Origin of the sequence: Cryobacterium sp. (assembly GCF_025463825.1) — a bacterium.
GTDB lineage: Bacteria > Actinomycetota > Actinomycetes > Actinomycetales > Microbacteriaceae > Cryobacterium.
On sequence record NZ_JAODBG010000009.1, the window covers coordinates 1 to 40,521 of the forward strand.

Sequence of the window (40,521 nt, forward strand, 5' to 3'; positions counted from 1 at the left end):
GCACGCGCTCGATCTTCTCCGCCGCGAGCGTGGTGCCGTCGGCGACGACGACCTGGCCGGAATGGATGCTGCGCCCGATGCCCACACCCCCGCCGTGGTGGATCGACACCCACGTCGCGCCCGACGCCGTGTTGAGCAGCGCGTTGAGCAGCGGCCAGTCGGCGATCGCGTCCGAGCCGTCGGCCATCCCCTCCGTCTCGCGGTAGGGCGAGGCGACCGACCCCGAGTCGAGGTGATCGCGCCCGATCACGAGGGGAGCACTCAGCTCGCCCGACGCGACCATCTCGTTGAAGCGCAGCCCGGCGAGGTGGCGTTCCTTGTAGCCGAGCCAGCAGATGCGCGCGGGCAGGCCCTCGAACGCGATCTTGTCTCCCGCGGCGGTGATCCAACGGCGCAGCTTCTCGTCGTGCGGGAACAGCTCGAGAATGGCACGGTCGGTCGCCGCGATGTCGGCCGGGTCGCCGGAGAGCGCCGCCCAGCGGAACGGCCCCTTTCCCTCGGCGAAAAGCGGGCGGATGTACGCGGGCACGAAGCCGGGGAAGTCGAACGCCCGCTCGCAGCCGCCGAGGAGCGCCTCGGCGCGGATCGAGTTGCCGTAGTCGAAGACCTCGGCGCCCGCATCCTGGAAGTCGACCATGGCCTGCACCTGCTTGGCCATCGCGGCCCGGGCCCGGTCGGTGAACTCTTCGGGCTTCTCGGCCGCGTAGGCGTGCCAGTCGTCGACCGTGACGCCCTCGGGCAGGTACGCGAGCGGGTCGTGCGCGGAGGTCTGGTCGGTGACGATGTCGATCGGAACCTTGCGGGCGTACAGTTCGGCGAAGACCGTGGCGGCGTTACCGACCAGGCCCACCGAGAGAGCACGGCGGTCGGCCTTGGCAGCGAGCACCCGGGCGACGGCGTCGTCGATGTCGTCGGTCATCTCATCGAGGTAGCCGTGCTCCACCCGGCGGGCCAGCCGGGACGGGTCGACGTCGACGATCAGCACGACACCCTCGTTGAGGGTGACCGCCATCGGCTGGGCGCCGCCCATGCCGCCGGCGCCGCCGGTGAGGGTGAGCGTGCCGGCCAGGGTGCCGCCAAACCTTTTCGCGGCCACGGCGGCGAAGGTCTCGTAGGTGCCCTGCAGGATGCCCTGGGTTCCGATGTAGATCCACGAGCCGGCGGTCATCTGGCCGTACATGGTGAGGCCGAGCGATTCGAGCTTGCGGAACTCGGGCCAGGTGGCCCAGTCGCCGACCAGGTTGGAGTTGGCGATCAACACGCGCGGGGCCCACTCGTGGGTGCGGAACACACCCACGGGCTTGCCGGACTGCACGAGCAGGGTCTCGTCCTTTTCCAGCGTGGTGAGGGTGCGCACGATCGCATCGTAGGCCTCCCAGTTGCGGGCGGCCTTGCCGGTTCCGCCGTAGACGACGAGCTTCTCGGGGTGCTCGGCGACCTCGGGGTCGAGGTTGTTCATCAGCATCCGCAGCGGGCCTTCGGTCTGCCAGCTCTTGGCCGTGAGGGTGGTGCCGCGGGCGGCGCGCACCACGCGGGGCGGGTGCGCGTCGGCAACGGTGGCGGGTGCGGTGGTGTCGGTCACATCAGTCATCAAGAGTCTCGTCTTTCGTCGGAGGGGGCGGCGTCGTCACGTGCGCTGAAAATCAGTACAGGTCGCCGGTGCGGGACTGGGCGGCGGTGAGCACGGCGCCGCTTCGTACGCTGGCGGCGACCGACTCGATCTCGGGGGAGAGGAACCGGTCGGGGCCGGGGCCGGCGACCTCGCGGCGCACCTCGGCGAGCACGGCGCCGGTGGCCGGGCCCGGCAGGAGCGGGGCGCGCAGGTCGAGGGCCCGGCTCGCGGTCATGATTTCGATGCCGAGCACCCGGGCGAGCCCGTCTATGCCGGTGCGGAGCTTGCGGGCGGCGTGCCAGCCCATCGAGACGTGGTCCTCCTGCATGGCCGAGGACGGGATGGAGTCGACCGAGGCCGGCACGGCGAGTCGCTTGAGTTCGGAGACGATGCCCGCGGCGGTGTACTGGGCGATCATCAGGCCGGAGTCCACGCCGACGTCGTGGGCGAGGAAGGCGGGCAGGCCGTTGTTGCGGGCCGGGTCGAGCATCCGGTCGGTGCGGCGCTCGGACATGCTGGCCACGTCGGCCACGGCGATGGCGAGGAAGTCGAGCACGTAGGCGACCGGGGCGCCGTGGAAGTTGCCGTTGGACTCGACGCGGCCGTCGACGGTGACGACGGGGTTGTCGATGGCGGAGGCGAGTTCGCGGTCGGCGACGCGGCCGGCGTGGTCGACGGTGTCGCGGGCGGCGCCGTGCACCTGCGGGGCGCAGCGCAGCGAGTAGGCGTCCTGTACCCGGGTGCACTCCGGGCCCTTGTGGCTGGCCACGATGGGCGAGCCGGCCAGCAGGTGGCGCAGGTTCGTGGTGGAGGCCTCCTGGCCCAGCTGCGGGCGGAGGCTGGCGAGGTCGGCGGCGAAGACGGCATCCGTGCCGAGCAGGGCCTCGATGCTCATCGCGGCGGCCACGTCGGCGGTGGAGAGCAGGGTGTGCAGGTCGTGCAAGGCCAGGCTGAGCTGGCCGAGCATGCCGTCGGTGCCGTTGATGAGGGCCAGGCCCTCCTTCTCGGCCAGCAGCACCGGTTCAAGGCCCGCGTCGCGCAGGGCGTCGGCGGCGGGCAGTTCGGTGCCGGCGCGGTTGCGCACCGAACCCTCACCCATCAGGGCCAGGGCGCAGTGGGACAGCGGCGCCAGGTCGCCCGAGCAGCCGAGCGAGCCGTATTCGCGCACGATCGGGGTGATGCCCGCGTTGATCATGCCCACATACGCCTCGGCGGTGGCCAGGCGGATGCCGGTGCGCCCGGTCAGCAGCGTCGACACCCGCAGCAGCATGAGCGCGCGCACGGTCTCCCGTTCCACCTCGGGCCCGGAGCCGGCCGCGTGCGAGCGCACCAGGCTCTGCTGCAGCCGGGTGCGGTCCGCCGCGTTGATGAAGGTGGTGGCGAGGGCGCCGAAGCCGGTGGAGATGCCGTAGTGCGGCTGAACGTCAGTGGCGAGCACCTCGATGGTGGCGCGGCTGGCGGCCACCGCGGCGCGGGCGTCTTCACCGATGACCACCGGGGCGTCGTGGCGGGCGACCGCGACGACATCCGCCACGGAGACGGGTCCGGTGCCCACGATGACGGGGGTCGGCGCTTCGGGCGAAACGGGGAGGCTGGTCTCGATGGTGGAGGTGTTGAGGGGCTGCATGGTTCTATCTGACTCCAGCTCCATCGCCCGCGCAGCCTGATTTGTCGAGCTGGTGTCCCAGATACGAGACAGTGCGGCTGCCGCCCCGACGGCGCCCCGGGCGGTGAAACCGAATCTGAGATCCGGGACAGCGCTCCTCACCGTCGCCCACGGGATGGCGCAGGATTCGATTCAGTAAAGGGGTGAACCCCCCAACTGTGACGCACCCATCCCCGCAACCCCGTACCGGAATCGCCCGCATCCCGGTCTACTCCGCGGCCCTGCCCGGCACGACCCCGGTGCTCTTCCGTGCCTCCTCCAACGAGGCGGCCACGGCGCCGTCGGAGGCGGTGGTGGCCGCGGTGACCTCCGCCACCCGGGCCGGCAACCGGTACCCCGCGCTGCACGGCGCCGACTTGGTGGCGGCCCTGGCGGTCGCTGTGGGCCAGCCGGCGAGCCGGATCGCCGTCGGGGACGGTTCGCTCTCGCTGCTCAACTACCTGCTGCTGGCATTCCTCGAACCCGGCCACAAGGTGGTCTATGCCTGGCGCAGTTACGAGGCCTACCCGATCTGTGTGCTCACCTGCGGCGGCGAGCCGGCCGCCGTTCCGCTGGCCGCCGACCACAGCCACGACCTCGACGCGATGGCGGCGGCCATCGACGAGAACACCGATGTGATCATCCTCTGCAACCCCAACAACCCCACCGGCACGGCCTTCGGCGCGGATGCCCTGGCCGCCTTCCTGGCCCGGGTGCCGTCGCATGTGCTCGTCGTCCTCGACGAGGCCTACCGGGACTTCACCGGCGCCGCCGTCGCCTTCGAGGCGACGGAGCTGCTCGAGCAGCACCCCAACCTGGTCCTCCTGCGCACCTTCTCCAAGGCATATGCCCTGGCCGGCATGCGCGTGGGCTACCTGGTCGGGTCGGAGGAGATCGTGGCTGCGGTCGCCGCGGTCCTGCCACCGTTCCCGGTGGCGGCGGCTGGGGTGGCTGCAGCGGTCACCTCCCTGGGCGAGCCGGTGGTGCGCGAGGCGCTCGTGCGCACCGTCGTCGCCGACCGCGAACGGATGACTCGGGTGCTTACGGCCGCCGGGCTGCCGGTGGTGCCCGGGCATGGCAACTTCCTCTGGATCCCGCTGGGCGACGAGGCCGCTGAGCTCGCCGGCCGCCTGCGGCAGGCCGGCATCACCGTGCGGTTGTTCGCTGGTGAGGGCCTGCGCATCACGGTGGGTGAGCCCGGCCTGGACCAGGCGGTCGCCCTCGCGCTGGCGGCCGGCGAAACCGGCGCATAGACTTCCAATTCATGACCGTCTCGCCGCCCGCCCCACCCGAGAACGCCTCGCCGGCCGAGCCGGACGGGGCGGACGACTCCACCGAGAACTCGCTGGTGGTCACGCCGAGCCCGCCGCAGACCCGCTCGGTGGGCATGCCGCCGCTCGGGCCGCGCATGCCCGCGCTGCGGAACGGCGTCGCGACCCTCCGGCACCTGGCCGCCACCCCCGGTTCGGTGTCCGCCGGAGCGATCGCCCGCCAGCTGAACGTTCCCCGCAGCTCGATGTACCAGGTGCTGCAGGTGCTCATCGACGAAGGCCTGGTGGTGCACATCCCCGAGGAACAGGGCTACAAGCTCGCGATCGGGGTCTTCGAGCTCGGCTCGGCGTACCTGCGGCACCAGCCGCTCGAACACCTCGCCCGGCCGCTGCTGGTGAAACTCGCCGCGCAGATCGACCAGACCACCCACCTCGGCGTGCTGCACGGGCACGAGACCCTGTACCTGCTCAAGGAGCAGCCGCCGCAGCCGACACCCCTGGTGACCGCCGTCGGGGTGCGGCTGCCGGCGCCCCTCACGGCATCCGGTCGCGCCCTGCTGGCCTACCTGCCGCCGGCCCAGCTGGCTGCGATCTTCTCCACCAAGGACCGCTTCATCGACCGCACCGGCCGCGGCCCGCGGTCGCTGCGGGAACTGAAGGCGGTGCTGGCCGAGGACCAGGCCCGCGGCTGGTCGTATGAGCGCGGATCGGTGACGGAGAACGTGTCCTGCATTGCCGCAGCGGCCCGGGACCACAACGGCATGCCGGTCGTCAGCATCGGGGTCTCGTTCCTCACCGACCGGGTCGACGACGCCACCCGCGACTCGTACGCCCGCCTGATCGTGCAGACGGCCGACACCCTCGGCCGCCGTTTCACCGGCCGCCGCCGCCAGTAGGAGCCGGCGGCGGCTCGGCTAGTCGGTGCTGACGGCGTCGACGATCGTCTGGGCCAGCAGGATCGCACCGTCGAGCACCGCCCGGTCGGCCTCGGCGGTCACGCTCGCGGCGGCGAACTCGGCCTGGTGGTTCACCGCGGGCAGCGAGCCGATGCCCAGGTAGGGGTGGATGGCGCGAATCCGCTGGGACACGTTGCCGAGGTCCGTGGAGGCGGTGTTCATGCCGCCGGGCAGGAGTTCGTCCGGGTCCATGTCGCGGCCGAGCGCGGCCGCGTTCGCCGTGAACAGGTTCACCAGCGGCACGTCATTCCGGAACTCGGCATACCGCGGGCTGGTCTCCCGCAGCGTCCAGTCGCATCCGGTGGCCAGGGCGCCCGCGGCAAAGCAGCTGCTCACCCGGGAAAACACCTCCTCGAGTTCGGCGAGCGAGGCCGCCCGCACGTACCAGCTGCCCTTCGCGTGGTCCGGGATGGCGTTGGGTGCCGTGCCGGCCTCGGTCACGATACCGTGCACACGCACGCTGTCTGGCAGCTGTTGCCGCAGCAGGCCGATCGCCACCTGGGCGAGGGTGAACGCGTCGGCGGCGTTGACGCCCAGGTGTGGGTAGGCGCCGGCGTGGGCGGCCTTGCCGGTGTATTCCACGTCGAAGTGGGCGACCGCCCGGGGGCGGGCCATGACCGAGTCGACGGGGCCCGGGTGGATCATCATGGCCAGGTCGAGGTCGTCGAAGACCCCGGCATCGAGCATGAAGACCTTGCCGCCTCCGCCTTCCTCGGCCGGGGTGCCGATCACCTGGAGGGTGAGGCCCAGGGCGTCGACGTCGGGGGCCAGGGCGGCGGCGGCCCCGACCGTCGCGGCCGCGATCACGTTGTGGCCGCAGGCGTGCCCCAGGCCGGGAAGCGCGTCATACTCGGCGACCAGGCCGACGGTGTGCGGCCCGGAACCCTTCGTGGCCACGAAGGCCGTGGGTAACCCCGCCACCCCGTGTTCCACCGAGAAGCCGAGCGCCTCGAGGTGCCCGGTCAGCAGTTCCACCGAGCGCACCTCCTGCCAGCCGAGCTCCGGGTCGGCGTGCAGGCGGTGGCTCACGGCGAGGATCTCGGCGGCCAGTTGCTCGACCCGGGCCTGGACCAGGGCCTTGGAATCCGTCGGGGCGGGCACTATTCGTCCCCGGGGACGCCGTACGACGGCGCACCGTCCGGGTGCAGGGCCCGGGCCAGGTAATCGTGCTTCTGCGGCAGCCACAGCGCCAGCAGGCGGGTGAGTTCTGCCGCGGGGTCATCCGAGTCGTCCACCCGCAGGTCGGTGACGCGCCACTCGGCGCCTTCGACGACGCTGAGGCCGGCGGAACGCACGGGTCCCGCCTCGCCGCCGGCCTCGAGCGCGGCCAGGACACCGGCCAGCAGGCGTTCCTCGAAGGTCTCCGCGGTGCTGCCGGCGTAGCCGCCGACCATGGCGTCCAGGACGTCGAGGCCCCGCAGCATGTTGCCCGCGGCGACGGCCTGGTCGCCCACGCTCACCCCGAATTTGCCCAGGGCCTGGCTGCCGGTGTGGGTGGCGACCCGGCCCTCTGCATCGATGACGGTCAGCTGGCGAAAGTCGCTGTGGGCATCCGCCGCCACCGCCGCGGCGATGGCGGTGACTGCACTGCCGCCCGCCTCTAGCTCGTCGAGCAGCAGCGGGCCGAGCGCCGGATTGGTCACATTCTGGGAGGCCGCAACGCCGACCGACGCGCGCAGGTGCAGGCACCGGGACGCGACGGCGGGGCTGGACGAGCTGATGACCATGCCGAAAGCGCCGGTGGCGGGGTCACGGGCGGCCAGCGAAAAGGTCACGCGCCGGCCGTCTCGGTGAGCACGGCAGTGGCGTCGATCTCGACGAGCCACTCCGGCCGGGCCAGGGCCGACACGACGAGTCCGGTGGAGACCGGGTAGACGCCCTTCAACCACCGGCCCATCACCGTGTAAACCGGCTCCCGGTAGCGGATGTCGGTGAGGTAGACGACGACCTTGACGATGTGTTCGAGCGATCCGCCGGATTCCCGCAGGAGCATGTCGATGTTCGCCATGGCCTTTTCGGCCTGGGCCTCGATGTCGCCGATGCCGACGCTCTCCCGGGAGTCGAGGTCCTGGGCGATCTGCCCGCGCAGGTAGACGACCCCGCCGGCGACGACCGCCTGGCACAGGTCGTTGTGGAGGTTCTGCTCAGGATAGGTTTCCTTGGTGTTGAACGGTCGGATGCGGGTGTGGATCATCGTGGCCTTCTTTCCGACAGCCGGGTGCCGCCACCCTTAGTTTTCGCGCACGGCTCACGGAGATGCAAATAGCGGTGAGTGCCGTCGTGCATCTGAATCGTAGATGCAACCGGGCAGGCAACGCCGGGGAAATCTGCTGGCAACATCCCCCGGTCATCCGGTGGCGCCTGCACTCCCCAGGGCGCGGGCGGTGAGGCGGAGCCGGATTACGTCAGGCCCGGGAAATACCGCCGAAATAAATGGTTAACCATCTTCGATTCCGATGAGGTGCACAACTTCGGCTCATTATGAGCACGGCCACCTGGGTAGCCAGAATGGGCGGACCGTTCGCACAAGAAGGCAAATTGCCGGGTATGGAGAAGGTCGTAAATGTCAAGCACAAAGGTTGAAGTCCTCGTCGTAGGCGCCGGCCAGGCCGGGGTGGCGATGAGCGAGCACCTGAGCGAACGCGGCATCTCGCACCTCGTTCTCGAGCGCCACCGCGTCGCCGAGCGCTGGCGCTCCGAGCGCTGGGACTCCCTGGTGGCCAACGGGCCCGTCTGGCACGACCGCTTCCCGAGCCTGGAGTTCGCCGACCTCGAGCCCGGCGCGTTCGCCTCCAAGGAACAGGTCGCGGACTACTTCGTCGCCTACGCGGAGAAGATCCAGGCGCCGATCAGGTGCGGCGTCGAGGTGACCTCCGTGCGCCGGAACATCGGCGGTGCCGGCTTCCGGGTCGAGACCTCCGACGGCACCATCGACGCCCACTACATCGTGGCCGCAACCGGGCCGTTCCAGCGCCCGGTGATACCGGCCGTCGTTCCCGAGGACGCCGGATTCTTGCAGATCCACTCCAGCTCCTACCGCAACCCGCAGCAACTGCCCGGGGGTGCCGTCCTCGTGGTCGGGGCCGGCTCCTCCGGGGTGCAGATCGCAGCCGAGATCCAGAAGTCTGGCCGGCAGGTGTACCTCTCGGTCGGCCCCCACGACCGGCCCCCGCGCAGCTATCGCGGCCGGGACTTCGTCTGGTGGCTCGGTGTGCTCGGCAAGTGGGACGCATCCACCCCCGCCCTGGGCGCTGAGCACGTCACGATCGCGGTCAGCGGCGCCCACGGCGGCCACACCGTCGACTTCCGGGCACTCGCCGCCAGCGGCATCACGCTGGTCGGCCGCACCAACACGTTCGAGAACGGCACCGTTGGCTTCGGCGGGGACCTCCGCACCAACGTCGAGAACGGCGACGCCAACTACCTCTCGCTGCTCGACGAAGCCGACGCCTACGCACTCCGCAACGGCCTCGACCTGCCCGAGGAGCCGGAGGCTCGCGCCCTGGCGCCCGACCCCGAATCGGTGGCCAACCCGCTGACCGAACTCGACCTGGCCGGTGCCGGGGTTGAGTCGATCGTCTGGGCGACCGGTTTCGCCGTCGACTACAGCTGGCTGCAGGTGGACGCCTTCGACGAGAAGGGCAAGCCCAAGCACCAACGCGGCGTCTCCGCCGAGCCCGGCGTCTACTTCCTCGGGCTGCCCTGGCAGTCCCGGCGTGGCTCGAGCTTCATCTGGGGCGTGTGGCACGACGCCGGTTACGTCGCCGACCAGATCACCATCCAGCGGGGCTACCGCGCCCACAACGAGCAGGCCGCCGCCGCCCTCTAACCCAGCCCGCCCCCCACCCCCTGCGGGATGCATAACTCCTGCAATTTTCCCCAAACGGGGCCAAATCACTTGATTTGGCCCCGTATTTCAAAAAATTGCAGGAGTTATGCCACTCCGGCAGGGGTGATGGCGGCGATGAAGGCGGAGAAGCGGTCGGTGCCGGCGGTGGGCTCGGAGCCGGCGGAGATGGCCTGGGACAGGGCGATCACCGACGAGGTGGGGGTGTGGCCGCTGGCGGCACCGGCCCGCAGGTTCATCACCAAGGTGGGGCAGAGCATCAGCGCCAGCCTCACCACACGCTCCCAGTCAGCCGGCAAAGCGCCGCGGTTCGCGAGCTCCTGCAGCAGCGGGCGCCACAGGTTCGCCTCCTTGGAGGCCAGGAAGGCCTCGCGCAGGGGGCTCAGCCGCCAGTCGTGCTCGACGTGCAGGCGATCGCCGTCGCGGCGCACCGACACCGTGTAGCGTTCGGTCGCTGCGCCGGGTTCGTACAACCAGAGCGGATGCGCGAACACATTGTGGAAGGTTGCCTTCACGTCGGCGAGCAGCGTGGGAACGTGCCGGCCGGCGAACGCGGGGTCGAACGCCACCAGCTCGACGCCCTCGGCGTCGTCCCCCGTGCGGGTGAACCAGATGTTGGCGTTGTGGTCGTCGCCGTGCGCGATGACCGCCCCCGATTCGTCCAGCCGCGCCGGGGCGAGCCGGTCGCCGGCCTCGTCGAACAACGAGCCAAGGCTCTGCCCATAGTCGATGCCGTTGATGGTCCAGGTGAGGTCGGCCAGCTCGGCCCAGGGGATGCTCAGCTCGCCGAGCTGGAAGTCCTGCCCGACGTAGAAACTCGCCACCCGCCCGCCGCGGCCGGCCGGAACCGGGGCGCTGCCCGGCTGGGCCGGCGAGACCAGGCGGTGGTGGAAGAGCTGGTGGATGGGTTCGGCGGCGACGTCGGCGGCCGTGGTCTCGTGCAGCGTCGCCAGCAGACAGTCGGCGTTCCGCCGGTCGCGCTGTTCCTGGGCACGCACGATCTCGTCGGCGGTGGCGGGCCCCGGCAGGCCCGCGTCACCCGGGGTGCCGGCCGCGGCCAGCCCGAGTTCGCTGGCCCGGGCCACGTCGGCCAGCCGGGCGTCCTCGCGCAGCCGGTAGAGCAGGATCTGCCGGCCCGGTTCACCGTTGGCGAAGGTGGGCACGTCGACGAGGTAGCCGTTTTCCCGCAGCATCTCGGCGTTGTAGTACTCGGTGATGGTCGCATCCTCGCCCTCTTCGCTGTGGAACTTGAAGAAGTACCGGTCACCCGTTTCGAGCACGGCCTGCCCGTTGAGCGAGTTGAGGCTGTACTGGTCGGCGTTGATGGTGGCCGATCGCACGGCGGAGCCGGTCACGTCGGCGATCAGGCGGGAGACCTGCCGGTGGGCGGTCGCGGGGTCACCGTCGAGCACGCTCTGGCGGGCCATGGAGGCGAGGGGCGGCTGCTGGCTCACGGGTGTACTTCCTTCGGGCGGGGAAACGGGCAGGTGAATCGAGCCTGTCATCTTCATCCCACAGCCGACTGACGATTTCCCGGCTTCGCAGTGCATTATGAAATACCGGACGATGCCCCCGCCGCCGCCCAGGAACCCCCACCCGGTTCTGAGATCTGGGACAGTAGGCGGTGCGATCGTTCCGCGGCCGCCTCCCGGGCGGCCTCTAATGGAAAGAACGACCGCGTGGAAGGAGACCACATGACGACCGGATTGATGCTCGAGCGCGACCTGACCGTGCGCGTCGGACCCGTCGAGCTGCCCGCCCGCGCGGCCGGCGACGTGCGCATCCGCCCCGAGTGGGCCGGCCTCTGCGGCTCCGACCTGCACGTCTTTTCGACCGGCGCCTGGGTCGACTACTGGCCGGCGGTGCTCGGCCACGAGGTCGTCGGCACGGTCAGCGCGTCCGACGACCCCGCCGTTCCCGTCGGCACCCGGGTGGTCGCCGATTCCCGGTACGGCTGCGGCGATTGCGCCGACTGCGCCCGGTCCGCCCGGTTCTGCGCCAACCTCACCTGGCTCGGTGAAACCCGGCCCGGCGGCTACGCCACCGAACTCGATGTGCCCGCGGGCACGGTCTACCCGGTGCCTGCCGGCCTCGACCTCGACGTCGCCGTGCTCGCCGAGCCGCTGGCCGTCGTGCTGCGCGCCCTCGACGGGGTCACCACCCGGCCCGACCGGGTGCTGGTGCTCGGCTGCGGCCCGATCGGCGCCCTGATCGTCACCGAACTGCAGCACCGCTTCCCGGCCGCGGCCGTCGCGGTGAGCGAACCCCAGCCCGCCCGCGCCGAGGCGGCAACCCGGCTCGGCGCGACCGTCGTGGCTGCGCCGGCACCGGATGCCTACGACCTGGTGATCGACGCCGCCGGCTTCCCCGGCGCGGTCGCTGCGGCCTTCGCCGCGGTGCGCCGCGGCGGCACCGTGCTGGTCGTGGCCATCGGCGACCACCCGATCCCCTTCACGGCCCAGCAACTCGTCGAGAAGGGCGTCACCCTGATGGGCGGCATCGGCTTCGACGACGAGGACCTGCCGCGGGCGCTCGCCGCCCTGGCCGAACGACCCCAGCGGTACGCCGGCTTGGTCACCCACCGCGTCGACCTCACCGCCTTCCCCGAGTTTCTCGCCACGATGCCCGGCCTGAACACGGGCAAGGTCATCGTGCGGTGCCAGGCATGACCGGCGGAGCGCCGGCCGCGCGCCGCTACCTCATCACCGGCGGCACCAGCGGCATCGGTAGGGCCGTGGCCCGGCACCTCACCGCGGCAGGCCACCGGGTCTGGATCACCGGCACCCGGCCGGACACCGTCGCGGCGGCCCTCGCCGAAGGCGCGGGAGTGGGCGGCAGTGCCTGCGACATCGCCGACCCCGCCGCCGTGGCCGCGGCCTTCACCGACGCGACCCGCGTCCTCGGCGGCCTGGACGGCGTGTTCGTGAACGCCGGCATCGACGGCCAGGGCGTGCCGGCCGAGAAACTCGACCCCGCGCAGGTGCGCCGCCTGTTCGACGTGAACGTGGTGGGTGTGCTCAGCTGCGCCCAGCAGGCCCACGCCGTGCTGGAGCGGCCCGGGGTGATCGTGGTGAACGCATCCGTCAACGCGCTGAAACCCGAACTGCACTTCGCCGACTACAACGCGAGCAAGGCGGCCGCCCTGTCGGTGGCCAAATCGCTCGCGCTGGAGTGGAGCGCCGAGGGGCTGGCCGTGATCGCCGTCTGCCCGGGCTACTTCCCGTCCCGGATGACCCAACCGTTCCTGTCCGACCCCGAGGTGGCCCCCGGGCTGCTCGCCCAGATCCCGGCCGGCCGGTTCGGCCGCGACGACGACATCGGGGCGCTGCTCGAGTTCCTCCTCGGCCCCGATTCCCAATACCTCACCGGCGCCGCCATCCCCATCGACGGCGGCCGTAATGTCTGACCCCACTAACCCCACCCCGACGACCCCGCGAGACCCCAGGAGAACCATGACCCACGCAGTGAAGCCGATCCTCGAACGCGGCGCCTGGCACGAACTCGACCACGACCAGCGGGCCGACCTGACCACCCGCGGCATCGAGAAGATCTTCGACCCCGAGCTCCGCGCATCCGTGCTCGACATCATCGAGGACGTGCGCCAGAACGGTGATGCCGCCCTGGTGCGGGCCCTGGCCCAGTTCGACAAGGTCGAAATCGCCGCGGAGAACATCAAGGTGAGCGCCGAGGAGATCGCCCAGGCGCGCGCCTCGCTCGACCCCAAGCTGATCGACGCCATCCGCGACAGCATCGCGCACGTGCGCCGCTTCAACGAGCAGCTGATGCTGCACGGAAACTGGCGCTTCGAGACGGCGCCCGGGGTCATGGTGGGCGAGAAGGCCACGCCGATCGAGAGCGCCGGCCTGTTCGTGCCCAGCGGCAAGGGCTCCTACCCGTCGGTGCTGATCCAACTCGCCACGCCCGCCGTCGTCGCCGGCGTGAAGAACATCGTTGTCGTGGTGCCGCCGGTGCCCGGCACCAACGGGACCGTCGACCCGGCCGTGCTCGTCGTCGCCGACGAACTGGGCCTCACCGACGTCTTCCGGGTGAACGGCCCCGCCGGCATCGCCGCGATGGCGTTCGGCACCGAGTCGGTGCCCAAGGTGCGCAAGATCGCCGGCCCCGGCAGCCCGCCCGTCGCCTGCGCCCAGATCGAGGTGCAGCGCTACGGCACCGTCGGCGTCATGCTGCTCGGCCCCAGCGAGAGCCTGATCCTCGCCGACGACTCCGCCAGCGTCACCCTGCTCGCCGCCGACCTACTCAACGAGGCCGAGCACGGCCCAGACTCTTCCAGCGTGCTCGTCACCGACTCCCAGGAGCTCATCGACGCCCTGCAGGGTGAGGTGGCCCGCCAGGTGGAGTTGCTGCCGGAGCCGCGCCGCAGCTACGCCCTCTCGTCGCTCGGCGTGAACGGCGGCGCCGTGCTCACCCGTGACCTGGCCGAGGCCGCCGAGGTCGCCAACGCCTATGCCCCCGAGCACATGCAGCTCGTCGTGCGTGACGAGGAGGCCATCCTCGAGCTGATCATCGACGCCGGCGAGGTGCTGCTCGGTCAGGACACCACGGTGTCGATGGCGAACTTCGTGCTCGGCTGCCCGGCGTCGCTGCCCACCAGCGGCTACGCCAAGGTGAGCAGCGGCATCACCGCCGACGCCTTCCGCAAGCGCACCGCCATCGCCAAGTCGAACCGGGCCGGACTCATCGCCATGAGCGACACGGTGCTGGCGTTCACCGAGCACGAGGGGTTCCCGGCCCACGGCAACGCCGTGCGCATCCGCCTCGCCGAATCGGCCGCGCTCTAGAACCATGAAGATCACCGAGATGCTCGACCTCGTCGGCGTGCGCCGGCACCCCGCCGGGGCCGGGCCGCGCGCCCTGCGGCAGGTCTTCACGACCGCCGACCTGGGCCGGAAGGCCCGGCGCGCGCTGCCCCAACCGGTGGTCGACTACCTCGACGGCGGGGCGGATGCCGAGACCAGCCTCGCCGCCAACGAGGCCGCGTTCCGCAGCTTCCGGTTCCGGCCGGCGGCCCTCCGGGACGTCACCACGGTTGACACGGGCACGACGTTCCTCGGTTCCGACTACGCGCTGCCGCTCGGCCTCGCCCCCACCGGCTACACCCGGATGATCTCGCCGCTGGGCGAGACCGCGGTGCTGGCCGCCGCCACCCGGGCCCGGGTGCCCTACGTGCTCTCGACCATGGCGACCACCACGATCGAGGAGCTGGCCGGCACCGGCCCCCGGCCGGAAGACCTGTGGTTCCAGCTCTACGTGCTCAAGGACCGCGGCATGACGCACGACATGGTGCGCCGCGCGGCGGATGCCGGCTCCCCGGTGCTCGAGATCGCGGTGGACACCGCGGTGTCGGGCAACCGGCTGCGTGACCGCCGGAACGGGCTCACCATTCCGCCGCGGATGACCCTGTCGACCCTGTTCGACATCGGGTTGAAGCCCGGCTACTGGGCGCGGATGTCGACCCAGCCGGCCCTGGACTTCTCCAACATCCGCGCCAGTGACACGACCGGCCGGTTCAGCGGCGGGTCCATCGCCGACATTTCGGCCCAGTTCGACCCCGCGGTCACCTGGGACGACGTGGCGCGCATCCGGGAGCTGTGGCCGCACAAGCTCGTGCTCAAGGGCACCCTCGGCGCCGCCGACGCGGCGACCGCCGGGTCCCTCGGCGTGGACGGCATCCACCTCTCCAACCACGGCGGCCGCCAGCTCGACCAGACGGTGCCGCCGGTTCACCTCATCCAGGACGTGCGCCAGGCGGTGGGCCCGGATGTCGCGGTGCTCGTGGACTCCGGGGTGCGCACCGGCACCGACATTGCCATCTGCCTGGCGCTGGGCGCCGACGCGGCGTTCATCGGGCGGCCCTACCTCTGGGCGTTGTCCGCGGCGGGCGAGGCCGGGGTGGGCCACGTCATCGGCATCCTCGGCGACGAGCTGCGCCGCACGATGGCGCTGCTCGGCGTCACCTCGATCGCCGAGCTGCGCGAGCAGGGCCCGGCCCTCCTGGACCCCGCCCGGCGCTGACCGCCCAGCACTAACCACGCGGCACTTGACCGCGCACCTGTGGCCCGGCCCGCGTTCGTCGCGAGCCGGGCCACTCGTGTGCGCCCGAACCACACGCTCATCCTCAAGAGTTGCCCGGATTTGCTGGTGCGGAGGGGGCGTCGACTACCCGTTCGTCGTGTCGCTGTGCCTGGACACCGGGCACGTCGTGCTCGGCGGCGGCGACCCGATCGAGGTGGCCCGTCGCCACCGCGACCGGCTCGTCATTGCGCACTGGAAGGACGCCATCGGCCAGGTCGACCGGCACATCCCGCTGTCCCACGAGGTCTTCGCCCAGCACCGCCCGTTCTTCCGCACCGTCGGCGCCGGATCCATCGACTGGACCGCCTGGCTGGCGACCCTGGCCGAGATCGGCTTCGCCGAGTGCATCCTCCTCAAACTGGATGCTGCCGCCGATCCGGTCACCGAACTGATCAACGCGCGCACACACGTCACCGCCATCCTCACCTCGCCCGCACGCTAACCCCTCTCGTACCGTCACACCCAAGAAGCAGTTCATGAACACCAACTCACGTCTACCCCGCCAGACCAGGGTCCGCCGCCTCGCCGCCGTGGGCGGCATCCTGGGCATCTGGCAGCACCGGCCTGTTCTACACCACGACCGAGTTCCCCACCGCGCCCGACTCCGTCGCGGCCGCGTCCGGCCTGGCGTTGCGACCTGACCTCGGGGGAGACCTGGGAGCTGGGCGCCGGCCAGGTCATCATCGCCGCGGATACCCTGCGCTCGCCGCAGCTGCTGCACGCCTCCGGCATCCGCCCGGCGGCCCTCGGCCGGTACCTGAACGACCACGTGTTCCTGACCGGCACGTCCGTCGTCGTCGACGAGGAACCGGTCGCCAGCCGGCCCGACGACCTCATCATCGGCGCCTGGTGGTTGCCCAGCGCCGGGGCGCAGCAGCCGTTCCACGACCAGATGATGGACGCCATCGACCCGGTGTCGGGCAGCCACCGGTTTGGCCTGAGCTGGTACGTGCCCATCGAACTGCAGTCGGACAACCGGGTGGATATCTCCGACACCGAGGTCGACGCGCTGGGCATGCCGCGCCTGCGACTGCACTTCAGCCTCACCGACACCGACCAGGAGAACGTGCGCCTCGGCCACGCCAGCCAGCTGAAGGCTGCGGCAGCCGTGGGCACCTTCGACGAGGCGACCGCCGGTGAGCTGCCGATCGGCGGGTCACTGCACTCCACCGGCACTGGCGCATGGGCGCCGCCGACGACGGCGAGTCCGTGTGCGACCCGGACGGCCGCGTGTGGGGCACCGGCAACCTGTTCGTCGCCGGCAACGGCGTCGTGCCCACGGCGCTGGGCTGCAATTCGACGCTGACCGCCGCCACCCTGGCGGTGCGCACGGCCCGCGCCGTGGGCCACGGCCTTGCCGGGGCCGGCATGGTTGAATGATCTGAGGATCGGCCCCCAGGCGACCCGGGGGCTCCGCCCACGGGTGGGTGCCGGCACCAGACACCTGAGGAGGTGGACAATGCCCAGGCGTCCCCAGATCACCCTGATGCAGCTCACCTATTTCGTCGAGGCCGCCAACCACCTCAGCATGAGCGCCGCGGCCGACGAACTCCGGGTGGCGCAATCGGCCGTGTCGGCCTCGATCGCCCAGCTGGAAACCCACGTGGGCGCGCAGCTGTTCCTGCGGCTGCGGTCCAAGGGCCTGGTCCTCACCGCGGCCGGGGAGAGCCTGCTGCGCGACTCGACGGTCATCCTCGCCCAGCTCGACGAGGCACTGGAGTCGGCCCGCGGGGTGGAGACGCAGGTGCGCGGCGTGGTGCGGCTGGCCTGCTTCGTCACCCTCGCCCCGTTCGTGCTGCCCGGCCTGCTCTCGGTGCTCGGCGAGCGATTCCCCAAGCTCATCCTCGACGTCACCGAGGTGGATGCCGACGGCGTCCGCTCCGAGCTGCGCCGGGGCGCCGCCGAACTGGCGCTGAGCTACGGATTCTCGGTCGGCACCGACCTCACCAGCGAGACCGTGGCGGTCGCCCGGCCCTACGCGGTGCTGCCGGCCCAGCATCCGCTGGCGGCGCGCGGCACCGTGCACCTGCGCGAGCTCGGGCTGGAGAAGCTCATCCTGCTCGACCTGCCGCACAGCCGCGACTACTTCCTGAACCTGCTGGGCAGCGTGGGCATCGAGCCGAACATCCGTTACCGCTCGACCAGTTACGAGACCGTGCGGGCCCTCGTGGCGCGCGGCCACGGGTATTCAATCCTCAACCAGCGGCCGGTGCCGTCGGAGACCTACGACGGCGGGCAGGTGGCCGTGGTCGAAATCGCCGATGAGGTGGCGTCGCTGCCGATCGTGATCTCCACCGTCACCTCGATGCGCTCCACAGCCCGGGCCCGCGCGGTGGCCGACTGCATCCGGGAAATCCTGGCCTGACCTGTCCCCCCGCCTCGCTACGGGTCGTCGGTCGCAGCAGAAAACCGCGAAAACTGGATCAACAAAAGTGATAGCGCACGCGATCGTCATATTCCCGCAATCCGGTGCGCCTATCGTGATGGGCTATCGGACCCGGCCCGCCCGCGAAGGAGATCCCCATGACCAGCACCGCCCCCGTCCTGCCCGCGATCGACGGCCGCGCGGTCATCGACGGTCGGCGCAGCGACGCCGCCGACGGCCGCACCCTCGGCAACACCTCCCCGGGCACCGGCGCCGACCTCGGACCGCTGAGCCTCTGCGGCCCCGCCGACGTCGACCGCGCCGTGTCGGGCGCGGCGGCCGCCTTCGAGTCCGGGCGGTGGAGCGGGGCGGACGCCGCCGAGCGGAAGCGCGTGCTCCTCGACCTGGCTGACCGGATCGACGCCGCCACCGACGAACTGGCGATGCTCGAGTCGATGGACATGGGCAAACCCGTGCACGAGGCCCGTGCGGTGGACGTACCCGGCGCCGCCGCGACGTTCCGTTGGTACGCCGAACTCGTCGACAAGCTCACCGACGAGGTGCCCGCCACCCCGCCCGGCTCCACCGCCGTGGTGTCCCGCCGCCCGCTCGGCGTGGTGGGCGCCATCGTGCCGTGGAACTACCCGCTCGAGATCGCCGCCTGGAAGCTCGCGCCGGCGCTCGCCGTGGGCAACAGCGTCGTGCTCAAGCCCGCCGAACTCTCCAGCCTGACCGCGCTGCGGCTCGGCGACCTCGCGCTGGAGGCCGGGTTGCCCGCGGGGGTGCTCAACGTCGTCACCGGCACCGGCGCGATCACCGGGGATGCCCTCGCCCGGCACCGCCGGGTGGACGCGCTGACCTTCACCGGGTCGACCGCCACCGCCCAGCGGCTGATGGTGGCGACCGGGGAGACCGGCCTCAAGCGCCTGAGCCTGGAGGCCGGCGGCAAGAGCGCCAACATCGTCTTCGCCGACACCGACGACCTGGCCGCCGCCGCCGCGAAGGCGGCCTTCGGCGCCTTCTACAACCAGGGTGAGGTCTGCTCGGCCAATTCGACGATCCTCGTCGAACGCCCGGTCTACGACCAGTTCCTGGCCCTGTTCGTGGCGGAGGCCGCCGCCTACGAACCGGGCGACCCGTTCGATGCCGCCAGCGGCATGGGTGCGCTCGTCAGCGCCGCGCACGCCGACAGTGTTCAACGTGCCATCCAGTCCGGCGCCGACTCGGGCGAGATCGTGCACGGCGGCGAGCGGATGAGCATCACCGGGTCCACCGCGTACCTGCGCCCCACCGTGATCACCGGTCTCGACCAGGACCATCCGCTGCACCAGCACGAGATCTTCGGCCCGGTCGTCACCGTCACCCCCTTCGACACCGAGGACGAGGCCATCCGCCGCGCCAACTCGACCTCGTTCGGCCTGGCGGCCTCGGTCTGGACCAGCGGTTTCGCCCGCGCGCACCGGGTTTCGGCCCGCCTCGTCGCCGGCACGGTGTCGGTGAACACGGTCGACGCCCTCGGCCTGACCACCCCGTTCGGCGGCTTCAAACAGTCCGGTTTCGGCCGGGACCTCTCCGCCCACGCCATCGACAACTACGTGGGCCTGAAGACCACCTGGTTCCAGCACGGCTGAGCCGCGCCCCGCCTCCTCCCGTACTCCTGAAAGGCCTCACCTTGTCCAAGTACCCCGACGCCCTGGCCGATTACCTCGTGGTGGGCGGTGGCACCGCCGGGTGCATCGTCGCCGCCCGGCTGAGCGAAGACCCCTCGGTGACCGTCGCCCTGCTCGAAACCGGTCCGAGCGACACGGACGAGCCGCGCGCCCAGTCGATCCGCCGCTGGGCGGACATGCTCGAAGGGGAATACGACTTCGACTACCGCAGCGTGCCGCAGGAGCGCGGCAATTCCGACATCCGGATGGCCCGCATGGGCATCCTGGGCGGCTGCTCGACGGCGAACACCATGATCACCTGGCGGCCCATGCGCGGCGACCTCGACGAGTGGGTCACGCTGGGGGCCGAGGGCTGGACCCCGGAGGTGCTCTGGCCCTGCTTCGACCGCCTGCTGGCGCCGGTGTCCGTCATCCCGCCGGCGGACCGCAACCCCTACCTGCAGCAGGTGATCGAGTCCGCGGCCGCGGCCCTCGACGTGCCCGTGCGGGAGTCGTGGAACGACACCGAGTTCGTGGACGGCGCCGGCTACTTCGAGATCGGCTACGACCCGGCCACCAACCAGCGCTCGTCGGCGTCGTTCAGCTACATCCATCCGGTGGTCGACGACCGCCCCAACCTGACGGTCCAAACCGGGACCCGCGCCCTCCGGGTGCTCGTTGAGGACGGCGTGGCGGTCGGCGTGCGGGTGCGCCGTGCGAACGGCACCGAGGAGGAGTTGCGGGCCGGCATCGAGGTCATCCTCTGCGCCGGGGCGATCGACTCGCCGCGGCTGCTGCAGCTGTCGGGCATCGGTCCGCGGGCGGTGCTGGACGCCGCTGGCATCCCCTGCCTCGTCGACCTGCCCGGTGTGGGCGAGAACCTGCAGGACCACGCCGAAGGGCTGGTGGTCTGGCAGACCGAGTTCGAGCCCGGCCCGGTCTGCGCCACCGGCTGGGATGCCGGCTACGTGGTGAGCCTGGACGCCGCGAACAACCTGCCCGACGTGTCCACCCACATTCCGCTGGAGACCTGGGGGGTGCACGTGGAGAACTCCGGCGTGCCGCTGCCCGAGCACACCCTGTCGCTGGCGCCGAACGTGTGCAAACCGCGAAGCCGCGGCCGGGTCTGGATCACGGACGCCGACCCCGACACCGTGCCCGCGATCGACTACCGCTACTTCACCGACCCGGAGGGCCACGACGAGGCCATGCTGGTCGCCGGCATCCGCCTCGCCCGCCGGGTCGGGCACGCCGAGCCGTTCCGGTCGCTGCTGGGCCGCGAGGTCTTCCCTGGTCCCCAGGCGCAGACCGACGCCGAGATTTCGGCGCTGGCCCGGGCGACCCACCAGACCGTGTACCACGTCAGCGGCACCTGCAAGATGGGGGCGGATGATGATGCCTCCGCGGTCCTGGACCCGCAGCTGCGGGTGCGCGGGGTGCGTGCCCTGCGGGTCGTGGACGCCTCGGTGTTTCCCACCGTCACGGCGCTGAACCCGGTGGGCACCATCATGGCTGTCGCCGAACGAGCCGCGGACCTGATCCGGCAGCACGCCTGACCCGGGCCGGTTTTCCGCCGGTCGCTGCCCGCCGTCCCAGATCTCAGATCCTCCCCGCTGGATAACAATTTGTGAAATTTTCATTTTGTGAAACATGGGCGAAATAGACGCCCGGAAACGGCGGCCCCACCCGGAATTGTGCGGCCGCCGGAGTCGCCTTTGTTACGGGCAGGTTAACCAGCCCGCCAGACGGTACGGCTATCGGCAATTCCGATGCAGTCCGACCCCTGATTGTGTTGAAACGGGTTCGAATCGGTCAATTACGCTTTCACGAGCAGCGCTGCAGAAAGAGCCGCCACGGATCCCGGTATCGTCACCCGACGTCGATCACCGCTATTAATTGGAGTCAGCCCATGTCCCGCACGAGAAGCTTCGCCCTCACCGCAACCGCCGTCGCCGGCATCGTCGCCCTGTCCGCCTGCTCCTCGGGAGCCGCCTCCAGCGATTCCGGCGAGGAACTGACGCCGTTCACCCTCGGCACCAACTCCTGGGTCGGCTACGGCCCCTGGTACATCGCCCAGGACCAGGGCTACCTGGAGGACGAGGGCATCGACCTGGAGATCCTCAACTACGACGAAAGCGACTACGTGGCGCTGGCCACGACCGGCCAGGTCGACGGCATCAACCACTCGATCAACGACTGGCTGGTCAACTATGACCAGCACAAGTTCGAGATGGTGCTGCTGGAAGACGTGAGCCTCACCGCCGACGCCATGATCGGCGGTGCCGGCGTGGACTCGGTGGCCGACCTGGTGGGCAAGGAGATCGCGTTCGGCGAAGGCGGCGTCAGCGCCCTGGTCTACTTCGATGCCCTCGCCAAGAACGGCATCGACCCCGACGATGTGACCACCGTCAACCTCGAGCCCGCGGATGCCGGCAACGCGCTGATCGCCGGCCAGGTGGACAGCGCCGTGACCTACGAGCCCTACGTGACCGCGGCCCTGACCGCCAACCCCGACTCCAAGATCATCTACTCCGCCGGCGAGACCCCCGGCCTGATCAGCGATGGCCTGTTCGTCTCGCCCGAGTACGCGGCCGAAAACCCCGAGGTCGTTGAAGGCCTCGCCGCGGCCTGGGAGAAGGCCGTTGCCTTCCTCGAGGAGAACCCGGATGAGGCGCAAAAGATCATCGGCGAAGCCACCGGAGTGCCGGAAGACCAGCGCGCGACCATGTTCGAGGGCCTGGACTTCTACACCCTGACCGACAGCGCCGACATGATGGCCGAAGGCGGGATGCTGGGCACCGACACCCTGCCGTCCATCCAGTCCGCCATGCTGGCCGCCGGCATCCTGGAGACCGAAACTGAGCTCGGGGACGACGCCGTGAACACCACGTTCATCACCTCGGTCCTCGATCGCTAACCAAGGGACACACACCGTGAGCAACACTCTGACCCACACCCGACCGGTGGCCGTCGAAACCGAAGGCCCCGGCAAGCCCCGCCGGCGGAAGCCCGCCGTGCTGCGGCTGGACGGAACGATCAACCGCACCCAGGGCCTGGTTCTCTCCCTCGCCGGCTTCGCCCTCATCCTGCTGATCTGGGCCGCCGTCTCCGCCGCCGGCGTCATGAACGAGGCCCTGTTGCCCAGCCCGGCCGGCGTCGTCGGCCGCCTGGGCGAGCAGCTCGCCAACGGCGAGATCTGGGGTGACATCGGGGTGTCGTTCATGCGCATCATCGCGGCCTTCCTCCTGGCCGCTGTGATGGCGATCCCGCTCGGGATCCTTATGGCCCGCATCCGCTTCTTCGAGGCGCTGCTGGTGCCGTTGTCGGAATTCATCCGCTACATGCCCGTCGTGGCCTTCGTGCCACTGTCGATCGTGTGGTTCGGCGCCGAGGAATCGCAAAAACTCTTCATCATCTGGATGGGTACGTTCTTCGCCCTCGTCCTGATGGTCGTCGACGACGTGCGCAGGGTTCCGCGGGAGCTTGTGGAGATCGGCCGCACCTTCGGCATGAGCGACTCCCGGGTGCTGCGGCGCATCGTCTGGCGCGGCGCCCTGCCCGGCATCTGGGATTCGCTGCGACTGGCGATGGGCTGGTGCTGGACCTGGCTGCTCGTGAGCGAGGTCGTGGCGGCCAGCTCGGGGCTCGGCTACCGGATCAACCTGGCCAAGCGCTACCTCGACACCGAGCTGATCATCGGTTACATCATCGTGCTGGGCCTGCTCGGACTCATCATCGACCAGCTGCTGCGCCTCGCCGGCAAGCGACTGTTCAAGTACCTCGGAAAGGGCCGCTCATGAGCCTGGAATTCTCGAACCTCGGCGTGCGCTTCGGCACCGAGAAGAACCCGTTCTGGGCCGTGCGCAGCGCCGACCTCACTATCGCCGACAACGAGTTCGTGTCGGTCGTGGGAACCAGCGGCTGCGGCAAGAGCACGCTGCTCTCCGTCGCGGCGGGCCTGCAGGACAAGTCCGAGGGCGTGGCGCTGATCAACGGCCACCCCATCGATGGCCCGGGCCGCGACCGCGGGGTCGTCTTCCAGAGCTACACCCTGCTGCCCTGGCTGACCGCCGCCGAGAACATCGAGTTTGCCCTGCGCGAGGTCGGCGTCGCCAAGAAGGAGCGCAAGGACCGCACCGCGGAGATGCTCAACGCCGTGGGCCTGTCCGCGTTCGCGGACCGTTACCCGGCCGAGCTGTCCGGCGGCATGCGCCAGCGGGTGGCGATCGCACGGGTGCTGTCGTACCGGCCGACCACGCTGCTGATGGACGAACCGTTCGGCGCACTCGACGCGCTCACCCGCCAGCTCATGCAGGAACTGCTGGTCACCATCTGGGAGCAGACCCCGATGACGGTGCTGTTCATCACCCACGACATCCACGAGGCCGTCTTCCTGTCGGACCGCGTGGTCGTGATGACGAACAAGCCTGGCCGGGTCAAAGCCGAGATCCCGATCGAGCTGCCCCGCCCCCGCACCCACGAGATGGTGCGCAGCAGCGAGTTCGTGGCGCTGCAGGAAGAGGTGCTCGGCCACATCCGCGCCGAGACCCTGCAGGTGGAGCACCTCGTCTAAGCCCGCGCCTGTGTGTGTCCGGGCGGGTTACGGTGGGCGAGAGCGGCGGGACCTTTTCCCTGCCGCGCGAGCGCAGGAGGAACCCGGATGCTGTCTACCAACCCGATCAGCGACAGCTTCACCCGGGTGCATGATGCGGTGCACGCCTGCCTGGTCGGCGCCGGACCCGCGCTACTGGGCTTTCGGGCAGACGTCGAGGCGAACACCATCGCGTGGCTGGCCTGGCACCTCACCCGCGTGCAGGACGGCCACATCGCCGACCTGATGGGGGAGCCGCAGCTGTGGGCATCCGCCGGCTGGCAGAACCGTGTCAACCTGCCGTTCTCCGCATCGGCGACGGGCTACGGCCAGAGCCCGGCCGATGTGGCCAGTGTGCGCGCCGGCGCCGACCTGCTGCTCGGCTACCTCGACGTGGTCCACGAGCGCACCCTCGGGTACCTGGGCACACTGCTCGAGGACGACTTCAGCCGGATCGTCGACACCCGCTGGACCCGCCCGTGACCGTGGCGGTGCGTCTGGTTAGCGTGATCCCCGACGACCTGGAGCACGCCGGCCAGGCCGCCTTCGTGCGGGGACTGGCGCTGCGGGCCGGCCTGCACTGAGCGTCGGGTGGATGCGCCGGGGGACGACCCGGTTAGGCTCGGTTCAGCACCTTTACCCTGGAGAGCACGTGGCCCACTCGTACCCGCTGTATGTGAACGTGCTGGCACAGTGCTTCTGCTGCCGGTCGTTGCAACCGTTCCATTTCACCTCGGCGACCGACCAAGTGGTGTGCGGCCACTGCCTGCGGCACCTCGGTGCGGAAAAGGCCGAGCAGCGCGACGCCGACCACGTCCAACTGTGGCTGGGCCAGTTCGCCGAGCTGCAGGAGAGCCTGCGCGACGTCACCGCGACGACCACGGCGACGATCAGCGAGCGGGACGACGAGATCGCGGCGCTCGCCGCGCAGGTCGCCGAACTCACCGGCATCGTGGCCGGCCGGTTCGACCGCGGCCCCGATGCGGCCCTGCGCGGGCTGCTGGAGACCGAGGTGCTCAAGCGCGCCGAGCGCAAGGCCGAGCTGGGCCAGCGCCGCACGGATGCCGCGATGGCCGTGCTCTGGCAGATCGACCGGCTGCACCGGGTGAGCCCTGCGGACCCGCAGCACTGCGGTTGCGGCAAGTCGGCGGCGAAGTGTGCCGAGGCTCGCGCGCTGAACCCGCTGCGCCAGGCGCTGGGCGACTGGGAAACGAAGAACCGGAAGCTGCACGCCGCCGGCCAACGGCACGCGCTGCCCGCCGGCCACCCCGACCTGGCCTGACCCGCGCACTCGCTCCCCGCGCATCCAGTCTGGGCGGGTCAGGCCTGGGGGCGGGCCGCCGAGGACTGGCCGGGGTCGCGGGCGCCCAGGGCTGAGGAACCGGGGCTGGGCGTCAGGCCGAGGCGGCGCACGATCTCGGCGGCCTCCTCGGCGGGCTTCCGGCCGGCGTCGATGGTGATCGCGTTCTCGTCGGGCTCCGGCGGCTCGAGGGTCGACACCTGCGAGTCCAGCAGTGAGGTAGGCATGTAGTGGTCGTGCCGGGTGGCCAGGCGCCTCCCGATCAGGTCTTTCGAGCCCGTCAGGTGCACGAAGACCACATTATGCTCGCGCAGCACGTCCCGGTAGCGACGCTTGAGCGCGGAGCAGGTGATGATGCCGGGCACGCCCGCCAGGGTGTGCTCGATGATCCACGACGAGATGGTTTCGAGCCAGGGGGCGCGGTCGTCGTCGTCGAGCGGCTCGCCGGCGGACATCTTGTCGATGTTCTCCTGCGGGTGCAGGTCGTCGCCCTCCTCGAGGTCCCAGCCGAGCTGGCCGGCCAGGAGGCCCGCGACGGTTGACTTGCCCGAGCCGGAGATGCCCATGACCACGAGCACGGGCTGCTGGGTGTCGTGCATCAGATCACCACGTTCAGGAGCAGGACGCCGGCTAGGCCGGTCACCGAGATCAGGCATTCCATCACCGTCCAGGACTTCAGGGTCTGCGGGACGTCGGTACCGAGATACTCCTTGACCAGCCAGAAGCCCGCGTCGTTGACGTGCGAGAGGAACAGCGAGCCGGCACCGATGGCCAGGACCATGAGGGACACCTCCGTGGTTCCCAGGCTGGCGGCGACCGGGGCGAGGATGCCCGCGGCCGTCACGGTGGCGACGGTGGCGGAACCGGTGGCGATGCGCACGAGCGCGGCCACCACCCAGGCGAGCACGAGGACCGAGATGCTCGACCCGTTGACGGCGTCGGCGATGACGGTTCCGATGCCGGTGTCGATGAGTACCTGCTTGAACCCGCCACCGGCACCGACGATGAGCAGGATGCCGGCGATCGGGGGCAGCGAGTCCCCGAGCGACTTCGACACCGCGGCGCGGTCCATGCCGCCGCCGCGGCCGTAGACGACCATCGCGTAGATCACGGCGAGACCGAGCGCGATCATCGGGGTGCCGAGGAAGTCCAGGGTGGCGTTGAGCGGGTCGGTGGAGTTGGGGTTGATGGCGTCGGCGATCGAGCGTGCCAGCATCAGCACTACGGGCAACAGGATACCGGTGATCGTGGCGAGAAAGCTGGGGCGTTTGATGTTCTCGTCGAGGCCCTGGTCGGCGGCAGTGATGAACATTTCCGGCACGGGTACGCTCACCCAGCGGCTGGCGAGCTTGGCGAACAGCGGGCCGGCGATGATCACCGTGGGGATGGCGATGAGCACGCCGATCGCGAGAGTGAGGCCGAGGTTGGCGTTCAGGGTGGTGACGGCCACGAGGGGGCCGGGGTGCGGCGGTACGAGGCCGTGCATGACCGACAGGCCGGCCAAGGCCGGGATGGCGATGCGGATGAGGGACTGGCCGCTGCGGCGGGCGACGAGAATGATCACGGGGATGAGCAGCACCAGGCCGACCTCGAAGAACATCGGCAGGCCGATGAGGCTTCCGATCAGCGCCATGGTCCACGGCAGGGTGCGGATGCTGGAGCGGCTCACCAGGGCGTCGACGATACGATCGGCCCCGCCTGAGTCAGCCAGCAGCTTGCCGAACATGGCACCGAAGCCCACGAGCACGCCCACGCCGGCCATGGTGGAGCCGAAGCCCGCGCCGAAGCTGATGACCGCGTCGTTCGGGACCATTCCGGCACCGATGCCCACGCCGACGGCACCGATCGACAGGGCCAGGAACGGGTGCACCTTGAGCCAGGTGATCAGCACGATGATCACCGTGACGCCGATGACGGCGGCAAGGACGAGCTGCAGGGTGCTGCCGGCGGGAACCACCGGTTCCACCGCCTGAATCGCTTGGGTCACAGTCATCTCGAAGTCCATTCCGAGGCAGCGTCCCTGCGACCTCTTCGTCAGTGGTGAAGCACGGAGAACACCCTTGAACCGTAGATACGGCATAGTGAAGGGAGGAACTCGTGATCTGATTAATCTGATTAATCGGATTTATGAAGTGTTACACACCCCGAGCGTGCGGTCAACCACCGCCGGGTGACAGGGCGCGATGACGCGCCTGGAGGCCTCGATGCGGCGGATGCCGCATCGGCAGAGTGAGGGTATGGCGGATGGCTGCGGGTAACGAAAGCTGGCGCGACCGGGGCTTGCATGCGCAGGTGGTCAACGCCCTCGGCCAGGAGATCGTGGACGGTCGATACGCTCCCGGCGACATCCTCAACCTCGACCGGCTCAGCGATCGATTCACCGTGTCGCGGTCGGTGCTGCGCGAGGCCGTGCGGGTGCTGCAGTCACTCGGCATGGTCGAACCCCGCCAGCGGGTGGGCACGCAGGTGTTGCCGCGTCAGTCCTGGGACCTGTTCAGCCCCCAGATCATCCACTGGCGCGGCCTCGGCGACTACTTCACCCAGATGCGCGAGATGCTCGAGGTGCGCCTGGGCATCGAACCGGTGGCGGCGCGGCTCAGCTCCCGCCTCATGTCGGATGCCGAGCGCCAGGCCGTCTCGCGGGCGGCAGCCACCATGGTGGCCGCCGACCTGGCGCGGGACGGCCGGACCTACCTCGAGGCCGACGTCGAGTTCCACACCCTCATCCTGCAGGGTGCCCGCAACGCCGTGATGGCGCACTTTGCGAGCACGGTCGAGGCGCTGCTGCGCACCCGCGAGCAGGAGAAGCGCTTCACCATCACCGAGTACACGCCGCCATCCGCCCACCGCCACAACGATCTGGCGGAGGCCATCGTGGCGGGAGACGAGGACGCCGCGTACCGCTTCTCCTATGCCACCATCGATGCCACGCTCACCGAATTCGTGCAGGAGTCATCCGGCGCCGCTGCGGACGAGGTGCGATGAGCGGGCCCCGGCGGAATAATCTGCCCCCGCCCGCAACTTTCACCTGTCATGCGGCGACATGACATTTTGCCCGGGTGGCCGCGGAAGAAAAAAATGGGATCGTCATGACCGTGCCTGCCACCACCACCACGCCACCGGATGCGGCCGCCGCCCTGCAGAGCTGGCACGCGGCACGGTTCCGGGCCGTGACCTCCGCCACCGGTAATCTCGCCCTCGTGGAGACCCGCTGGCTGCCGGCCGGAACCGACCCGGCCGCCGAATTCGCAACGGCCCTGGCCGCAGCGCCGGCTACCGTCACCGTCACCACTTTGAGCCGCCGGAACGTCGACACCGGTGAACCGGAACATGGGTTGCGCTTCTGGGACTCGGCTTCGCCCGCAATCCAGGCGTTCGACACGATCTCGGCCTTCGATTACAACCCGGACTGGGTGATCGAGGCGCTGTTCACGCCCGTCGCCACCGGGCGCACGATTCCGTTCGAGCACATCCGCGACAACGGCGGCAGCCGTGACCTGGTGGTTCCCGGCGACATCACCTTCAGCCGAGACGGCGTCGACTACTCCCTCAGCGCGTTCGACGATGACGGCACCCTCCTCCTCGTCTTCGGCGACGCGACGAACCGGCGAAGCGGCGAGACCGCGACGTACTCGTCCGGCCGGTTCCTCTTCGTGCGGCGCTCCGGCGACGGTGCCGCCGGTTTCGGCGACGCCGGACCGGTGACCCTCGACTTCAACCGGGCTTTCGTGCCGCCGTGCGGATTCTCGGTGCAGTACAACTGCCCACTTCCGCCGGCGCAAAACCGGTTCGCGGGCGCCATCGAAGCGGGCGAACGCGAGGTCGTATTCACCGGCGGGTTCGACATCTACGCCCTCTAGCTCTTCTCGACAGCATCAGCAGCCCAGTACTCACAGCGCCCAGGAGCACCATGAAAAAGCACATCGGATTCGTCGCGCTCGGCCTCGCAGCGTCGCTATTGCTCGCCGGCTGCGCGACCGGGGCCGACTCGTCCTCGTCCGCGGCTGACGCGACCATCGAGATCGGTTCCCTCTACGAACCCTCCAACCTCAGCAACTTCGGCGGCGGCGGCCAGGGCGTCACCGAGGCGTTCAACGGCAACGTCTACGAGGGCCTCTACCAGCTCACCGACGACGGCAGTGTGGAGCCGCTGCTCGCCGAGAGCAACACGGTGAGCGATGACGGCCTCACCTATACCTTCAGCCTGCAGGACGGCGTGACCTTCCACTCCGGAAAGGCACTCACGTCGACCGACGTCAAGGCCAGCATCGAGGCCGTGCTCTCCGACGACTCGCAGTCGGCCCGCAAGAGCAGCTTCGGGGCGATCACGAGTATCGAGACCCCGGACGAGAGCACCGTCGTGGTCACCCTGGCGGAGCGCTCGATCTCCTTCATCTACAACCTCAGCTACATCTGGATCATCAACGCCGACGCCACGGACCTGGAGACCACCGAAGACGGCACCGGCCCGTACGTGCTCGACGAGTGGAAGCGCGGCAGCTCGCTCGCGCTGACCCGCTTCGACGACTACTGGGGCGACGCCGCGGCCAACGCCGAGGTTGTCTTTAATTACTTCACCGACGCCACCGCGCTCAGCAATGCCCTGCTCACGGGCGAGGTTGACATCGTCACCAGCGTGCAGAGCCCGGACGCGCTCTCCCAATTCAGCGACAACGCCGACTACGTCGTCAACGACGGGGACTCCACCACCAAGGAGATCCTGGTGTTCAACGACCGCGTGGCACCGTTCGACAACGTCGACGTGCGCAAAGCGATCTACTCGGCCATCGACACCACCAAGCTGCTGAACTCGATCTGGGGCGACTACGGCACCCTGATCGGCTCCATGGTGCCGCCGACAGACCCCTGGTACGAAGACCTCACCGAGGTGAATCCCTACGACCCCGACCTGGCCAAGCAGCTACTGGCCTCCGGCGGCCAGCCGGACGGCTTCGAGTTCACCCTGGACACCCCCAGCTACGACCCGCACCCCGTGGTCGCCGAGTTCGTGAAGAGCGAACTGGCCAAGGTGGGCATCACCGTGAACATCAACACGATCAGCGCCGACGAGTGGTACACCAAGGTCTACAAGGCGCAGGACTTCACGGCGACGCTGCAGGAGCACGTGAACGACCGCGACGTGGTCTGGTACGGCAACCCCGACTTCTACTGGGGCTACAACAACCCGGACGTGACCCAGTGGGTGGCCGAAGCCGAAGCATCCGCCACGACCGACGAGCAGACCGCCAAGCTCAAGCAGGTGAACGAACAGATCGCCCAGGATGCGGCGAGCGTGTGGCTGTACCTCTATCCGCAGATCGTCGTGGCCTCCAGTGATGTGAGCGGATACCCGGTGAACGGGCTCAACTCGCAGTTCTACGCCTACGACATCGCGCTGAAGTAACCATCGAGGCCGGCCCCATCGGGGGCTAGCCTTGAGGTCGCATGACTTCCTACCTGCTGCGCCGGAGTGCGTTCCTCCTGGTGTCCTTCGTCATCGCCATGATGGCCATCTTCGTGCTGCTCCGGCTGTTGCCCGGCGACCCGTCGAACGCACTGCTCTCGGTGACGGCGACGCCGGAGCAGATCGCGGCAGCGCAGGCGCAGGTGGGCGCGGACCGGCCGGTGCTCGAGCAGTTCCTCGCCTGGTTCGCCCAGCTCACCCGGTTCGACCTGGGCGAATCGTTCATCAGCTCGTTGCCGGTCTGGCCGGAGATCGCGGCCAGGCTCACGGTCACCGTTCCGCTCACGCTGATGGCCTTCGCTCTGGCTCTCGTGATTTCCCTGGTGGCTGGGGTCGTCGCCGCGATCAAGGCCGACCGGTGGTACGGCATCCTGATCTCCGCCATCTCGCAGCTCGGCGTTGCCGTGCCCGTCTTCTGGGTCGGCATCCTGATGGTGAGCGTGTTCTCGGTGGGGCTGCGCTGGCTGCCGTCCAGCGGGTTCCCCCGCGACGACTGGGCCGACCCGGCGGACGCGCTGCGCTCGCTCACGCTGCCCGTCATCACCGTTGCGCTGGTGATGAGCGCCTCGCTCACCCGGTACGTGCGCTCGGCCACCCTCGACGTGGTGGGCAGCGACTACCTGCGCTCGGCCAGGGCCCAGGGCTCCGGCTACACCGAGGCGCTCTGGCGGCACGGCCTGCGCAACGGCGCGGTTCCCGTCATCTCGATCCTCGGCATCGAGCTGGCCACCACCTTCCTCGGCGCCGTGGTCGTGGAGAGCGTTTTTGGGCTGCCGGGCCTCGGCAGCATGCTGCTCAAGGCCATCGAGCAGCATGACTACCCGAACATCCAGGGGGTGCTCTTCGTGAGCACCCTGGTGGTGCTCGTGATCGGCTTCCTCGCGGACGTGGCGCAACGCCTCATCGATCCACGCTTGCGCGTGAGTATCTCGGGCAACCGATGAGCGCCGTTGTGTCCGCCCTAGCGGTCGTCGCCCCGGCCCGCCGCCGGTCCTGGACACTCGTCGCCGGTCTGGTCCTGGTGGGCGCCGTCGTGCTGGTGGCCGTGATCTCCCTGGTCTGGCTGCCCTACGCCCCCGCGGACACGACGGGGACCAGGCTGGAGGGGCCGAGCCTCGCGCACTGGATCGGCACGGACAAGCTCGGCCGCGACCTCGCGACACAGCTCATGAGCGGCGCCCGCATCGCGCTCCTGGTGGGCCTGAGCTCAGTCGCCGTCGGCGCCGTCATCGGCATCACCGTCGGCCTGGTCGCCGCGTTCGCCGAGTCCTGGCTGGACGATTCCATTTCCGCCGCGCTCGACGTCGTGATCGCGTTCCCCGTGCTGCTGCTCGCGATGCTCATCGTCGCGGCCCAGGGTGCCTCGCTCGGCTCGGTCATCGTGGCGATCGGGCTGGCGATGTCCGCCGTCGTCGCCCGGCTCACCCGGGTGCTCACCAAGCGGGTGCTCGGCGAACAGTACGTCACGGCTGCGCGCACCTCCGGAACCCGCTGGCCGGGAATCGTGGCGCGGCACATCCTGCCCAACATCTGGCCGACGCTCAGCGTCAACCTTGCCTTGCAGTTCGGCGTCGCGGTGCTCGCGGAGGCCAGCCTGTCGTACCTCGGCCTCGGCGCCCCGCCGCCCAACGCCTCCTGGGGCCGGCTGCTGCAGGAGGCCCAGGGCACCGTCGTGACCGCGCCGCTCGGGGCGATCGCGCCCGGCATTGCGCTGATCATGCTCGTGATCGGCGTCAACTTCATCGCCGACGGCCTGCGGGACGTCGCCGACCCCGCCAGGAAGGGACGCCGATGACCCTGCTGTCCGTCACCTCGCTCGGCGTGCAGACCGCCGCCGGTCGACCGCTCGTGAGCGACCTCAGCTTCGAGCTGGCTGCGGGAGCGCGCCTGGGCCTGATCGGCGAGTCCGGTTCCGGAAAGTCGGTGACGAGCCTCGCGGTCACCGGGCTGCTCGGCGCGGGGCTGGTCGCCACGGGCAGCGTGCACCTGGACGGTGTGGAAGTGGTCGGCGCTGCAGAACGAGCGCTGGTGCCGCTGCGCGGCCGGGTAGCATCCGTCGTCTTTCAGGAACCGCTCACGGCGCTCGATCCGCTCATGCGGATCGGCCGGCAACTGGCCGAGCCCATCGCCAGGCATCGCGGCTTGCGCGGGGCCGCCCTGCGCGCCGCGGTGGCCGAGGCGCTCGACGAGGTGAGCCTCGACGAGAAGCGCATCGCGCGGGCGTATCCGCACGAGATCTCCGGCGGCCAACGCCAACGGGCGGCCATCGCCATCGCGCTCGGCAGCCGACCCCGGCTGCTCATCGCCGACGAGCCGACGACGGCGCTCGACGTGACGGTGCAGGCGCAGATCCTCCGGCTGCTCGACGACCTCGTGGATGCCCGCGGCATGGCACTGCTCTTCATCAGCCACGACCTCGCGGTGGTGTCGGCGATGACCCGCGAGGTCCTGGTCATGTCATCGGGTGTGGCGGTCGAGCGCGGATCCATCGAGCGCGTGTTGTCCGCGCCGGCGGACCCGTATACCGCCCAACTCGTGCGGAGCGCCCGCGCCCTCGATGGAATGCTGGGGGAGCGATGATCCTCGAACTGCAGAACGTGTCCTACCGCTACCGCACGGGGACCCTCGCCCTCGACGACGTGTCCATCGCGGTCAGGGACGGCCAGAGCGTCGGCCTCGTCGGTGAATCGGGCAGCGGCAAGTCCACCATCGTGCGGCTGATGCTCGCGCTGGCCAAGCCGACCGCCGGCGCGGTCCTGTTCGAGGGGGAGCCGATCGTGCCCACGCGGCTGCGCCGGTTCCGGGCGGCGGTGCAGACGGTGTTCCAGGATCCGTACTCCTCTCTGGACCCGCGGCAGAATATCGAGAGCATTGTGGCCGAACCGCTGCGCTCACTCGGCATCGCGCGCGGCGCCGATGCGCGCACCCTGGTGGCGGAATCCCTCGCCGCGGTGGGGCTGCCCGCGGATGCGCTCACCCGGTTCCCGCACGAGTTCTCCGGCGGGCAGCGCCAGCGAATCGCGATCGCCCGCGCCACGGTCTGCCGCCCCAAACTTCTGGTCGCCGATGAGCCGGTGAGCGCGCTGGATGTGACCACGCGCATCCAGGTGATCGACCTGCTCGCCGAATTGCGCGCCTCTACCGGCCTGGCGATCCTGATGGTGTCGCACGACCTGAGCGCGGTGGCGGCGCTGTGCGACAAGACCGTGGTGCTGAACGCGGGCCGCGTCGTCGAGTCGGGCTCGACCGCGGGCATCCTGGCGACACCGCGCGAAGACTACACCCGCCGCCTGGTCAGCGCCGTGCCCCGCCTGCCCGCCACCTGATCCGCCCCGACCCCGATCGCTGTCTCGTTCTGCGGACAGGGCCGCCGGGTCAGCCTCCCCGGCGGATGATCTTACTGCAGGCCGTCGACCGACACCAGGCCGTCGTGGCGGCGCCCGTCGAAGATGATGGTGGGGATCTTGATCGTGTCGATGTCGTCTTCGACGATCGCCTTGTTGGCCGCGATGACCTCCGTGACGGCGTCGGAACCGGTCTCGGCCACGACCACGTCGATCTGTTCGTCGGACAGGCCGAACTCGCCCAGCCAGTCGGTCAGGGTGGCGGTGGTTTCGACGGCGGTCATCGCGTTGATGGTGTCTTGCCAGGGCAGCCCGGTCTCCGCCTTCTCGGTGAAGATGCGGGAGAGGATCTGCCAGTCGACCGGGGTCTCTGCGCCCTCCAGGGGGTGCAGCCGGAGCGCCTCGAGGTACTGGGTCACCAACAGCGAGTTGGGGAACTTGTAGCCGTCGGTTCCGTTGATCGGGTAGGCGATGTAGGTGAGGTTGTAGTCGGACTCGAAGCCGGATTCCTCAATGTTCAGGAACAACGCCCGGCAGAAGGTGCAGCCGGGGTCGATGACCTCGAGCGCGGTCGGGTTCGCGGCGTCTTCGGTGAGGTAGCTGGCGTTGGCGGGCAGATAGTCTTCGGCCCGCCAGGTCTGGAACCGGGCCGGGATGGCGGCGAAGGTCTCGCCGAGGCTGGCGAACTCGTTGCCGAACGCGCCGAGCACGTCGAAGGAGGCGATCGATTCCACGAAGCCCGGCGTCTCATCCGGGATCGAGCAGGCCTCGGCGCCCAGGGTGCAGGATGCGGAGTCCTGCTTGTTGCAGGTGCCGTACACGTAGAGGTTCACGGCGCTCTTGACCACCGTGTAGCCCGACCAGATGGTGGTGAGGATGACGAGGACCGCGAGGATCTCCAGCGTGATGCCGGCCGGGCGCACCAGGCCGGGGCGGCGGGCGGCGATCGGGGCGAGCAGGTGGTCCTTGATGTCCTGCTTGAAGGTGGTGTCACACGGCCGGAAGGTGACCCGGCGCCAGGCGCAGTTCCAAGCCGTGCCGACGTAGCGCCGGTACCGGGCCGAGAAGGCGGCCATGACGACCAGGACGATGAAGGCGGCGATGCAGAACACTAGGAGAGGCCTTTCATCAGCCGGGCGAGGGCCTGCGTGGCCGTGTCGATGTCCGACGCGGTGGAGTGCAGGCCGAGGGAGAAACGCAGCAGCGGGGGCAGCCCGAGCTGCTGCTTGAGGTAGTGGTGGGCGCAGAAATAGCCGCTGCGCACGGAAACCTTCGAGTGCGAGAGGAACACCGCGAGCCGGTGCGAGTCCTGCCTGGGCGCGTAGAGGCTGATCACCGGGCTGGGCTCATGGTTGAGCAGCGAGAGCCCGGGAATCTCGGCGAGACCGTCGAAGAGGCGGGTCGAGAGCCCTGCGAGGTGCCGGGCGGGCGCCTGTCCGCCGGGGCGGACGGTGCCGAGCCAGTCGATCGCCCGGCCGAGCGCGATGATTTCGCCCCAGGCCTGCAGGCCCGGTTCGAGCAGCGCGCCCGGGTCGCCCTGCACGAGGTCGAAGTCCTCTTCGCGCACGTCCTGCACCATGCCGCCGCCCACGAAGCCGAGGTCGAGGGAGGAGAGCAGCTCGTGCCGGGCGACGACGACACCGAGGCTGGCGCCGTACATCTTGTGGGCGGAGAAGCAGACGGCATCCGCGTCGGTCTTCTGCAGCAGGGCGCGGCTGTGACCCATCGCCTGGGCGGCGTCAAGGATGACGATGCCGCCGCGGGCGTGGGTGTCGCTCACGAGTTGGGCGAGGTTGGTGAGCTGCCGTCCGTCGACGTTGGAGGCCACGTTGACCACGACGACGGCGCGTTCCAGCTGGCCGGCGTCGTAGAGCAGGGCCCCATCGGCGGCCCGGACCAGGACCAGGCGTTCGACGCCCAGCCGCCGGGCGGCCGTGATGGTGGGCAGGAACACCGAGTTGTGCTCGATGGAGCTGGTCACGATGCGGCCGAACCGGCCCTGTGGCAGCTGCTGCAACAGCAGGTTGAGGCCGTAGGTGGTGTTGAGGGTGAACGACACCGCGTACTGCTTGGCCGAGAGCCCCAGGAGGTTCAACACCGCCTTGCGGGTGTCGGCGACCCGGGCGTCGACCTTCTGGCCCCAGGCGTACTTCACCCGCCCGCCGCAGGCGTTGTAGGTCGTGTAGTAATCGATGAGGGCGTCGATCACCGGCTGCGGGCGGAGGCTCTGGCAGGCGGCGTCGAGATAGATCTCGCCGGGCTCGAGGTAGGCGAAGTCATCGGGCCTGCCCGCGGACGGCGGCGCGTCGACGGCCCGGCTGAACAGAGTGCTGCGTTTCATGAATCTCGCCTCCCGGCTCAGCTTAGAATCGGCGCTGAGCCGGGAATGGGGCCTTAGGTCCCGTCCGGCCGGGGTGCGGGTCCTTTACACAGCTGACTCCAAGCGTTCGGCGAGGTAGGGCGCCGTGCGGCTGTGCGGATGCGCCGCGACGGCGGCAGGGGTACCCTCCGCCACGATGCGCCCGCCGGCGCTGCCGCCGGCGGGGCCGAGGTCGATGACCCAATCGGCGGCCGCGACCACGCCCATGTCGTGCTCCACCACGACCACGGTGTTGCCGGCGTCGACGAGTCGGCCCAGCTGGGTCATCAGCAGGTCCACGTCGGCCGGGTGCAGACCCGTGGTGGGCTCGTCGAGCAGGTACAGGGTGTGCCCGCGCCGGGCGCGCTGCAGCTCGGTGGCCAGCTTGATGCGCTGCGCCTCGCCGCCGGAGAGCTCGGTGGCGGGCTGGCCGAGGCGCAGGTAGCCCAGGCCCACCTCGCGCAGGGTCGCCAGGCTGCGGGCGGCGCTGGGTACGTCGGCGAGGAAGTCGGCGGCCGCGTTGACGGTGAGTCCGAGCACGTCGGCCACCGACTTTCCGTTGTAGAGGACCGCGAGTGTTTCCGCGTTGTAGCGGGAGCCGCCGCAGGCGGGGCAGGGGGCGTAGCTGCCGGGCAGGAAGAGTAGTTCGACGGCGACAAACCCTTCGCCCTGGCAGGTGTCGCAGCGGCCGCCGACCACGTTGAAGGAGAACCGGCCGGCCCCGAAACCGGCGGCCCTGGCCGCATCCGTGGCCGCAAACGTGGAGCGCACGGCGTCGAACAGCCCCGTGTAGGTCGCGAGGTTCGAGCGCGGGGTGCGGCCGATCGGGTTCTGGTCGACGCGCACCAACCGGTCGATGGCGCCGGCGCCGGTGATCGACTCGACAATGGTCGTGGCCCGGTCGGTGCCGGTATCCTCCTCGTCGGTGGACTGTTCCACGCTGCCGCTTTCGGTGCCGGTGCCGCCGGCGGGCACTGCGTCGACCGAGCCCTGGCGCAGCTCCCGGCTCACGGCATCCGCCAGCACCCGGCTCACCAGGGTGGACTTGCCGGAGCCCGAGACACCGGTGACCGCGGTGAAGACACCGAGCGGCACCGACACGTCGAGGTCGACCAGGTTGTGCCGGGTGACGCCCGCCAGGGCCAGCCACGCGGCCGGCTCCCGGCGGGTGGGTGCGGCCGAGTCGGCAGCGGTCGGGAAGAGGTAGTCACGGGTGACGGAAGCGTCGATCTCGGCCAGGCCGGCCACCGGGCCGCTGTAGAGCACCTCGCCACCGCCGTCGCCGGCCCGCGGACCCACGTCGACGAGCCAGTCGGCGCGACGCACCACGTCCATGTTGTGCTCGACCACGAAGACCGAGTTACCGGATGCCTTAAGTTGTTCGAGCACCACGAGCAACGGTTCGGCGTCGGCCGGGTGCAGCCCGGCGGAGGGCTCGTCGAGCACATAGATCACCCCGAACAGGCCGCTGCGCAGCTGGGTCGCGATGCGCAGGCGCTGCATCTCGCCGGGGGAGAGGGTGGGGGTGGCCCGGTTCAGGCTGAGGTAGCCCAGGCCCAGATCAATGAGCACCTCGAGGCGGCGCACCAGGTCGCCGGCCACGGTCACGGCCACCTCGGTGACCTCGCCGGACTGCGCGGAGCGGTGCGAGCCCGTCGCGCCCACGAGTTCGGCCGTGGGCCGCAGCACGTCGGCGAGTTCAGCGAGCGTCAGGGCGTTGAGTTCGTTGATGGGCCGGCCGGCGAAGAGTACGGCGAGGGCCTCCTTTTTGAGACCGCTGCCGCCGCAGAGGCGGCAGGGACCGGTCTCCACGAAAGCGAGTACCTTCTGGCGCATCTGGGCGCTCTTCGAATCGTTCAGGGTGTGCATGACGAAGCTCTTGGCGCTCCAGAACCGGCCCTTGTATGGCTTGGCCACCCGGTCCCGCTGCGGGGTGACCTCCACCACTGGTTGCTCCTCGGTATAGAGGAGCCAGTCGCGCGATTCGCGGGGAAGGGAGGACCAGGGTGCGTCGATGTCGTGACCGAGACCGGCGGTCACGTCGCGCAGGTTCTTGCCCTGCCAGGCGCCCGGCCAGGCCGCGATGGCGCCATCCCGGATGCTCAGGGTGGGGTCGGGCACCAGCAACGGTTCGGTGACCGTGTGCGAGATGCCCAAGCCGTGGCACTCGGGGCAGGCGCCGGTCGCGGTGTTGGGGGAGAAGGCGTCGGAGTCCAGGCGCAGGTCGGAGCCGGCCGGGTAGGTGCCGGCGCGGGAGTAGAGCATCCGCATCGAGTTGGAGAGGGTTGTGACCGTGCCGACCGACGAGCGCGAGCTGGGCGAGCCGCGGCGCTGCTGAAGCGCGACGGCCGGTGGCAGGCCGGTGATGAGGTCTACATGCGGGGTGTGGCCCTGCTGGATGAGGCGGCGGGCGTAGGGTGCCACGGATTCGAAAAATCGGCGCTGCGCCTCAGCGAAGATGGTGCCGAACGCCAGGGAGGACTTGCCGGATCCGGAAACCCCGGTGAAAGCCACAATCGCGTCGCGCGGCACCTCCACGTTCACGTCGCGCAGGTTGTTCTCGCGGGCGCCGCGCACACGCACGAAGCCGTCGGCTCCCGGGTGGGTGTCGGGGGAGGTGCTGGTGGGGTCGCTAAGGGGTGGGGCGTCGACAGAGTTCGGCATCCGAACGACTCTAGTTCGACTCCCTGACATTCGGTCCATGTTGAAGGCGCGTATCGTGGAGAAGTTGATCCCCGAAAGGCCCCGCTCAGATGCGACGCACCATGTTCAAGTCCAAGATCCACCGCGCCACGGTGACGCACTCCGCCCTGCACTACGTGGGGTCATTGACGGTCGACCTCGACCTGCTCGATGCCGCCGACCTGCTGCCCGGTGAGCTGGTGAGCATCGTGAACGTCAACAACGGCGCCCGCTTCGAGACGTACCTGATCGCGGGCGAGCGCGGCAGCGGCGTGGTCGGCGTCAACGGCGCCGCCGCGCGGATGGCGCATGAGGGTGACCTGGTGATCATCATCTCCTACGCCCAGATGGGCACGAAGAAGGCTCGGGCCTACGTGCCCACCGTGGTGCACGTCGATGCGCAGAACCACCCGGTGTTCATCGGAAGCGATCCGGCCGAAGCTGTCGGCGACGACGTGCAGCGGCCGCCTTTGGCTGTCTGACCCGTTCGGCTGAGCACTGTCGCTCGGCCGGCGAGACCGCTAGCGTGAGCCCATGGAAATCAGGTTCCGGGGCGAGATCTGGTACTGGCGTGGGCCGTCGCCCTTTCACTTCGTGACCGTGACAGCAGACGAGAGCGCCGTAATCGCCGAACGTGCGCCGGCCGTCAGCTATGGCTGGGGCATGATCCCGGTCACCGTCCGCATCGGGAGCACCGATACGACGACATCGTTGTGGCCCAAGGACGGCGGCTACATCGTTCCGCTCAAGAAGTCGCTCAGAGTGAGTGAAGGGCTCGAGCTCGGCGACGTCGTCGAGGTCAACCTGCTGATCTCCGCCTAGGGACGCCTGCGCGAGAAGCGCCAGGGAAGCCCCTCGGTTCCACTATTTTCGATGGCTGCCTTCGGGCTGAGAGGGCCGGTAATCGCGCTGAAAAAAGTTCTCCACAGCCGTCCTTTTCGCAACACAAAGGTACGACACCGGGCTACATTGTCTGCATGTCCACCTTCGCAGACACTTCCGCCCCCGGCACTCCGCCTGGACCGGTTGTGCCCGCAGATTCACTGGTCGCCGCGGTCGAAGCCGTTGAACATTTGGGGGCGTGCAGTACCGACTACGACACCCTCTCGGATGCGGAGTTGCTGGCCGGTCAGCGGGAGCTGGCCCGGCTGGGTCACCTGGTCGAAACCCGGCAGACCTGGATGGCCAAAGCCCTCGCGCACCGCTCCCGGCCCGAGCTGGGCCAGCAGGGCCTGGCGGCGCAGCAGGGGTTCCTCGGCCCGGCCGAGTTGATCCAGGACCTGACCGGTTCCACCCGGCAGGACGCCCGCAAGCTCGTCGACGTCGGGAGGATGCTCGCC

Annotated in this window: 37 protein-coding genes and 1 pseudogene; 27 read left to right on the plus strand and 11 right to left on the minus strand. The window is 69.8% G+C overall.

The window, feature by feature from the left end:
• On the minus strand, window positions 1-1,591 hold a 1,591-nt coding region (gene hutU, locus JWP54_RS00755; protein ID WP_297366275.1), incomplete at its 3' end, for a urocanate hydratase.
• A 52-nt stretch (window positions 1,592-1,643) separates the two neighbouring features.
• Window positions 1,644-3,239 carry a histidine ammonia-lyase gene (hutH, locus tag JWP54_RS00760; protein ID WP_297366276.1) on the minus strand — a complete coding sequence of 532 codons (1,596 nt, stop codon included), beginning with the start codon at window positions 3,237-3,239 and terminating at the stop codon, window positions 1,644-1,646.
• A 197-nt stretch (window positions 3,240-3,436) separates the two neighbouring features.
• Between hutH and JWP54_RS00765 the strand changes: the two genes are divergently transcribed.
• Together JWP54_RS00765 and JWP54_RS00770 are read left to right on the plus strand one after the other, a co-directional pair.
• Window positions 3,437-4,510, plus strand: a complete 1,074-nt coding sequence (locus JWP54_RS00765; protein ID WP_297366277.1) for an aminotransferase class I/II-fold pyridoxal phosphate-dependent enzyme — start codon at window positions 3,437-3,439, stop codon at window positions 4,508-4,510.
• A gap of 11 nt (window positions 4,511-4,521) precedes the next feature.
• On the plus strand, window positions 4,522-5,424 hold the full coding sequence (locus JWP54_RS00770) for an IclR family transcriptional regulator (RefSeq protein WP_297366278.1): 903 nt from the start codon (window positions 4,522-4,524) through the stop codon (window positions 5,422-5,424).
• Between the two features lie 18 nt (window positions 5,425-5,442).
• Here the strand turns inward: JWP54_RS00770 and JWP54_RS00775 are convergent, their stop codons facing one another.
• From JWP54_RS00775 to JWP54_RS00785, 3 genes are read right to left on the minus strand one after another with little or no spacing between them, the layout of a single operon-like run.
• A complete protein-coding gene (locus JWP54_RS00775; protein WP_297366279.1) occupies window positions 5,443-6,585 on the minus strand; it encodes a M20 family metallopeptidase in 1,143 nt (380 codons plus the stop codon).
• Window positions 6,585-7,259: a DUF1028 domain-containing protein gene (locus JWP54_RS00780; protein WP_297366280.1), complete on the minus strand. Its 675-nt coding sequence runs from the start codon at window positions 7,257-7,259 to the stop codon at window positions 6,585-6,587. Before JWP54_RS00780 ends, JWP54_RS00775 begins: the two co-directional genes overlap by 1 nt.
• The gene (locus JWP54_RS00785; RefSeq protein WP_297366281.1) at window positions 7,256-7,678 is read right to left on the minus strand and encodes a RidA family protein; all 423 of its coding nucleotides are present in this window, start codon (window positions 7,676-7,678) and stop codon (window positions 7,256-7,258) included. The genes JWP54_RS00780 and JWP54_RS00785 overlap by 4 nt, the downstream gene beginning before the upstream one ends.
• Window positions 7,679-8,047: 369 nt before the next feature.
• On the opposite strand from JWP54_RS00785, the gene JWP54_RS00790 reads away from it, so the two are divergent.
• A complete protein-coding gene (locus tag JWP54_RS00790) occupies window positions 8,048-9,313 on the plus strand; it encodes an NAD(P)/FAD-dependent oxidoreductase (protein ID WP_297366282.1) in 1,266 nt (421 codons plus the stop codon).
• 104 nt (window positions 9,314-9,417) lie between these two features.
• Here JWP54_RS00790 and JWP54_RS00795 read toward each other — a convergent pair whose 3' ends face one another.
• Window positions 9,418-10,785: a hypothetical protein gene (locus JWP54_RS00795; protein ID WP_297366283.1), complete on the minus strand. Its 1,368-nt coding sequence runs from the start codon at window positions 10,783-10,785 to the stop codon at window positions 9,418-9,420.
• Between the two features lie 240 nt (window positions 10,786-11,025).
• Here JWP54_RS00795 and JWP54_RS00800 point away from each other — a divergent pair, with 240 nt between their 5' ends.
• The 14 genes from JWP54_RS00800 to JWP54_RS00865 all read left to right on the plus strand — a co-directional run bounded on the left by JWP54_RS00800 (window position 11,026) and on the right by JWP54_RS00865 (window position 25,314).
• On the plus strand, window positions 11,026-12,000 hold the full coding sequence (locus JWP54_RS00800; RefSeq protein ID WP_297366284.1) for an alcohol dehydrogenase catalytic domain-containing protein: 975 nt from the start codon (window positions 11,026-11,028) through the stop codon (window positions 11,998-12,000).
• Entirely contained in the window at window positions 11,997-12,737 is a 741-nt protein-coding gene (locus JWP54_RS00805; RefSeq protein ID WP_297366285.1) for an SDR family NAD(P)-dependent oxidoreductase, read from the plus strand. Before JWP54_RS00800 ends, JWP54_RS00805 begins: the two co-directional genes overlap by 4 nt.
• Before the next feature lie 46 nt (window positions 12,738-12,783).
• Window positions 12,784-14,133 carry a histidinol dehydrogenase gene (hisD, locus tag JWP54_RS00810; protein WP_297366286.1) on the plus strand — a complete coding sequence of 450 codons (1,350 nt, stop codon included), beginning with the start codon at window positions 12,784-12,786 and terminating at the stop codon, window positions 14,131-14,133.
• 4 nt (window positions 14,134-14,137) lie between these two features.
• Window positions 14,138-15,367, plus strand: a complete 1,230-nt coding sequence (locus tag JWP54_RS00815; RefSeq protein WP_297366287.1) for an alpha-hydroxy acid oxidase — start codon at window positions 14,138-14,140, stop codon at window positions 15,365-15,367.
• Window positions 15,368-15,524: 157 nt separating this feature from the next.
• Window positions 15,525-15,869 (plus strand): sugar phosphate isomerase/epimerase, encoded by a 345-nt coding sequence (locus JWP54_RS00820; RefSeq protein ID WP_297366288.1) that lies wholly within the window; start codon window positions 15,525-15,527, stop codon window positions 15,867-15,869.
• Between the two features lie 740 nt (window positions 15,870-16,609).
• The gene (locus JWP54_RS17620; RefSeq protein WP_367274161.1) at window positions 16,610-16,807 is read left to right on the plus strand and encodes a GMC oxidoreductase; all 198 of its coding nucleotides are present in this window, start codon (window positions 16,610-16,612) and stop codon (window positions 16,805-16,807) included.
• Between the two features lie 79 nt (window positions 16,808-16,886).
• Window positions 16,887-17,792, plus strand: a complete 906-nt coding sequence (locus tag JWP54_RS00830) for a LysR family transcriptional regulator (protein ID WP_297366290.1) — start codon at window positions 16,887-16,889, stop codon at window positions 17,790-17,792.
• A gap of 158 nt (window positions 17,793-17,950) precedes the next feature.
• The gene (locus JWP54_RS00835) at window positions 17,951-19,423 is read left to right on the plus strand and encodes an aldehyde dehydrogenase family protein (protein WP_297366291.1); all 1,473 of its coding nucleotides are present in this window, start codon (window positions 17,951-17,953) and stop codon (window positions 19,421-19,423) included.
• A gap of 41 nt (window positions 19,424-19,464) precedes the next feature.
• Entirely contained in the window at window positions 19,465-20,997 is a 1,533-nt protein-coding gene (locus tag JWP54_RS00840) for a GMC oxidoreductase (protein WP_297366292.1), read from the plus strand.
• A 353-nt stretch (window positions 20,998-21,350) separates the two neighbouring features.
• Window positions 21,351-22,358: an ABC transporter substrate-binding protein gene (locus JWP54_RS00845; RefSeq protein WP_297366293.1), complete on the plus strand. Its 1,008-nt coding sequence runs from the start codon at window positions 21,351-21,353 to the stop codon at window positions 22,356-22,358.
• Between the two features lie 16 nt (window positions 22,359-22,374).
• Window positions 22,375-23,241 carry an ABC transporter permease gene (locus tag JWP54_RS00850; RefSeq protein ID WP_297366294.1) on the plus strand — a complete coding sequence of 289 codons (867 nt, stop codon included), beginning with the start codon at window positions 22,375-22,377 and terminating at the stop codon, window positions 23,239-23,241.
• Complete coding sequence (locus tag JWP54_RS00855; RefSeq protein ID WP_297366295.1) at window positions 23,238-24,014, plus strand: ABC transporter ATP-binding protein; 777 nt, start codon at window positions 23,238-23,240, stop codon at window positions 24,012-24,014. The genes JWP54_RS00850 and JWP54_RS00855 overlap by 4 nt, the downstream gene beginning before the upstream one ends.
• Before the next feature lie 87 nt (window positions 24,015-24,101).
• A complete protein-coding gene (locus JWP54_RS00860) occupies window positions 24,102-24,515 on the plus strand; it encodes a DinB family protein (protein ID WP_297366296.1) in 414 nt (137 codons plus the stop codon).
• Between the two features lie 169 nt (window positions 24,516-24,684).
• Window positions 24,685-25,314 carry a hypothetical protein gene (locus JWP54_RS00865; RefSeq protein ID WP_297366297.1) on the plus strand — a complete coding sequence of 210 codons (630 nt, stop codon included), beginning with the start codon at window positions 24,685-24,687 and terminating at the stop codon, window positions 25,312-25,314.
• A gap of 38 nt (window positions 25,315-25,352) precedes the next feature.
• Here the strand turns inward: JWP54_RS00865 and JWP54_RS00870 are convergent, their stop codons facing one another.
• Both JWP54_RS00870 and JWP54_RS00875 read right to left on the minus strand, forming a co-directional pair.
• Window positions 25,353-25,931 carry a gluconokinase gene (locus JWP54_RS00870; protein WP_297366298.1) on the minus strand — a complete coding sequence of 193 codons (579 nt, stop codon included), beginning with the start codon at window positions 25,929-25,931 and terminating at the stop codon, window positions 25,353-25,355.
• Window positions 25,931-27,325, minus strand: coding sequence for a GntP family permease (locus tag JWP54_RS00875; protein ID WP_297366299.1), 1,395 nt, complete (start codon window positions 27,323-27,325; stop codon window positions 25,931-25,933). Before JWP54_RS00875 ends, JWP54_RS00870 begins: the two co-directional genes overlap by 1 nt.
• A 251-nt stretch (window positions 27,326-27,576) precedes the next feature.
• Here JWP54_RS00875 and JWP54_RS00880 point away from each other — a divergent pair, with 251 nt between their 5' ends.
• The 7 genes from JWP54_RS00880 to JWP54_RS00910 all read left to right on the plus strand — a co-directional run bounded on the left by JWP54_RS00880 (window position 27,577) and on the right by JWP54_RS00910 (window position 34,122).
• Window positions 27,577-28,317, plus strand: a complete 741-nt coding sequence (locus JWP54_RS00880; protein ID WP_297366300.1) for a FadR/GntR family transcriptional regulator — start codon at window positions 27,577-27,579, stop codon at window positions 28,315-28,317.
• 104 nt (window positions 28,318-28,421) lie between these two features.
• On the plus strand, window positions 28,422-29,192 hold the full coding sequence (locus JWP54_RS00885) for a DUF1684 domain-containing protein (protein WP_297366301.1): 771 nt from the start codon (window positions 28,422-28,424) through the stop codon (window positions 29,190-29,192).
• 50 nt (window positions 29,193-29,242) lie between these two features.
• Window positions 29,243-30,736 (plus strand): ABC transporter substrate-binding protein, encoded by a 1,494-nt coding sequence (locus JWP54_RS00890; RefSeq protein ID WP_297366302.1) that lies wholly within the window; start codon window positions 29,243-29,245, stop codon window positions 30,734-30,736.
• A gap of 41 nt (window positions 30,737-30,777) precedes the next feature.
• The gene (locus tag JWP54_RS00895) at window positions 30,778-31,740 is read left to right on the plus strand and encodes an ABC transporter permease (protein ID WP_297366303.1); all 963 of its coding nucleotides are present in this window, start codon (window positions 30,778-30,780) and stop codon (window positions 31,738-31,740) included.
• Window positions 31,741-31,748: 8 nt separating this feature from the next.
• Window positions 31,749-32,591, plus strand: a complete 843-nt coding sequence (locus tag JWP54_RS00900) for an ABC transporter permease (RefSeq protein ID WP_297366304.1) — start codon at window positions 31,749-31,751, stop codon at window positions 32,589-32,591.
• Window positions 32,588-33,376 carry an ABC transporter ATP-binding protein gene (locus tag JWP54_RS00905; protein WP_297366305.1) on the plus strand — a complete coding sequence of 263 codons (789 nt, stop codon included), beginning with the start codon at window positions 32,588-32,590 and terminating at the stop codon, window positions 33,374-33,376. Before JWP54_RS00900 ends, JWP54_RS00905 begins: the two co-directional genes overlap by 4 nt.
• Complete coding sequence (locus JWP54_RS00910) at window positions 33,373-34,122, plus strand: ABC transporter ATP-binding protein (RefSeq protein ID WP_297366306.1); 750 nt, start codon at window positions 33,373-33,375, stop codon at window positions 34,120-34,122. Before JWP54_RS00905 ends, JWP54_RS00910 begins: the two co-directional genes overlap by 4 nt.
• A gap of 71 nt (window positions 34,123-34,193) precedes the next feature.
• On the opposite strand, the gene JWP54_RS00915 is transcribed toward JWP54_RS00910, so the two are convergent.
• The 3 genes from JWP54_RS00915 to JWP54_RS00925 all read right to left on the minus strand — a co-directional run bounded on the left by JWP54_RS00915 (window position 34,194) and on the right by JWP54_RS00925 (window position 39,163).
• The gene (locus tag JWP54_RS00915; RefSeq protein WP_297366307.1) at window positions 34,194-35,252 is read right to left on the minus strand and encodes a hypothetical protein; all 1,059 of its coding nucleotides are present in this window, start codon (window positions 35,250-35,252) and stop codon (window positions 34,194-34,196) included.
• Window positions 35,252-36,481 carry an aminotransferase class V-fold PLP-dependent enzyme gene (locus tag JWP54_RS00920; protein ID WP_297366308.1) on the minus strand — a complete coding sequence of 410 codons (1,230 nt, stop codon included), beginning with the start codon at window positions 36,479-36,481 and terminating at the stop codon, window positions 35,252-35,254. The genes JWP54_RS00915 and JWP54_RS00920 overlap by 1 nt, the downstream gene beginning before the upstream one ends.
• Before the next feature lie 84 nt (window positions 36,482-36,565).
• On the minus strand, window positions 36,566-39,163 hold the full coding sequence (locus JWP54_RS00925) for an excinuclease ABC subunit UvrA (protein ID WP_297366309.1): 2,598 nt from the start codon (window positions 39,161-39,163) through the stop codon (window positions 36,566-36,568).
• Between the two features lie 89 nt (window positions 39,164-39,252).
• On the opposite strand from JWP54_RS00925, the gene panD reads away from it, so the two are divergent.
• From panD to JWP54_RS00940, 3 genes and pseudogenes are all read left to right on the plus strand, one after another.
• Window positions 39,253-39,663, plus strand: a complete 411-nt coding sequence (panD, locus tag JWP54_RS00930) for an aspartate 1-decarboxylase (protein ID WP_297366310.1) — start codon at window positions 39,253-39,255, stop codon at window positions 39,661-39,663.
• 52 nt (window positions 39,664-39,715) lie between these two features.
• Window positions 39,716-40,003: a DUF1905 domain-containing protein gene (locus tag JWP54_RS00935; RefSeq protein WP_297366311.1), complete on the plus strand. Its 288-nt coding sequence runs from the start codon at window positions 39,716-39,718 to the stop codon at window positions 40,001-40,003.
• A gap of 155 nt (window positions 40,004-40,158) precedes the next feature.
• A pseudogene (locus JWP54_RS00940) lies at window positions 40,159-40,521 on the plus strand (hypothetical protein); the annotation flags it as partial.

What these genes read in the sequence shown, in the direction of transcription:
- hutH (WP_297366276.1), bottom strand. Translation starts at nt 3,239, where the DNA reads ATGCAGCCCCTCAACACCTCCACCATCGAGACCAGCCTCCCCGTTTCG.
- JWP54_RS00770 (WP_297366278.1), top strand. Translation starts at nt 4,522, where the DNA reads ATGACCGTCTCGCCGCCCGCCCCACCCGAGAACGCCTCGCCGGCCGAG.
- JWP54_RS00785 (WP_297366281.1), bottom strand. Translation starts at nt 7,678, where the DNA reads ATGATCCACACCCGCATCCGACCGTTCAACACCAAGGAAACCTATCCT.
- JWP54_RS00790 (WP_297366282.1), top strand. Translation starts at nt 8,048, where the DNA reads ATGTCAAGCACAAAGGTTGAAGTCCTCGTCGTAGGCGCCGGCCAGGCC.
- JWP54_RS00800 (WP_297366284.1), top strand. Translation starts at nt 11,026, where the DNA reads ATGACGACCGGATTGATGCTCGAGCGCGACCTGACCGTGCGCGTCGGA.
- JWP54_RS00805 (WP_297366285.1), top strand. Translation starts at nt 11,997, where the DNA reads ATGACCGGCGGAGCGCCGGCCGCGCGCCGCTACCTCATCACCGGCGGC.
- hisD (WP_297366286.1), top strand. Translation starts at nt 12,784, where the DNA reads ATGACCCACGCAGTGAAGCCGATCCTCGAACGCGGCGCCTGGCACGAA.
- JWP54_RS00815 (WP_297366287.1), top strand. Translation starts at nt 14,138, where the DNA reads ATGAAGATCACCGAGATGCTCGACCTCGTCGGCGTGCGCCGGCACCCC.
- JWP54_RS17620 (WP_367274161.1), top strand. Translation starts at nt 16,610, where the DNA reads ATGGGCGCCGCCGACGACGGCGAGTCCGTGTGCGACCCGGACGGCCGC.
- JWP54_RS00830 (WP_297366290.1), top strand. Translation starts at nt 16,887, where the DNA reads ATGCCCAGGCGTCCCCAGATCACCCTGATGCAGCTCACCTATTTCGTC.
- JWP54_RS00835 (WP_297366291.1), top strand. Translation starts at nt 17,951, where the DNA reads ATGACCAGCACCGCCCCCGTCCTGCCCGCGATCGACGGCCGCGCGGTC.
- JWP54_RS00845 (WP_297366293.1), top strand. Translation starts at nt 21,351, where the DNA reads ATGTCCCGCACGAGAAGCTTCGCCCTCACCGCAACCGCCGTCGCCGGC.
- JWP54_RS00855 (WP_297366295.1), top strand. Translation starts at nt 23,238, where the DNA reads ATGAGCCTGGAATTCTCGAACCTCGGCGTGCGCTTCGGCACCGAGAAG.
- JWP54_RS00860 (WP_297366296.1), top strand. Translation starts at nt 24,102, where the DNA reads ATGCTGTCTACCAACCCGATCAGCGACAGCTTCACCCGGGTGCATGAT.
- JWP54_RS00870 (WP_297366298.1), bottom strand. Translation starts at nt 25,931, where the DNA reads ATGCACGACACCCAGCAGCCCGTGCTCGTGGTCATGGGCATCTCCGGC.
- JWP54_RS00875 (WP_297366299.1), bottom strand. Translation starts at nt 27,325, where the DNA reads ATGACTGTGACCCAAGCGATTCAGGCGGTGGAACCGGTGGTTCCCGCC.
- JWP54_RS00880 (WP_297366300.1), top strand. Translation starts at nt 27,577, where the DNA reads ATGGCTGCGGGTAACGAAAGCTGGCGCGACCGGGGCTTGCATGCGCAG.
- JWP54_RS00885 (WP_297366301.1), top strand. Translation starts at nt 28,422, where the DNA reads ATGACCGTGCCTGCCACCACCACCACGCCACCGGATGCGGCCGCCGCC.
- JWP54_RS00890 (WP_297366302.1), top strand. Translation starts at nt 29,243, where the DNA reads ATGAAAAAGCACATCGGATTCGTCGCGCTCGGCCTCGCAGCGTCGCTA.
- JWP54_RS00895 (WP_297366303.1), top strand. Translation starts at nt 30,778, where the DNA reads ATGACTTCCTACCTGCTGCGCCGGAGTGCGTTCCTCCTGGTGTCCTTC.
- JWP54_RS00905 (WP_297366305.1), top strand. Translation starts at nt 32,588, where the DNA reads ATGACCCTGCTGTCCGTCACCTCGCTCGGCGTGCAGACCGCCGCCGGT.
- JWP54_RS00910 (WP_297366306.1), top strand. Translation starts at nt 33,373, where the DNA reads ATGATCCTCGAACTGCAGAACGTGTCCTACCGCTACCGCACGGGGACC.
- JWP54_RS00920 (WP_297366308.1), bottom strand. Translation starts at nt 36,481, where the DNA reads ATGAAACGCAGCACTCTGTTCAGCCGGGCCGTCGACGCGCCGCCGTCC.
- JWP54_RS00925 (WP_297366309.1), bottom strand. Translation starts at nt 39,163, where the DNA reads ATGCCGAACTCTGTCGACGCCCCACCCCTTAGCGACCCCACCAGCACC.
- panD (WP_297366310.1), top strand. Translation starts at nt 39,253, where the DNA reads ATGCGACGCACCATGTTCAAGTCCAAGATCCACCGCGCCACGGTGACG.
- JWP54_RS00935 (WP_297366311.1), top strand. Translation starts at nt 39,716, where the DNA reads ATGGAAATCAGGTTCCGGGGCGAGATCTGGTACTGGCGTGGGCCGTCG.